At 71.0% G+C, this 56,169-nt stretch carries 55 protein-coding genes (2 of these 55 only partly in view); 28 read left to right on the forward strand and 27 right to left on the reverse strand.

Features of this window, described 5'->3' with window-relative positions:
- Positions 1-1,198: the start of a hypothetical protein gene (locus LG278_RS20465; RefSeq protein WP_404389529.1), read on the reverse strand. 31,937 nt of this gene lie to the left of the window's left edge; only the first 1,198 of its 33,135 coding nucleotides appear in the window; its start codon is at positions 1,196-1,198; its stop codon lies off the left edge, out of view.
- A 446-nt stretch (positions 1,199-1,644) separates the two neighbouring features.
- Positions 1,645-2,787, reverse strand: coding sequence for a hypothetical protein (locus LG278_RS20470; RefSeq protein WP_404389531.1), 1,143 nt, complete (start codon positions 2,785-2,787; stop codon positions 1,645-1,647).
- Between the two features lie 189 nt (positions 2,788-2,976).
- On the opposite strand from LG278_RS20470, the gene LG278_RS20475 reads away from it, so the two are divergent.
- The 3 genes from LG278_RS20475 to LG278_RS20485 all read left to right on the forward strand — a co-directional run bounded on the left by LG278_RS20475 (position 2,977) and on the right by LG278_RS20485 (position 5,762).
- Positions 2,977-3,534 (forward strand): SRPBCC domain-containing protein, encoded by a 558-nt coding sequence (locus LG278_RS20475; RefSeq protein ID WP_404389533.1) that lies wholly within the window; start codon positions 2,977-2,979, stop codon positions 3,532-3,534.
- Between the two features lie 7 nt (positions 3,535-3,541).
- A complete protein-coding gene (locus LG278_RS20480; RefSeq protein ID WP_404389535.1) occupies positions 3,542-4,585 on the forward strand; it encodes an NAD(P)H-binding protein in 1,044 nt (347 codons plus the stop codon).
- 232 nt (positions 4,586-4,817) lie between these two features.
- Entirely contained in the window at positions 4,818-5,762 is a 945-nt protein-coding gene (locus tag LG278_RS20485) for a cold-shock protein (protein WP_404389537.1), read from the forward strand.
- A gap of 168 nt (positions 5,763-5,930) precedes the next feature.
- On the opposite strand, the gene LG278_RS20490 is transcribed toward LG278_RS20485, so the two are convergent.
- A complete protein-coding gene (locus LG278_RS20490; RefSeq protein ID WP_404389539.1) occupies positions 5,931-6,503 on the reverse strand; it encodes a dihydrofolate reductase family protein in 573 nt (190 codons plus the stop codon).
- Between the two features lie 263 nt (positions 6,504-6,766).
- Here LG278_RS20490 and LG278_RS20495 point away from each other — a divergent pair, with 263 nt between their 5' ends.
- Positions 6,767-7,300, forward strand: a complete 534-nt coding sequence (locus LG278_RS20495) for an AAA family ATPase (protein WP_404389541.1) — start codon at positions 6,767-6,769, stop codon at positions 7,298-7,300.
- A 57-nt stretch (positions 7,301-7,357) separates the two neighbouring features.
- Here LG278_RS20495 and LG278_RS20500 read toward each other — a convergent pair whose 3' ends face one another.
- Positions 7,358-7,924 carry a dihydrofolate reductase family protein gene (locus LG278_RS20500; RefSeq protein WP_404389543.1) on the reverse strand — a complete coding sequence of 189 codons (567 nt, stop codon included), beginning with the start codon at positions 7,922-7,924 and terminating at the stop codon, positions 7,358-7,360.
- 207 nt (positions 7,925-8,131) lie between these two features.
- Here LG278_RS20500 and LG278_RS20505 point away from each other — a divergent pair, with 207 nt between their 5' ends.
- Positions 8,132-8,536: an NINE protein gene (locus tag LG278_RS20505; protein ID WP_404389545.1), complete on the forward strand. Its 405-nt coding sequence runs from the start codon at positions 8,132-8,134 to the stop codon at positions 8,534-8,536.
- Here LG278_RS20505 and LG278_RS20510 read toward each other — a convergent pair.
- Positions 8,526-9,257, reverse strand: coding sequence for an SRPBCC family protein (locus tag LG278_RS20510; protein WP_404389547.1), 732 nt, complete (start codon positions 9,255-9,257; stop codon positions 8,526-8,528). The genes LG278_RS20505 and LG278_RS20510 overlap by 11 nt on opposite strands.
- 82 nt (positions 9,258-9,339) lie before the next feature.
- Here LG278_RS20510 and LG278_RS20515 point away from each other — a divergent pair, with 82 nt between their 5' ends.
- Complete coding sequence (locus tag LG278_RS20515) at positions 9,340-11,532, forward strand: ATP-dependent DNA ligase (RefSeq protein ID WP_404389549.1); 2,193 nt, start codon at positions 9,340-9,342, stop codon at positions 11,530-11,532.
- A 35-nt stretch (positions 11,533-11,567) separates the two neighbouring features.
- On the opposite strand, the gene LG278_RS20520 is transcribed toward LG278_RS20515, so the two are convergent.
- The 4 genes from LG278_RS20520 to LG278_RS20535 all read right to left on the reverse strand — a co-directional run bounded on the left by LG278_RS20520 (position 11,568) and on the right by LG278_RS20535 (position 17,021).
- The gene (locus LG278_RS20520; RefSeq protein ID WP_404389551.1) at positions 11,568-11,903 is read right to left on the reverse strand and encodes a hypothetical protein; all 336 of its coding nucleotides are present in this window, start codon (positions 11,901-11,903) and stop codon (positions 11,568-11,570) included.
- 122 nt (positions 11,904-12,025) lie between these two features.
- A complete protein-coding gene (locus LG278_RS20525) occupies positions 12,026-14,857 on the reverse strand; it encodes a cation-translocating P-type ATPase (RefSeq protein WP_404389553.1) in 2,832 nt (943 codons plus the stop codon).
- Between the two features lie 70 nt (positions 14,858-14,927).
- Positions 14,928-15,269, reverse strand: a complete 342-nt coding sequence (locus LG278_RS20530; protein ID WP_404389554.1) for a nuclear transport factor 2 family protein — start codon at positions 15,267-15,269, stop codon at positions 14,928-14,930.
- A gap of 171 nt (positions 15,270-15,440) precedes the next feature.
- Complete coding sequence (locus LG278_RS20535) at positions 15,441-17,021, reverse strand: plasmid pRiA4b ORF-3 family protein (RefSeq protein ID WP_404389556.1); 1,581 nt, start codon at positions 17,019-17,021, stop codon at positions 15,441-15,443.
- A 141-nt stretch (positions 17,022-17,162) separates the two neighbouring features.
- On the opposite strand from LG278_RS20535, the gene LG278_RS20540 reads away from it, so the two are divergent.
- The 9 genes from LG278_RS20540 to LG278_RS20580 all read left to right on the forward strand — a co-directional run bounded on the left by LG278_RS20540 (position 17,163) and on the right by LG278_RS20580 (position 24,958).
- Positions 17,163-17,729 carry a hypothetical protein gene (locus tag LG278_RS20540; protein WP_404389557.1) on the forward strand — a complete coding sequence of 189 codons (567 nt, stop codon included), beginning with the start codon at positions 17,163-17,165 and terminating at the stop codon, positions 17,727-17,729.
- A gap of 1 nt (position 17,730) precedes the next feature.
- The gene (locus tag LG278_RS20545) at positions 17,731-18,261 is read left to right on the forward strand and encodes a DUF6036 family nucleotidyltransferase (protein WP_404389559.1); all 531 of its coding nucleotides are present in this window, start codon (positions 17,731-17,733) and stop codon (positions 18,259-18,261) included.
- A 92-nt stretch (positions 18,262-18,353) separates the two neighbouring features.
- The gene (locus LG278_RS20550) at positions 18,354-19,397 is read left to right on the forward strand and encodes an ERCC4 domain-containing protein (RefSeq protein WP_404389561.1); all 1,044 of its coding nucleotides are present in this window, start codon (positions 18,354-18,356) and stop codon (positions 19,395-19,397) included.
- A 69-nt stretch (positions 19,398-19,466) separates the two neighbouring features.
- Positions 19,467-20,957, forward strand: coding sequence for a heme peroxidase family protein (locus LG278_RS20555; protein WP_404389563.1), 1,491 nt, complete (start codon positions 19,467-19,469; stop codon positions 20,955-20,957).
- Positions 20,958-21,053: 96 nt separating this feature from the next.
- Positions 21,054-21,536 carry an SRPBCC family protein gene (locus tag LG278_RS20560; RefSeq protein ID WP_404389565.1) on the forward strand — a complete coding sequence of 161 codons (483 nt, stop codon included), beginning with the start codon at positions 21,054-21,056 and terminating at the stop codon, positions 21,534-21,536.
- 20 nt (positions 21,537-21,556) lie between these two features.
- The gene (locus tag LG278_RS20565; protein WP_404389567.1) at positions 21,557-22,549 is read left to right on the forward strand and encodes a methyltransferase; all 993 of its coding nucleotides are present in this window, start codon (positions 21,557-21,559) and stop codon (positions 22,547-22,549) included.
- A gap of 162 nt (positions 22,550-22,711) precedes the next feature.
- On the forward strand, positions 22,712-23,647 hold the full coding sequence (locus LG278_RS20570; RefSeq protein WP_404389569.1) for an acyl-ACP desaturase: 936 nt from the start codon (positions 22,712-22,714) through the stop codon (positions 23,645-23,647).
- Positions 23,648-23,941: 294 nt separating this feature from the next.
- Complete coding sequence (locus LG278_RS20575; RefSeq protein ID WP_404389571.1) at positions 23,942-24,466, forward strand: DoxX family membrane protein; 525 nt, start codon at positions 23,942-23,944, stop codon at positions 24,464-24,466.
- A gap of 27 nt (positions 24,467-24,493) precedes the next feature.
- Positions 24,494-24,958, forward strand: a complete 465-nt coding sequence (locus tag LG278_RS20580; protein ID WP_404389573.1) for a hypothetical protein — start codon at positions 24,494-24,496, stop codon at positions 24,956-24,958.
- Positions 24,959-25,021: 63 nt separating this feature from the next.
- Here the strand turns inward: LG278_RS20580 and LG278_RS20585 are convergent, their stop codons facing one another.
- The 9 genes from LG278_RS20585 to LG278_RS20625 all read right to left on the reverse strand — a co-directional run bounded on the left by LG278_RS20585 (position 25,022) and on the right by LG278_RS20625 (position 35,897).
- Entirely contained in the window at positions 25,022-26,329 is a 1,308-nt protein-coding gene (locus LG278_RS20585; RefSeq protein WP_404389575.1) for a nucleotide disphospho-sugar-binding domain-containing protein, read from the reverse strand.
- Positions 26,326-28,584, reverse strand: a complete 2,259-nt coding sequence (locus LG278_RS20590; protein WP_404389577.1) for a glycosyltransferase — start codon at positions 28,582-28,584, stop codon at positions 26,326-26,328. Before LG278_RS20590 ends, LG278_RS20585 begins: the two co-directional genes overlap by 4 nt.
- Positions 28,585-28,630: 46 nt before the next feature.
- Positions 28,631-29,032 (reverse strand): PPOX class F420-dependent oxidoreductase, encoded by a 402-nt coding sequence (locus LG278_RS20595; protein ID WP_404389579.1) that lies wholly within the window; start codon positions 29,030-29,032, stop codon positions 28,631-28,633.
- A gap of 148 nt (positions 29,033-29,180) precedes the next feature.
- Positions 29,181-29,690 carry a hypothetical protein gene (locus LG278_RS20600; protein ID WP_404389581.1) on the reverse strand — a complete coding sequence of 170 codons (510 nt, stop codon included), beginning with the start codon at positions 29,688-29,690 and terminating at the stop codon, positions 29,181-29,183.
- A 187-nt stretch (positions 29,691-29,877) separates the two neighbouring features.
- On the reverse strand, positions 29,878-31,581 hold the full coding sequence (ptsP, locus tag LG278_RS20605; RefSeq protein ID WP_404393732.1) for a phosphoenolpyruvate--protein phosphotransferase: 1,704 nt from the start codon (positions 31,579-31,581) through the stop codon (positions 29,878-29,880).
- Between the two features lie 49 nt (positions 31,582-31,630).
- Positions 31,631-31,900 (reverse strand): HPr family phosphocarrier protein, encoded by a 270-nt coding sequence (locus LG278_RS20610; RefSeq protein ID WP_404389583.1) that lies wholly within the window; start codon positions 31,898-31,900, stop codon positions 31,631-31,633.
- Between the two features lie 65 nt (positions 31,901-31,965).
- Positions 31,966-34,080 (reverse strand): fructose-specific PTS transporter subunit EIIC, encoded by a 2,115-nt coding sequence (locus tag LG278_RS20615; RefSeq protein WP_404389585.1) that lies wholly within the window; start codon positions 34,078-34,080, stop codon positions 31,966-31,968.
- 114 nt (positions 34,081-34,194) lie between these two features.
- Positions 34,195-35,139: a 1-phosphofructokinase gene (gene pfkB, locus LG278_RS20620; protein WP_404389587.1), complete on the reverse strand. Its 945-nt coding sequence runs from the start codon at positions 35,137-35,139 to the stop codon at positions 34,195-34,197.
- Positions 35,136-35,897 (reverse strand): DeoR/GlpR family DNA-binding transcription regulator, encoded by a 762-nt coding sequence (locus tag LG278_RS20625; RefSeq protein WP_404389589.1) that lies wholly within the window; start codon positions 35,895-35,897, stop codon positions 35,136-35,138. Before LG278_RS20625 ends, pfkB begins: the two co-directional genes overlap by 4 nt.
- A gap of 247 nt (positions 35,898-36,144) precedes the next feature.
- Here LG278_RS20625 and LG278_RS20630 point away from each other — a divergent pair, with 247 nt between their 5' ends.
- The 8 genes from LG278_RS20630 to LG278_RS20665 all read left to right on the forward strand — a co-directional run bounded on the left by LG278_RS20630 (position 36,145) and on the right by LG278_RS20665 (position 41,385).
- Positions 36,145-36,855, forward strand: coding sequence for a dienelactone hydrolase family protein (locus LG278_RS20630; protein WP_404389591.1), 711 nt, complete (start codon positions 36,145-36,147; stop codon positions 36,853-36,855).
- Between the two features lie 113 nt (positions 36,856-36,968).
- Complete coding sequence (locus tag LG278_RS20635; protein WP_404389593.1) at positions 36,969-37,373, forward strand: PRC-barrel domain containing protein; 405 nt, start codon at positions 36,969-36,971, stop codon at positions 37,371-37,373.
- 235 nt (positions 37,374-37,608) lie between these two features.
- Positions 37,609-37,956, forward strand: coding sequence for a YciI family protein (locus LG278_RS20640; protein ID WP_404389595.1), 348 nt, complete (start codon positions 37,609-37,611; stop codon positions 37,954-37,956).
- 97 nt (positions 37,957-38,053) lie between these two features.
- On the forward strand, positions 38,054-38,578 hold the full coding sequence (locus LG278_RS20645; RefSeq protein WP_404389597.1) for a flavodoxin family protein: 525 nt from the start codon (positions 38,054-38,056) through the stop codon (positions 38,576-38,578).
- 178 nt (positions 38,579-38,756) lie between these two features.
- Positions 38,757-39,176 (forward strand): PPOX class F420-dependent oxidoreductase, encoded by a 420-nt coding sequence (locus tag LG278_RS20650; protein WP_404389599.1) that lies wholly within the window; start codon positions 38,757-38,759, stop codon positions 39,174-39,176.
- Positions 39,177-39,260: 84 nt separating this feature from the next.
- Positions 39,261-40,163: an oxygenase MpaB family protein gene (locus tag LG278_RS20655; protein WP_404389601.1), complete on the forward strand. Its 903-nt coding sequence runs from the start codon at positions 39,261-39,263 to the stop codon at positions 40,161-40,163.
- 92 nt (positions 40,164-40,255) lie between these two features.
- Positions 40,256-41,191, forward strand: coding sequence for a lysophospholipase (locus LG278_RS20660; RefSeq protein WP_404389603.1), 936 nt, complete (start codon positions 40,256-40,258; stop codon positions 41,189-41,191).
- Positions 41,188-41,385 carry a hypothetical protein gene (locus LG278_RS20665; protein WP_404389605.1) on the forward strand — a complete coding sequence of 66 codons (198 nt, stop codon included), beginning with the start codon at positions 41,188-41,190 and terminating at the stop codon, positions 41,383-41,385. Before LG278_RS20660 ends, LG278_RS20665 begins: the two co-directional genes overlap by 4 nt.
- A gap of 269 nt (positions 41,386-41,654) precedes the next feature.
- Here LG278_RS20665 and LG278_RS20670 read toward each other — a convergent pair whose 3' ends face one another.
- The 3 genes from LG278_RS20670 to LG278_RS20680 form a co-directional block, all read right to left on the reverse strand.
- Complete coding sequence (locus tag LG278_RS20670) at positions 41,655-43,262, reverse strand: DUF4389 domain-containing protein (protein ID WP_404389607.1); 1,608 nt, start codon at positions 43,260-43,262, stop codon at positions 41,655-41,657.
- A gap of 150 nt (positions 43,263-43,412) precedes the next feature.
- Positions 43,413-43,874: a hypothetical protein gene (locus LG278_RS20675; protein WP_404389609.1), complete on the reverse strand. Its 462-nt coding sequence runs from the start codon at positions 43,872-43,874 to the stop codon at positions 43,413-43,415.
- Positions 43,871-45,262 carry a cyclic 2,3-diphosphoglycerate synthase gene (locus LG278_RS20680; RefSeq protein WP_404389611.1) on the reverse strand — a complete coding sequence of 464 codons (1,392 nt, stop codon included), beginning with the start codon at positions 45,260-45,262 and terminating at the stop codon, positions 43,871-43,873. The genes LG278_RS20675 and LG278_RS20680 overlap by 4 nt, the downstream gene beginning before the upstream one ends.
- Before the next feature lie 176 nt (positions 45,263-45,438).
- Here LG278_RS20680 and rocD point away from each other — a divergent pair, with 176 nt between their 5' ends.
- Together rocD and LG278_RS20690 are read left to right on the forward strand one after the other, a co-directional pair.
- Entirely contained in the window at positions 45,439-46,692 is a 1,254-nt protein-coding gene (gene rocD, locus LG278_RS20685; RefSeq protein ID WP_404389613.1) for an ornithine--oxo-acid transaminase, read from the forward strand.
- A 19-nt stretch (positions 46,693-46,711) separates the two neighbouring features.
- Complete coding sequence (locus tag LG278_RS20690; RefSeq protein ID WP_404389614.1) at positions 46,712-47,572, forward strand: formate/nitrite transporter family protein; 861 nt, start codon at positions 46,712-46,714, stop codon at positions 47,570-47,572.
- 161 nt (positions 47,573-47,733) lie between these two features.
- On the opposite strand, the gene LG278_RS20695 is transcribed toward LG278_RS20690, so the two are convergent.
- A complete protein-coding gene (locus LG278_RS20695; RefSeq protein ID WP_404389616.1) occupies positions 47,734-48,432 on the reverse strand; it encodes a hypothetical protein in 699 nt (232 codons plus the stop codon).
- A 164-nt stretch (positions 48,433-48,596) separates the two neighbouring features.
- On the opposite strand from LG278_RS20695, the gene LG278_RS20700 reads away from it, so the two are divergent.
- The 3 genes from LG278_RS20700 to LG278_RS20710 all read left to right on the forward strand — a co-directional run bounded on the left by LG278_RS20700 (position 48,597) and on the right by LG278_RS20710 (position 49,683).
- A complete protein-coding gene (locus LG278_RS20700) occupies positions 48,597-48,824 on the forward strand; it encodes a hypothetical protein (RefSeq protein WP_404389618.1) in 228 nt (75 codons plus the stop codon).
- 188 nt (positions 48,825-49,012) lie between these two features.
- Positions 49,013-49,387, forward strand: a complete 375-nt coding sequence (locus LG278_RS20705) for a DUF6916 family protein (RefSeq protein WP_404389620.1) — start codon at positions 49,013-49,015, stop codon at positions 49,385-49,387.
- A complete protein-coding gene (locus LG278_RS20710; RefSeq protein ID WP_404389622.1) occupies positions 49,384-49,683 on the forward strand; it encodes a DUF6916 family protein in 300 nt (99 codons plus the stop codon). Before LG278_RS20705 ends, LG278_RS20710 begins: the two co-directional genes overlap by 4 nt.
- Here the strand turns inward: LG278_RS20710 and LG278_RS20715 are convergent.
- The 5 genes from LG278_RS20715 to LG278_RS20735 form a co-directional block, all read right to left on the reverse strand.
- A complete protein-coding gene (locus tag LG278_RS20715) occupies positions 49,662-50,174 on the reverse strand; it encodes a GNAT family N-acetyltransferase (protein WP_404389624.1) in 513 nt (170 codons plus the stop codon). The genes LG278_RS20710 and LG278_RS20715 overlap by 22 nt on opposite strands.
- 7 nt (positions 50,175-50,181) lie before the next feature.
- Positions 50,182-50,700, reverse strand: a complete 519-nt coding sequence (locus LG278_RS20720; protein WP_404389626.1) for a phage tail protein — start codon at positions 50,698-50,700, stop codon at positions 50,182-50,184.
- A 9-nt stretch (positions 50,701-50,709) separates the two neighbouring features.
- Positions 50,710-51,222 (reverse strand): phage tail protein, encoded by a 513-nt coding sequence (locus LG278_RS20725; protein ID WP_404389628.1) that lies wholly within the window; start codon positions 51,220-51,222, stop codon positions 50,710-50,712.
- A 65-nt stretch (positions 51,223-51,287) separates the two neighbouring features.
- Positions 51,288-51,794, reverse strand: a complete 507-nt coding sequence (locus tag LG278_RS20730; RefSeq protein ID WP_404389630.1) for a phage tail protein — start codon at positions 51,792-51,794, stop codon at positions 51,288-51,290.
- A gap of 114 nt (positions 51,795-51,908) precedes the next feature.
- Positions 51,909-56,169, reverse strand: the 3' portion of a protein-coding gene (locus LG278_RS20735) for a beta strand repeat-containing protein (protein WP_404389632.1). 869 nt of this gene lie beyond the right edge of the window; only the last 4,261 of its 5,130 coding nucleotides appear in the window; the start codon falls outside the window, past its right edge; its stop codon occupies positions 51,909-51,911.

Raw genomic sequence — 56,169 nt, forward strand, 5'->3', positions numbered from 1 at the left:
TCGTCATGGGGTCGGCGCTCGCGGGCTCCGGGGCCGGCTCGGGGGCGGGCTCTGGCTCGGGCTTCGGCAGGTTCGACGCGTCGACGGCCCAGCTCTCACCGGGGCTCAGCGTGGATCCCATCAGGCCGCTCGAGTGACCGAGACCGAGGTAGTGACCCAGCTCGTGGCGCACGGCGGTCTTGAGGCTCATGCCTCCGCTCCCCCAGCCCCAGCCGGCGGCGTCGACGTCGATCGTGATGCCGCCGCCCCCTTCGGACCCGAGCTGAAGGTCGGGCAGGTCGGCCACCCGCGCCGAGAGGCCGCTGAAGTCGGCGGAGGGGTAGGCGTCGCGCCACTCGGCCTTGGCAGCCGACACCGCCGCGCTCAGCTCGGAGTCGCTCAGAGCGGCCTCGGGCCCCACCGGCTCGGCAGGAGCGCCCGACGCGGTGAGCAGGTCGGGCGCGGGCGACGGGGGCGCCGTCGTGCCTGTGGGCTCCGGCTCGGACGTCACGGCGGGTGCCGGGGTCGTCGTGCTCGTCGTCGGCGTTGAGGTCACGGTGGGAGTCGGTGTCGCGCTGCTCGTCACGGCAGGAGTCGGGGTGCCCGTCGGAGAGGTGCCGCTCGTGCAGGTCACCGAGTTGCCGTCGGCCGACCGCACGCACGTCATCTGTGAGCCGGTGCTGCCGGTCGAGGTCGGCGAGGGGGTCGGTTTGGCCGACCCGCTGCCCGGCTTGGGCGGCTTCGGCGTGGTCGTGATCGTCGTGATGGTCGTGCGCGGAGTCGGTGGTTGCACCACGCCGATCCCACCCGGGGTGCTGATCGTCGTCACCGTGCGTCCACCGCTCGTCACCACGGAGCCACCGGCGTTGGAGGGCGAGGTGACGCTCGCCGTGCGCTGCCCGGCTCCGGCTGCGACGGCCGCGTTGACCGCCTTCGCCATCGAGACCGCCCCCGCCTGGGCCAGCTTCGCTCCGGCATAGCCCGCTTGCTGGCCGCCCACGGCCTCGTCGATGTCGACGAACCACTGGGCGATGGCGGCGACCTGGTCGGCAACCTGCTGGGCGCGCACCTGCTCCGCCGTCTGGGGTGCCTCCGGTGCCTGGGCGGCGACGGGTGCGGCCACGGCCGCAGGCGTCGCGGCGGTGGCGACAGCGGCGGGGACCCCGGCGATCCCGAGGACCATCGCGGTGCCGGCGGCCACGAGTCGGGCAGGGCGCATCACTGCGCCGAGTCGGGGACTCGGCGTAGCGGTCAGACGATGGATCAAGCCCATGAGGCTTCCCGTCGAGTGGCGCAGCCGGTGTCGGTTCCGAGAGGCGCACCGTCAGTGCGCCGTTTCGGACGTTAGGCCCGTCCTGTGACCCACGTCTCGGTTTCGGAGATTTCGGGAAAGTCGCCCGAGCGGTCCGCCGTGGCGATCTCGTCGTCAGAGACAGCGCCACCCTCCCGTCCGCCAGACGATCCCTGTCATCGAATCCTTTTGTGGTGCAGGGGGATTCACCGAGCACTGGAGGAGTGAGACGCCACCGTGACCCTGCCCTTGAACCGCCGAGACCAGCACTGATCCCTCTTTGCTCTGTCACAAAGTGCTCCGGCGTGGCAGACCCGCCGGACGGCATACCGCGTGGTAGCTCGCCTGGCGGGCTGAGTGGGTCAGCGGCCCCGTCAGGTCAGCGGGGCACCCTTCGGCAGACCAGCCAACGAGCCGTCGGGGACGACGCGCACGCAGGCCCACTCAAGTCCGAGGGCGTCCATCACGGCCTGGCTCGTCACGTGTCGCAGGAGCCCTCCCCGCACGACCCACACCGGGTCCGACGACCGCTCGCGCAGCAGGGTCAGCTCGCGTGGCATCGACCGCAGCCCGGCGAGCGACCCCGCCGGCACGTCGACGACCCTCGCCCAGTCGAGTCCCAGCGCCTCGAACTCCTGCGGCGACGGGATCCAGAAGGCGCGCCCGCCGTAGACGACGTGGATCGGGCCGGTCCCGCGCTCGCGGACGAGCCGGCCGTTGCCCGGGTAGGTGGCGATGTGACGCATCGAGCCCGGCTTGGCCGCGACGACGTTGCTCCAGCTGAAGCCGCAGGCGTCGAACTCCGCCCCCGACGGGATCCAGAACGCACCGCCGCCGTGGATGACGAAGATGCGGGGGTCGGTCGAGTCGTGGATGAGCCGGCCCTCGGCGAGGTAGCTCGGCCGCTTGCGCGAGTAGGCCCCGACGAAGAGGCCGCGCCAGGTGTCGGCACCGGTGATCTGCCGCTCGTTCGGGTCGTCGCGCGTCGTCAGCTTGAGGGTGACCTCCCGTCCGGGAGACCTGTTGTCCCAGACGTGCACGTAGGTGTAGCGGGCGTCCTCGCGGTAGCCGTAGGCGACCACCTGGTGATCGCCGCCGAGCTCGGTGACCGACCGCGCCTGGGTCAGGCCGAGCAGCTGCGGTTGCCCGGCGTCGAGGCGGGCCTTGAGGCGGGGCAGCTCGTCCTCGCGGACCATGCGGCTGACGCCCTTGCCCCGCAGCCAGGTCGGGTGGTCGAGGCTCGTCGCGTAGTGCACGAACTTCGCCCCGTTGTCGATCATCGTGTCGATGAGGCGGCTGTAGACGTAGTCGCCGACGAGCGAGCCGTCCTGTGGCAGCAGGCTCGACTCGGGCATCGCGAGACCGGCGTGCCAGTGGTCGAGCGCGGCCGCAGCCATGCCGCCGCACCGCCCTTTCGTGGTGATGTCGATCCCGAGCGCCGGGATGCGGACGACGTGGTTGACGAAGCTGTTGGCGAAGGCGAAGCCGTGCTCTGCTGCAGTGAAGTTGACGCGCATGGTGGTGATGTCTCCCCGGTCGTGATGGTGCCTTGCGGGAGTAGGAGGGCCGCACCGGGTCGGCTGAGACTGAGTGCCGCTACCCAACCCTCGACAGGCGACGTCACATCCGGTGACCGCCCCTCGCGCGGCATGGATGGGTATGGCACCGTGACAGCCGAGACCGTATGCCGTGCAGGAGGTGCCGCCGTGAGGCTCAGTCACAGCCAGGTGCTCGACGCACCCATCGACGGGGTGTGGGCCAACTTCATGGACCTCGAGGTCGTCGGTCGGTGCTTCCCGGGGGCGACCGTGACGGAGGTCGAGGGTGACGACTTCGTCGGCAACATCCGCTCGCGTCTCGGCCCGCTCACGGTCTGGTTCGACGGTGAGGGCACGCTCACCGAGCGGCGCGAGGACGGCCACCGGGCCAGGATCGAGGCCACCGGCCACGAGCGACACGGCCTCGGCAAGGCGACGATCACCGTCGCCGTCGTGCTCTCGCACGCCGAGGGCCACACCGAGGAGCGCCCCGCGACGCGCGCCCGGATGACGACCGACCTGCACTTCTACGGCTCCGCGCTCGAGGTCGGCCGCGGCCTCGTGCAGCGGGCGTCGGACCCCCTCGTCGAGCGCTTCCTCATCCGGATGGGCAGCCCCGACGCCGCGACCGCCCCCGGGGAGGACGACGGTGACGCCGTCGACCTCTGGCGCTCGGCCACCGACCTGTTCGGATCCTTCACCGGCCGTCGACGTCGTCGCCCGTGACACCTCGATGAAGGTCGCCGTCGTCGGAGCGAGCGGCTACGTCGGGTCACGCCTCGTGCCCGAGCTGCTGCGCCGCGGCCACGACGTGGTGGCCACGCACCACCGAAGCCCGTCGACCGCATACCCCTGGTCGGGTGAGGTCGAGTGGCGGCGCGTCGACGTGCACGACGAGCAGGCCGTCGTGGCGGCGCTGAGCGGCGTCGACGCGATCTGCTACCTCGTGCACGGGCTCGACGACCCTGACTTCATGCGGCTCGACCGGCAGGCGGCCGACAACGTCGCGTATGCCGCGGGCGTCGTCGGTGCCACGCGGCTCGTCTACTTCTCCGGCATCGTGCCCGACCTTCCTCCGGAGGAGCTGTCGGACCACCTGCTGTCGCGGCTCGAGGTCGAGCAGATCCTCGCCACCGCCGCCACCTCGGTGCTCACCCTGCGCGCCTCGATGGTGGTCGGTGCGGGGTCGACGAGCTTCGAGGTGATGCGCCAGACGTCGCAACGGCTCGGTGTCGTGCAGACGGTGCCGTCGTGGATGGGCAGCTCGGTCATCCAGCCGGTCGCGGCCGCCGACGCCGTCTACTACCTCGCCGAGGCGCTCGAGCGGCCCGAGGTCACCGGTCACCTCGACGTCGTGGGACCCGACCAGCTCACCTACCTGACCCTGCTGCGCACGTATGCGCGTGCGGCCAAGCTGCTGCGCGTGCAGCTGCCCGTGTGGCTGGCTCCGGTCGAGGTGGTCGCCCGCGTCGCGGGCCGACTCGTCGACGTGCCCGCGCCGGTGGTGGAGTCACTCATCCCGAGTCTCGGGCACGACATGGTGGCCGGTCGCGACGCCGCCGACGTGCTGGGCGAGCCGAGCGGCGGACGGCTCACCGTCGCCGAGGCGATCCGCCGGTCGCTCGTGACGCGGCGCGTCGGCAGTGACGGCGTCGCCGGCGCGGCGGACGGCGCGGCTGTCGGCGGCGACCCACAGGCGCCCTCGGTCGGCGACCCGGCGTGGGCCCGCGACCGCTCCGTCCTCGACTGGCTCCGCGGCGCCCTCCCCGGCCGCTGACCCCCACCCCCACCTGGCGTTCGGGTGCCCTCGTGCCGGCACCGGGTGCCGGTCGGGGGTGGTCCGCCGGGACGGGATCCGAGACGAGTCATCACGTGTCGGGTGCCACTCCTCGCTCCGCCGTCGGGCACTTGCCACGGCAGTGCGAGCACCGTCTGGCGCCGGCCGCTTGTCGCAGTCCCGTCGGGGACACTAGGGGAACACCGACCGTAGCTTCGACAAGGAGTCAGCCGTGACCGAGGGAACCGTCCGCTGGTTCGATGCCGACCGGGGGTTTGGCTTCATCGCCCTCGGACAGGAGGCAGAGGACCTGTACGTGCATGCGTCCGAGATCGTCAGCAACGACGCGATGAAGCTGCTCCGGGAGGGGCAGGTGGTTGAGTTCGAGATCGGCGAGGGGGACCGCGGCCCGCAGGCACGCCGCGTCCGGGTCACGGCCGACCAGGCCGCCGATACACCGCTGGGCGTGCTCGGCACCGTCGCCTGGTACGAACCTGCCAAGGGATACGGCTTCATCACGCCCGATGGCGGTGGTACCGAGATCTTCGTGCACAGTTCGGCCATCGTGGCGGGCGGCGTGGTCTCGGAGGGGCAGCGGGTGGCGTTCCTCGTCGTCGACGGGGAGAAGGGACCGCAGGCTGACCATCTGCTGCCCTTGGGAGCCCAGGCCGCCCAGCAGGCCGTGGCATCCGACGGGGCGGACGGCACCGTGTCCTGGTACGACGGCGACAAAGGCTTCGGTTTCATCACCCCCGAGTCGGGCGGCCCCGATGTCTTCGTCCACGTCCGGGCGCTGGCCGACGGGCTCCCCGAGCTGGGCGAGGGCGACCGGGTGACGTACGACATCGTCGTGAGCGAGAGGGGCCCGCAGGCTCGCGACGTCCGCCTCGCCCGCAGCTCGACACCGCGAGCTGCACCCGCGGCGTCGACGACCCGCGCCCGGACGGGACACCGGGAGGCATCCGACGTTCCGGCGCGCGGCGGCGAGGGAGTGGTCGCGCGCTACGACGCGGAGCGGGGGTTCGGCTTCATCGCACCCGACGCGGGAGGCGCGGACCTGTTCGTGCACGTGTCGGTCATCAGAGGCGCCGAGGAGCTGCACCAGGGCGATCGGGTCCGGTACCAGGTGCGACAGAGCGATCGCGGACCACAGGCCGACCACGTCGAACGGGTGTGAGCAGGACGGCGGTCCGGGCGGAGCTGGTGCTCAGGCGCGTCCTGATCCCGTCGCACGCTGATGCCGCGGACGCGACGTCCCCGAATGATGTCGCCGGTTCGCCGGAAGCCCACTGAAGGTGGTGAGCGACAGACCTTCACCGTGTACGAGCGCGCGGCGCTAGAACGCTCAGCGGAGAACCTCGAGGACCTGCTTCTGAATGCCGTTGCTGTAGACCTCGTGCTCCAGGACACGGAGTCGTTGGGCGGCGGTGTCCGCGTCGCTGAACAGTGGCTTGCCTGCGCCGAGCAGCACCGGAAACACCAGCAGGTGGTAGCGGTCGATCAACCCAGCCTCGTGCAACGCCCGGTTGAGCGTAGCGCTCCCGTGCACGAGCAGCGGGTCACCGTCGGTGTCCTTTAGTTTGGCGACCTCGTCGACCGAGCGCAGGACAGTCGTCTCGCCCCAGTCATCGACAAGGTCGTCCTCCTCGAGGGTCGTGGAGACGACGTACTTGGGCAGGGTCTTATAACGGGCGAACTCCGCCATGCCGGGCCACACTGGCGCGAACAGCTGGTAGCTCCGGCGCCCCAGCAGCAGGGCGCCCGCCTCCTCTTGCTCGCGGCCCTTGAGCTCGTAGGCCTCCGGCGCGAAGTCGACGGTCTTGAAGGTCCACTGGGTGTCGTGCAGCCCCGGGTCGCCGCCGGTGGGGTCGAGCTTCCCGTCGAGCGAGACGAATGAGGTGGAGATCAGGGTGCGCATTGACGTTCTCCTTCACTGTTGGTGGTGGCGCTTCCGACACCACGTCGAATGGCGGCAGGCGGATTCGACGTCCCACCCGGATGTTCCTGCGTCACCCGGAGACGCCGACGGAACCATCCTCCGCAGGTTCGGCGCCGCCTGCAGCAGGCCGCGCCCGCCCGGACGTCGACGTTGCCTGCCGCGTACGGGCCGCCGGTCGCGGACGGGACGTCCGATCCTGGCGCCGAGTGTGACGGCTGGGCGGCACACGCTTGGATGGTCAGGTGAGTGCGACCTTGCCCGCCGACGGGACCCCGACATTGACCGTCCTCGCAGGACGACCGGGAACGGGCAAGACCACGCTGGCCACGGCTCTCGCCCGGCGTCTGCGGGCCTGCTACTTGCGGGTGGACGCGGCAGAGACAGCGCTTCGACGAACCGGCCTGCCCGTTGGCGTCGAAGGCTACGCCGTGATCCATGAGCTCGCCGTCTCCAACCTCCTCCTCGGCCTCGATGTGGTCGTCGATGCCGTCAATCCGGTCCCAGAGGCCCGAGCAGGATGGCGCGAAACGGCCCGCCGTGGCCAGGCTCGACTGGTGCAGGTCGAGACCTGGCTGTCCGACCGGCACGAGCACCGTCGCCGCGTGGAAGCCCGGACAGCCGACATCCCTGACCATCAGGTCCCGTCGTGGCACGAGGTCGAGAGCCAGGCATGGGTGCCGTGGGACACCGGGCGTGACGGGGCCCGCACCCTCATCGACACCAGCGACTCACGCGATGCCCTGACTGCACTCCTCGCGGTCCATCAGCCTTCCTAGCGACCCCCGCTGTTGCCGCCGTCCGGCGCAGTGTCAGTCGGGGTGTCAGTCGGGGTGTCAGTCGGGGTGTCGGACCGCGTGGCGGACGTAGACCACGCCGTTGTCGAATCGTCGGTGGTCAAGCAGCTCGAGGTCGAGTCGGACGCCTCGAGGCAGCGCCGGCTTGCCGCCGCCGACGAGGACCGGGCACAGCAGCAGCACGCACTCGTCGACCAAGCCGTGTCGGAAGGCCTCGACAGCGATCCCCGCGCCACCGATGCTCAGGTCCGATTCGGAGTTCTCCTTGAGAGCTCGCACCGCCTCGGGATCGAACTGCCGCTCGATCCTCGTGCGCGCGGTCGACACGTCGGCGAGTGAGGTGGAGTAGACGACCTTGTCGGCGTCACGCCAGATCTCGGCATACTCGCGGACCACCGGAGGGTAGTCCGTCAACCAGTCGTCGCTCTCCCACACGCGCATCGCCTCGTACATGCGTCGCCCGTAGAGCGACGTGCCGATGTGCCGCTCGTGCTCGTTCCAGAACTCGTGGATGGCCTCGTCCGGCACGGCCCAGTCGAACGAACCCGCCTCGTCCTCGAGGAAGCCGTCGAGGGAGATGTTCGCCGCGTAGATCAATTTGCCCATGGAGCCCTCCGCTCAAGACGACGGCAACAAGCGTGCGACGTGACGAAGGCACAGTCAACGGTCACAGCCGATCTCGACCTGCAGCGTTTCGACCTGTCGGTAGCATTCAGGTCGGCATTCAGGTCGGCATGCAGGTCTCCGGGCACCGTCCGCCGTCGCGTGCGGCATGCTGGGGATGGCACATCACCCGATCCTCCGGAGGACCGCATGACCCAGCAACCCCCTCGCGAGATCCCTGCGGGCTGGTATCCCGACCCCGAGGGCAAGCCGCAGTCGCGCTACTGGGACGGCGACGCGTGGACCTCCCAGGTCGGCCCGATCCTGCCGCAGGCCCAGCCCCCCGCGGCGCCGGCGATCTCCACGGCGTTCGTGGCGGTCTCGCACGACGCCGCCGGCAACCCGGTCAGCGACCGGTCACGACTCGCCGCCGCACTGCTCTGCTTCTTCGTCGGCGTGCTGGGCGTGCACCGCTTCTATGTCGGCAAGGTCGGCACCGGCATCCTGCAGCTGGTGACCTTCGGCGGTCTGGGCATCTGGGCCCTGATCGACCTCATCATCATTCTGGTCGGCACGTTCCGCGACAAGCAGGACCGCGTCCTGCTCAACTGGTGACCCACCCGCCCGGCTGGGGTCCGCCCGGCCGGGCCGCCTCCACCCGCTGACGTATGCCGTGCAGCATCTTTCGCGTCATCAGCGCGCTCCCAGCCGCGAGGGGTTCGACGACGAGTCGTGACGCGGGGGTCGTGTAGCCGTAGCGCTCGCGCACGACAAGCCGGGTGCGCAGCCCCGGGTGGCGGCGCACGACGAAGGCCCACGTGAAGTCGTAGGGCGGGGCGGGCTCCCCCGGTCGTGCCCGGCCGTCGACGACGAGGCTGTGCCCTGGATTGACCTCCGCGACGACGAGCGCGAGCTTCGGGTGCAGCCGGAACGGGTCGCCGACCTTGACGTCCTGCCACTCGGGGTGGATGCGGTCTGCGCTCTCGATCTCGCAGCCGACGAGGTTCTCGAGGCGGTCGTAGCTGTAGAAGCCACCCCGCCCCTGGCCGAGCTGGGCGACCCAGGGCCAGACCTGGTCGGGTGTGGCGCCGATCGTCGCTGCCCGGGTCGCGACGAGATCGGCAGACGGCAGCAGGTCGTCGCCGGGCAGGGTCTCGATGGGCTCGCCGCCGGTCGCGCCGTAGTGCAGGTAGGTCCAGCGGAACGTCCAGGCACTGAAGGCGGCCAGCGCCGCAGCGCTACCGATCAGCCCGGCGCGTGTCAGCTGCCTGGCCCGGTCGGGCGGCCCGGACTCCTGCACTGCGTCCGGCACTGCGTCCTGCGCTGCGTGGTGCACGACCCCATCGTGTCACTACCGGGCGCTGCGCTGGCCGGGTCTGACGCACGTCGTTGACGGTGCCCATGGCTACGATCGGCGGGTGAGCGCCAAGCCCGCCGTCGTCGAAGCGCCAGGTCCGTCCGGGGTGCGGGAGGTGCGCGTCTCGAGCCCCGATCGAGTCCTGTGGCCGGCCTCGGGCATGGCGGACGGTCAGCCGGTCACCAAGCTCGACCTCGCGGCATACCTCGTGGCAGTGGGTGACCCGCTGCTGCGTGCGCTCGGCGACCGGCCGGTAACGCTGCAGCGCTTCCCCGAGGGCATCGAGGGGGAGGAGTTCTTCTCCAAGAACCCTCCCAAGGGCGTGCCCGACTTCACGCGCACGGTCATGTGCACCTATCCGTCCGGGCGTCGGCACTCCCAGCTGGTCGTCGACGAGGTGGCGAGCGCGGTGTGGGCCGCGCAGATGAACACCATCACCTTCCACCCCTGGCCGGTGCGCACGGGCAACGTCGACAACCCCGACGAGCTGCGCATCGACCTCGACCCACAGCCCGGGCGAGGTTTCACGGATGCGGTCGAGGCGGCATACGCCCTGCGTGAGGTGATGGCCGAGATCGGGCTGACGGCGTGGGCCAAGACGTCGGGCAACCGCGGCGTCCACGTCTATGCGCGGGTCGCGCCGACGCACGAGTTCCTCGACGTGCGGCACGGCGTCATCGGCATCGCCCGCGAGCTCGAGCGGCGACTGCCCGACCTCGTCACCACCTCGTGGTGGAAGGAGGAGCGCGGCGAGCGCATCTTCGTCGACTTCAACCAGGCGTGCCGCGACCGCACGATCGCGTCGGCCTACTCCCCGCGGCCGCTCCCGGGGGCGCCGGTCTCGACGCCGGTGACGTGGGAGGAGCTCGGGTCGGTCGACCCGAAGGAGCTGACCGTGCGCACCGTGCCGGATCTCGTGGCCGAGCGCGGCGATGCGTGGGAGGGAATCGACGACGCCGTGGGCGACGTCGCGGCCGCGCTCGCGCTGTGGCACCGCGACGTGTCCGAGCGGGGGCTCGGCGAGCTCAACTTCCCGCCCGACTACCCCAAGATGCCGGGCGAGCCGCCGCGGGTGCAGCCGAGCAAGCGACGCACCGACAAGGCGGACGACGAATACATGGCGCCCAAGGCCGAGCGCGACGCCGAGTTGCGCACGACGTGGGGTATGCCGGTCGTCCCACCGGTGTCGCCCATGCTCGCGAAGCCGGTCAAGGAGTTCTCGGCGGTCAAGGTCGAGGTGCTCTACGAGCCGAAGTGGGACGGCTTCCGCTCGATCATCTTCCGGTCGGGCGACCTCGTCGAGATCGGGTCGCGCAACGAGAAGCCGATGACCCGCTACTTCCCCGACGTCGTCGAGGCGGTCCTGGCCAACTTCCCCGAGCGGGCGGTCATCGACGGGGAGATCATCCTCGTGTCACCGAGCTCCGGAGACCGGCTGGACTTCGACCTGCTGCAGCAGCGCATCCACCCGGCGGCCTCGCGGGTCAAGAAGCTCGCGGCCGAGACGCCTGCGTCCTTCGTGGCCTTCGACCTGCTGGCTCTCGGCGACGAGGACTTCACGGGGCGCCCCTTCGTCGAGCGCCGAGCCGCCCTGGAGAAGGCGCTCGCGGGTGCGTCCGCTCCGGTGCACCTGACCGCCGCGACGGCGGATCGCGAGGTCGCGCAGGGCTGGTTCACCCAGTTCGAGGGTGCGGGACTCGACGGGGTCATCGCCAAGCCGCTCGACGTGGCCTACGAGCCGGACAAGCGGCTGATGTTCAAGATCAAGCACGAGCGCACCGCCGACTGCGTCGTCGCCGGCTACCGCGTGCACAAGAGCGGGCCCGACGCGATCGGCTCACTGCTGCTCGGGCTCTACGGCTCCGATGGTCAGCTGGCCTCGGTCGGGGTCATCGGGGCGTTCCCGATGGCGCGCCGGAAGGAGCTCTTCGAGGAGCTGCAACCGCTCATCGCCGAGTGGGACGAGCACCCGTGGAACTGGGCGGCGCCGTCAGAGGGCGACGACGGCGTGCGCACCCCGCGGTCGTCGGAGTACTCCCGATGGAACAACGGCAAGGACCTCTCCTTCGTCCCGCTGCGGCCCGAGCGGGTCGTCGAGGTGCGCTACGACCACATGGAGGGGGCGCGCTTCCGGCACACGGCGCAGTTCGTCCGGTGGCGGGAGGACCGCACCCCCGAGTCGTGCACCTTCGAGCAGCTCGACGAGCCGGTCAGCTACGACCTCGCCGACGTCCTGTCCGCCGGGAGCGACTGACCGCCCTCCGTGCCCTCTGCGTGACCCCGGCAGGACTAGTGCCGACGCGGGTGGCGGTCGTGGTGGCGGTCGGCCGCCTCGCGCAGCTGGGTGACGACCTTGGCCTCCGCGTCGTGGAGCGCGGCCTTCGTGTCGGCGAGGTCGGAAATGCCGATGACGGTCGGGAGACCACTGATGCAGACCTCGATCGAGGTGCGCATCCCGGGCTGGCCGCGATCCTTGACCCTCAGTCCGATGTGCACCATCGAGGGGTCGAACCGCTGGAGCTGGTGGAAAAGCTGGGTCAGGGTGCGCTCGATGAAGGGGAGGTCGTCCTCGTGATAACCGTCCTCGAGGCGGACCCGCTCCATGAAGAGGGCCGGAGTGCTCATTGCGGGCTCCTTTGCCGCGGTGGCGCCGATGCCGACGTCCCCCCGATTCTATCGAGCGGCCTTGTGCCCCGGTCCATACCGCGACGGTGAGAGAGTGCTCACCGTCCGGCGCGAGGGGACCGTCACGACCCGTGGACTGCCGCCCGACGACGCCGGTCGCTGACCCGTCGAACGAGCTTCATGAGCTCCTCGAGCCAGAGCACGATCGAGGCCAGCGCGACGCACACCGCCCAATGGGCCGGGTCCAGGGAAGCCGTGCCGAAGGCGACCTGCAGGAACGGGAGGTGGACGACGGCGATCTGCAGAGCCACGGCGAGCAGGACCGCGGCCCAGAGCCATCGGTTGGTGAAGAGGTTGCGCAGGCCGCTCGTGCGATCGGACCTCGAGTTGAACGCGTTGAAGAGCTGCGCGAGCACGAGGGTCGTGAAGCCGGCGGTGCGCGCCACCTCGAGCGAGTCGGAGCCGGCGATGATGCCGCCTGGCAGGAACATGTCAATGCTGAGCAGCGTGACCGTCGCCATGACGATGCCGATGAAGCCGATCCGCGTCCACATGGCGCGATCGAGGATGCGGTCCGTCGGGCGGCGGGGTCGCCGGGCCATGACGTCGTCGATCTCCGGGTCGACCCCCATGGCCAGCGCCGGGGCGGAGTCGGTCACGAGGTTGATCCAGAGGATCTGCGTGGCGAGGAGCGGCAGCACGATCGTGCCGGGCTCGCTCGCGTCCTCCAGCCCGAGCACGCCTGCGAGGACGACGCCGAAGAAGACCGTGGCCACCTCACCGAGGTTCGAGGAGAGCAGATAGCGCAGGAACTTCGTGATGTTGTCGAAGATGACGCGGCCCCGGCGCACGGCGTCGACGATCGTCGCGTAGTTGTCGTCGCCGAGGATCATCGTCGCAGCCTCTTTGGTGACCTCCGTGCCGGTGATGCCCATGGCGATGCCGATGTCGGCCGACTTGAGCGCGGGGGCGTCGTTGACCCCGTCGCCCGTCATCGCCACGACGTTGCCGTGGTGCTGGAGCGCGTCGACGATGCGGAGCTTGTGCTCCGGCGCCACCCGCGCATAGACCGACACGTCGTCCACGACCGCAGCGAGCTGATCGTCGGTGAGCTCGTCGATCTCGAGTCCGGTCAGGGCGCGCGCGCCGGGGTCGACGATGCCCACGTCGGTGGCGATCCGCAGGGCCGTCGCCGGGTGGTCACCCGTGATGACGACGGTGCGGATGCCGGCCCGGTGCGCCTCGGCGACGGCGACCCGGACCTCTTCGCGCGGCGGGTCGAAGATGCCGACGACGCCGAGAAGGACGAGCTCCGACTCTGCCGTCTCGTCGAGGGCGTCGGCCACTGAACCGGGGGGCACAGCGCGATAGGCGACGCCCAAGGTGCGGAAGGCCTCGGCCGACAGCTTCTCGACCGAGTCGAGCATGCCCCGGCGGTGGTGCTCGTCCAGGGGCACGATCCCGTCCGCGACCAGCACCGAGGTGCATCGCGTCAGGAGGACGTCGGGAGCGCACTTGACGAAGAGACGGTCCTCGCCCTCCTCGACGTCGTGGCCGAGGACGGACATCAGCTTGCGCTGCGAGGTGAAGGGCACCTCGCCCACCCGCTCGTAGCGCGCGACCCGGGCCGCCGCGCCCTCGAGCTTGCCCAGACCGACGAGGAAGGCAGCCTCGGTCGGGTCGCCCTGAATGCTCCACTCGCCGCCCTCCTCGACCAGCTGGGCGTTGTTGGCGAGGGACCCTGCGACGAGGACGCCGCTCGCCTCGCGCAGCACGTCGGCTGGGGTCGCCGCACCGTCGGGCTCGACGCGCACCTCGCCCTCAGGGCGATAGCCGACGCCGGACAGCTCGACCATGCCTGACGGGGTCATCACCGTGCGCAGCGTCATCTCGTTGCGCGTCAAGGTCCCGGTCTTGTCCGAACCGATGACCGACGCCGAGCCCAGCGTCTCCACCGAGTGGAGGTTCTTCATGACCGCGTTGCGCCTGGCCATCGACCGGACCCCGAGGGCGAGGACGAGCGAGAGGATCGCCGGGAGCCCCTCGGGCACTGCCGCCACGGCGAGGGACACGCCCATGAGCAATATCGTCACCAGGTCCTGGGCGTCCTGCACCCCGCTGATGGCGGCGATCGCCGCCATCACGACGAGGGCGATGCCGATGACGGCGAGACCGAGGGCCTTGGAGACCTTGGCGATCTCGAGCTGGAGCGGTGAGGGCTCCGACTCGGTCCGGTCGAGCAACCCCGCGATGGCACCCATCTCCGTGTCCATGCCGGTGCTCGTGACCACGGCCCGCCCGACACCCTGCACGACGCCGGTGCCCCGGTGCACCATGTTGCGCCGGTCGCCGATGGCGACCGGGCCGGGGAGCACGTCGCAGGACTTGGGCGTCGTGTCGGACTCCCCCGTCAACGACGCCTCCTGCACACGCAGGCCCGTCGCGCTGACGATGCGGGCGTCGGCCCCGACCGAGTCGCCCTCGGTCAGGTTGAGCACGTCGCCGCGGACCAGCTCACGTGAGGCGACCACGGCGAGGCGACCGTCACGCAGCACGCTCGACACCGGGGCGGTCATCGACGCGAGTGCCGCGACCGCGTCAGCTGCCCGGGCCTCCTGCACGAGCCCGATCACCGCGTTCGCCAGGACGATGAGCGCGATGACGATGGCGTCGACCGGGACGCCGTTCATTCCCTCCCCCACCCAGGCTGCGAGCGAGATGACGATCGCCGCAAGCAGCAGATAGACGAGGGGATCCTTGAACTCGCCAAGAACCTTGCGCCACAACGGCACCGGCGGCTTCGAGCGCAACTCGTTGGGGCCGTCGGCAACGAGCCGAGCCATCGCCTCGGCAGCGCTCAACCCGACCGACGCGTCGACGCCCAACGCCGCCGCGACGTCGGCAGCGGGCCGGACCGTCGGGTCGGCGACGTCGGGCCGCTCGGCAATCACCATGGAGGATGACGCCCGCGCACGTTCGCCCCGTCTCAGGGCGATCGGGTCGGGGTGGCGCCGGCCAGCGACGTCACGCGGACTGCACGGTGTAGACGACCGTCTGCACGCGGATCATGCCGTCCTTGAAGATGAAGGTGTCGACCCCGTTGTCGACCCTGCGCCCGCCGCCGGTCGCCTTCCACTCGAGGTAGAGCACGTCGTCGGCAAACGTCTGGTCGAGCTCCCACTCGGCCTGCGGGACGTCGCTCAGCAGCTGGGTGAAGACCTCACGGGCCCCGTCCTTGCCGCGGTAGACCTTGCGCTGCACCACCAGGACGGCGTCGTCGGCATAGTCGGCGATGATCTCTTCCAGATCCTCGGCGCCCAGAGACTGGCCGTGGTGCGCGAAGACTTCTTCCGGGGTGCGTGCCATGGGGCTCGCCTACCTTCTCTGTGTGGGTCTCAATTCCCCTGACGCCTCGAGTCTCCTCGCGAGGTCAGCGGCTTGTCGATGACCCCCGTCACGTTGACTGCTGTGTCTGCCATTCACAGGGGCCTTCTGTGCCACAGAGGAACTCGCAGACCTGAGGTGAATCGGATCGCGTCACCGCCTGCGTTGCAGGATCCCCCGCGCGATCCGCCTCCCCAGGACCGCGCGCGCTTCATCCCCGTCAACACAGCGCACCATCTGCCTGACGACGCGGAGGGTGTCACGTGTCGCGGCCCGCACGTGGCGTGGTTGGAGAGGGAGGCCGTCGCCACCGCGCCAGCCCGCGTTGGCAAGCACGCGGCATACCGCAGCGGTGAGCTCGCCCTCGCCGTCGTCCAGCCTGAGACGACCGCCCAGCGCAGCACCACCGCTGACCCCGAGCAGCGCGAGCCCGGTGGCGACACGCTCGAAGTCCTCACCCTCGAGCGCCAGCCGGGTCAGCACGAGGTCGAGCAGGGCAGCGGGGTCGGCGCGCAGGCGCCGACCGTTGGCCGTCGGCATGAGTCGGCCCTTGGCCTTGCGGATCAGCCCGTAGCGACGGCAGCGTTCGCGCAGGTCGAGCACGGGGATCGTGAGGTCCTCACGGTTGCCCTTGCCGATCCACTCGCCGTCGAGCTGCGCTTCGCCATAGATGGCCTCGACCACGCGGGGCGGCAGGTAGCCCGCCGCCGTGAGCGTGAGCCCGTCGCCAACGGCCTCGAGCACGGCGCGGTAGGGCGTGGTCAACGCGGCCGCCTCCTCGGCGGTGAAGACCGCAGCCTCGTCCCAGCCGGGCGCAGCCAACCAGTCGTCGACCTCGAAACGAGCAGCCGTCGAGAGCCGGGTGATGGCCTCGACCAGCTCGCCCGGCAGCTGCGCCAGCGCGGTCGCGGTGTCACGGGGCGCGAGGCGCGCCAGTCCCGTGGTGACCTCGTCGAGGTCGAAGTGGTCGGGGTGCCACCCCTCCGGGAGCCACGCGCGCATCTCGGCGCCGGACAGTCCGTTTGCGAGGTGAGTCCCGGGGTCCTCCCCGCCGCGCACCCACGCGGCGACCTCCTCGTAGCCCGGGACGCCACCGACGTCCTCCGGAGGGCAGGCGCGCTCCCCCGCCAGGCACACGAGGGGGTATGCCGCCGAGCTCGGGGCGGACGGGTCGCCGGCACCCGCCGTGGCGGGGCTGGGCATCGGGTCGACGGACTCGAGCTGCAGGGTGTGGGTCCAGCCATCGCCGAAGTCGTACTCATAGGTGAGCGTGTCACCCGGCTCACGCAGCACCTGGTCGAGGCGGGCATCCGTCTCGAGCGTGCCCTCCTCGCCTTCGTCGAGGTCGTACTCGGTGATGAAGTGCGGGCTGCCGTGGGGGTCGCCGAGGGAGAAGCGATGCAGGTGCGAGTCGGTCCAGCCCATGGCCTGCTGGAGGGCGTCGTGGACCCTCGCGAGGTCAAGGTCACCCGGGACGGAGAGTCGGCGCCACACCTCGGGCTGGGTGTCGTCGAGGGAGACCCGCACGGTGAGCAGCACCGGCTCGGACGGCGGAGGCGGCAGCTCGATCGGCGGGTTGCGGACGTCGAACGGGTCTGGAGCGCCGGTCGCACGGGCGAGGCCGAAGCCGCCGATCATCGACCGGGCGAGGTCCTGCACCGCGTCCGGGCTCAGCGACTCGACCCAGGCCTTGATCTCGGCTGGCGTCCCGGGCGTCTCGGGCGGCTGGCTCATCTCACTCCTCCGGCTCTCGGGTCCGCTCGACGGTATCGGACCACCGACGCCGTGCTGAGCGAGCGCCTGACCCCCCACGCCGCCGCTCCTGACCCGGCGGGCGGCCAGCCCACTCGTGATAGCTCTTGCTATCGTTTGTGCATGACTCGCCTCAGCACTCAGGCGGCCCAGGCCGACGCGGCCATGCGGCGCGCCCGGATGCAGCTCGAGGACGCGGTGCTCGAGGCATCGGAGCGCGGCGAGAGCCAGCGAGCGATCAGTCGTCAAGTCGCACGATCGCAGCCCGAGGTGGCACGGCTCATCGGCCGCGCCCGGCGGCGCCGCGAGCGCAGGTGGCTCACCGCAGCCGAGAGCTCACGACTCATCGCGTCCGAGGTGCGCTCAGGCGACGAGGCCTTCGCGCTGCGACTCGTGCGAGCCATGCTCGACACCTTTCGCGGGCTCGACGACGATGCCCGCGCTCTCTTTCTCGCGGAGCGCCCGAGCATCGGCGAGCGGCGATGGGACACCCTCGTCCGGGCTGCAGTGGGCTGGGCGTGTCGTGAGGTCGCCTACCCAGCTCCTTCATGGACGAGGGTCGAGGCACTGGAGAGTCTGTGGTTCATCAGGCCCGAGCGAGCTCTGGCGGGCCGCCTCGTCCAGCGGACACCGACCGAGCTGGCTCTCGTCGGCATCTTCATCGACGCCGAGTCCTTGACAGGAGTCTGAGGTGGCAGGCCTGTCGAGACACGACATCACCCAGCTGTTGGAGGAGCTGGCCAGGCGGTTGGACGCCGCCGAGGTGGCGGCACGCATCTACGTCGTCGGGGGAGCCGCGATCGCGCTCGACTGGGACACCCGCAGGTCCACGCATGACATCGATGCCGTTCTTCACCCGCGCGAGACCGTGCGCTCCGTCGCGGCCGAGATGGCGATCGAGCACCACCTCCCTGACGACTGGTTGAGCGACGGTGTGGCTGCCTTCGTCCCCACGCGCGAGACGGGGCGGCGGCCTCGGGTCGTGGCTCGGTACGCAAACGTCGAGATCGTCACCGCTCCTGCACCACACCTGCTCGCCACGAAGATGGCTGCCTTCCGACAGGGCGACATGGAGGATCTGCGGGTGCTGGTGCGACATCTGCGCATCACCACGGCCGGGGAGATCGCAGACCTGTGCGAGCGCGTCTACGGTCCGGACTCGGCCATCCTCCGTGCACGTGAGGAGCTCTTGTGGCAGGCCGCTCTCATCCTCGAAGGCTGACCATCCACCCGGTGCAAGCGGGGTCTGGACGATGTCTGCCGTAGGGGCAGGCCCCGCGCTGGGGACCGGCTGCTGACCGGACGTGAGGCAGGATGGGTGCCGTGCCCGATGACTTCCTCATCGCCCGCAACCCGGACGAGGAGAGCACCCTCCCCTTCCTGGTGCGAATCCCTCTGGGCCCCAACGGGATCGTCATCAAGGCGAAGGACACGTGGCCGCGCACGGGCAAGGTCTACTGTCACCGCGCGGAGGCCTGGCCCGATGACGCCGAGATCATCGAACGCGTGCCGACGCGCGTCTGCACCAGCCGCGGCGCCTCGATCGAGCTCGTGCTCGACCGCGGCAAGGAGAACCGCTCGCAGTTCGTCCTGACCCGGGCCAAGGGCCGTCCGGTCATCTTCTGGCAGAGCGCTCGGACGGCGAAGCAGGCCCGGCCCAACATCCGCCTCCCGACGGCCCGCCCCGCCGTGGGCGAGCCCGCCGACCTCGAGGTGCTCGTCGACAGCCACGAGCGCTACGCCTGGCGCTTCAGCCACCAGCAGGTCGTCACCACACCGCGCCACCTCGCCGTGGGTGACTACGCCGTCGAGGTCGACGGGTCCGTCGTCGCCGCGGTCGAGCGCAAGTCGCTCGAGGACCTCGTCTCGTCGCTGCTCAGCGGCAAGCTGAGGTATGCGCTCGCCGAGCTGAGCGGCATACCGCGGGCAGCCGTCGTGGTGGAGGAGCGCTACTCGCGCATCTTCTCCCTCACCTATGCCCGGCCGGCAGTCGTCGCCGATGCCGTCGCCGAGTGCCAGGCACGGCACCCGTCGGTGCCCATCATCTTCGCCGAGACGCGAGCACTCGCCCAGGAGTGGACCTTCCGCTTCCTCGCTGCCGCGCGTCACGAGGTCACGCTCGAGAGCGCGGCCACCGGCGAGTTCGACGCCTTGACGCCTGCGGGGCCCGTGCCAGCAGCACCCGAGCCGAAGGCCTCCCGGAAGAAGCGCACCCGTGATCCCGACGGCGGGCCCGACACCGCCAGCGTGCGCGCCTGGGCGGTCGGCCAGGGCTTCGACGTGGCCGACCGTGGCCGTCTGCGCCCGGAGGTGTGGGCTGCCTGGGATGCCGCACACCACGACGCGCAGGCGACCTGACACACGCCGGGAGCCACGGGACGACCGGCCGGCGCGTATCAGGCGAGCCGCGCGCCGGCACTGAGACGTATGAGCCACGGAAGCGCTGACGCCGGTCTGACGACACCCCAGTCCACCTTCTACGACGAGGGTCGCTTCGGGCGGATGTTCCCGTCGCTGCCACCGTTCTCGGCGGACACCCCGTCGATCAGAGCCGCGCTCAGAGAGGTCGGCAAGCCCGGCGGCATCATGGACGCCGGTGACGATCTCACCGACCCGCTCGCCCTCATCGTGGATCCCGCTCTCAACACGGCGAATCCGAACAACCCGACGATGACCGCGGGCTTCACCTTCGTCGGCCAGTTCCTCGACCACGACATGACGTTCGATCCGACCTCGAGCCTCGCCCGGCGTCAGGACCCCGAGTCGATCCGCAACTTCCGCATCCCGGCGCTCGACCTCGACAGCGTCTACGGCGGAGGTCCGGGCGTGAGCCCGCACCTCTACGACCAGACCGTGGACGGTGGACGCACGACCTTCCTCGTCGAGGAGATCCCGGGGTCGGCCGCCGTCACGTGCGACGGGACGCCGCGCTACGACGTGCCGCGCAACAGCCAGAACGTCGCCCTGATCGCCGACCCCCGCAACGACGAGAACCTGATCGTCTCGCAGCTGCAGCTCGCCCTGTTGCGGTTCCACAACGCGGTGCTCGCCGACGTCAAGAGTGACCTCGGCTCGGGCTACACCCTCGAGGAGATCTTCGCCGAGACGCAGCGCGTCGTCCGCTGGCACTACCAGTGGATGATCGTGCACGAGTTCCTCCCGGCGACGATCGGCGCGAGCCTCACCGACGACATCCTCACCAACGGCCGCACGTTCTACGGGTGGCGCAACGCGCCCTACATCCCGATCGAGTTCTCCGTCGCCGCCTACCGCTTCGGCCACTCGCAGGTGCGCCCCAGCTATCGCGGCAACTTCGGCACCGACGCGGCCGACGCCGCACAGCAGTTCTTCGCCCTCTTCTTCAAGCCGGGCGACCCCAACCCCGCCGATCCCGACGACCTGCGCGGCGGGTGCCGCGCCTCGCGCCGCTTCGTCGACTGGCAGACCTTCTTCGACTTCGGCGACGGGCGCGCCCGTCCCAACAAGCTCATCGACACGACGCTGTCGAGCATCCTCTTCCATCTCATGGGACAGGCGACCGGCACCCCCGACTCGCTGGCGACGCGCAACCTCGTGCGGGCTCTGACGATGAAGGTGCCCTCGGGCCAGTCGGTGGCCAAGGCGATGACCCTGCCCCCGCTTGCTCCCGCCGACCTCGCGGACCTCGTGCCCCACCACCTGGAGAAGCGGACTCCCCTGTGGTTCTACATCCTTCGCGAGGCAGACGTGCAGGCAGGTGGCCAGCACCTCGGCGCCGTCGGCGGGCGCATCGTCGGAGAGGTGATCCTCGGCCTCCTCGAGGGTGACAGCCAGAGCTACCTCAACCAAGACCCCGAATGGTCGCCCACCTACGGCACGCCTGCCGGTTTCGGCATGACCGACCTCCTGCTCAAGGCGGGTGTCGTCGGCGCACTCTGATCGGCACGTGGCCGGCCTCAGACATCACCGACGCCGTATGCCGTCCGGCTCACCGGACGGCATACGGCGTCGGTCGCGCCGCAGTAGCGTTCGATCATGGAGTACACCCAGGAAGTCGTCGTCGACGTGCCGCGCTCTCGCTTCATCGAGCTCTTCGATGACCCCACCATGCTGTCGTCGTGGATGGAGGACCTGATCTCCTTCGAGCCCGTCCACGGCACCCCGGGCATGCCGGGGGCCCAGTCGAGACTGACCTTCCGCCGTGGGCGCGGCACGATGGAGATGGTCGAGACGGTGACCCGCCGCGACCTGCCGTATGCGTTCGAGGCCACCTATGACGCCAAGGGTGTCCACAACATCGCGCGCAACGAGTTCCACGAGGCCGGGCGCGGAGCGACGCGATGGGTGACACACAACGAGTTCCAGTTCAGTGGCGCCATGAAGGTCGTCGGGCTCGTGCTCGGTCGCAGCTTCCCCAAGCAGACGCGCACCACCATGGTCGCCTTCAAGACCTTCGCCGAGTCACAGCCGGAGTCGTCGCCCGGGTCGCCGCCCGGCGCCGGCAGCACAGGCAGCTGACACCGTTCGAGGAGGGCCACATGGAGCCACGCGACGAGCTCAGCGCCATGATCACCGGTCTGCGGCGCTCGGCCGCCCTGAGCGTCGCGGCCGAGCTCGGCATCTCCGACGAGATCGCCGCGACGGCCCTGACGGCCGACGCTTTGGCTGCACGGATCGGCGCCGACGCGGACACCCTGCGACGCCTCCTGCGCGTGCTCGTGGAGCTAGGGGTCTACACCGAGGACGCCGAGGGCCGCTACGCCAACACCGACCTCGGCGAGGTTCTCCGCTCGGACGTCCCCGGCTCGCTGCGTCCCTTGGCACGCACCTTCCAGGACCCCGCGACCTGGGGAGCCTGGGGTCACCTCGCGCACAGCGTGCGCACGGGCGAGAACGCCTTCGAGGCCCTGCACGGCGTCGACGTCTGGTCGTATCGGGGCGCCCATCCGGCGGCGAACGCCGTCTTCAACGCCACCATGGCGGCCCTGACGTCTCGGATGGCTGCTGCCGTGGCCGATGCCTACGACTTCGCCGGACTCTCGTCCGTCGTCGACGTGGGCGGTGGCGACGGCGTGCTCCTCGAGGCCGTCCTCGAGCGGCACGAGCACCTGACCGGCACCGTCTTCGACCTGCCCCAGGCCCTGCCGTCGACGCCCTCGACCGGCGCATCGGAGTCGGTCGCCGCCCGGTGGTCCGCAGTCCCCGGCGACTTCTTCGAGGCCGTCCCCTCGGCGGACGTGCACCTGCTCAAGAAGGTGCTGCACGACTGGTCGGACGATCAGTGCGTCGAGATCCTCACCATCTGCCGCGACAGCCTGCGTCCCAGTGGTGTCGTCCTCGTCGTCGAGACCGTGCTCGACCGCCCAGGGCGTGAGCTCGATGCGGCGCTGTCCGACCTCAACATGCTCGTCATGCCCGGTGGGCGCGAGCGCACGACCGAGGAGTTCGCGGCCCTGTTCGCGGCCTCGGGGCTTCGCCTCGCCCGGGTCATCGAGACCCCCACCGAGGTGGTCATCCTCGAGGGCGTCTGACGCCGCGGCCCCGAGCGACGCCCGTCGTCACGCCAGCCACGCAGCGTCACCCGGCCCCGCGGCATACGCGGAATCTGCGGTGGCGGGTCTGGATCGGAGCGCGCCGAGGGTGTAGGCAGGGACAAGAGCGCGGCGCCGCGCTCCCCCCACCGAGGAGGACCCATGGCCACACTCGACAGCGCCCAACTGCTCGCCGCCCTCGAGCCGACGGTGGAGGACAACCTCAACCGGCACCTCGCGGCGGCCCAGGAGTGGATGCCGCACGAGTACGTGCCGTGGTCGCAGGGCCGTGACTTCTTCGAGCTCGGCGGCGAGCCCTGGTCGGTGGAGCAGTCGCCGCTGTCGCCGATCGCGCGCACCGCCCTCGAGGTCAACCTGCTCACCGAGGACAACCTGCCGAGCTACCACCGCGAGGTCGAGCGGGCCTTCGGTCGCGACAGCGCCTGGGGCACGTGGGTCAACCGCTGGACGGCCGAGGAGGGCCGGCACGCCTTCTGCATCCGCGACTACCTCCTCGTCACGCGAGGCGTCGACCCCGACGAGCTCGAGCGCGCGCGCATGGAGACGATGGAGACCGGCTACGACTCCGGCGACAAGCCGCTGCTCAACGTCTGCGCCTACGTCTCCTTCCAGGAGCTCGCGACGCGCGTCTCACACCGCAACACCGGCCGCTACACGGAGGAGCCGATCGCCGAGAAGCTGCTGACGCGGGTCGCCAAGGACGAGAACCTGCACATGATCTTCTACCGCAACATCGTGCAGGCGGCGCTCGAGCTCACCCCGAGCCAGACCATGCGGGCGATCACCGACGAGGTGGTCGACTTCCAGATGCCCGGCGCGATCATCCCCGGCTTCGGCCGCAAGGCGGTGCAGATGGCGATGGCCGGCATCTACGACCTGCGCATCCACCACGACGACATCGTCGCTCCGCTGCTGCGCCAGTGGGGCGTCTGGGAGCTCGAGGGGCTCGACGCCGAGGGCGAGAAGGCCCGCGAGGAGCTCGCCGCAGCCGTGGCCGCGCTCGACGACGAGGCCTCGCGCTTCGTCGCGCGCCGCGAGGAGATGGCCGCGAAGAAGGCTGCGCGTCAGAGCAGCTGACGGAAGTATGCCGGGTGGACACGTGCGCACTCGACTGACCTTCTCGTCGAGTGCCCACTTCTCGACACGCCCGCCGGTAGGAGTCGCGTACCCGGCTGACCTTCTTGTCGAGCGGCCATGTCCCGAACCGGTCGCATCCGGGTCTGACTCGGCCACGTCTGATTCCGTGCGGATTCCGCACACATTCGGACACTTCGGCTGAGTAGGTCGACTCAATCCCGGACTCCGCGGTATCCGGATGCACTGCCGATCGCTCTTTGGGTCGATGCACCTCACACCCAAGGAGATTCACCCATGTCACAGCTCACCCTCGACCGCCCCGGCACCGACGTCACCACGTCGCGGCCCACCGGCGTGATCGCCACCTTCGACCGCGCACTCGGCCTCCTGCAGAGCCTGCTCAACCGTTACAGCGTCGGCTTCCTGCGGATCAGCCTCGGTCTCGTCTTCCTCGGCTTCGGCGTCCTCAAGTTCTTCCCGGGTCTCAGCCCCGCCGAGGACATCGCCGCCGCGACGATCGACCGGCTCACCTTCGGCCTCATCGGCGGCGAGTCAGCGGTCCTCATGACCGCCCTCCTCGAGACGTTCATTGGACTCACGCTGGTCACCGGCAAGTTCGTGCGTCTCGGGCTCGTCGTCCTGGCGGGCGCCTTCGCCGGCATCCTCTCGCCGCTCGTCCTCTTCACCGACGAGCTCTTCCCGGACGGCCCCTCGCTCCTGGGGCAGTACGTCCTCAAGGACATCGTCCTCGTCGCGGCCGCGCTCGTCGTCGCCGCCGGCGCCCTCGGGTCGCGGCTGCGGTCCGCCTCGGACTCCTGAATCCGTCTGACACCAAAGGGAAAGACCATGTTCACCAGCAACGCAGGACGCTACGACTCCCCGTGGGACTACACCCCGGGTGGCTTCTTCACGGCGAAGGGTGAGACCCACCGCTTCCCCGCACCCGTCCACCTGCGCATCGACCGCGTCCGCGAGGAGCGCGCCTACGTCCAGCAGGCACTCGCCGCCTCCAACCGTCGCACCGCTCGCCGGATCGGCGCCGGCGCGGTCGCGGTGGTCGTGCTCCTCGTCGGCCTGGGGGCCGTCTACCTGGCCGGGATCGGCTCTGCTTCAGACGGATTCATGCTCCTGTGGGCGCTCGAGGGCACCGTGTTGATGGCGGTCGCTGTGTTCGTCTGGCTGCTCCGCCGCAACGGCGCCGACCACGACCGGCTCGCAGCCCGTGCCCGCCTCTATGACGCACGCCTCACCGAGCTGCACCAGCAGATGCAGCAGGCTCGCGCGCTCCGGAGCACCCCTGCGCGTGTCTGAACGACACGTGACGACCCAGCCCGGCGGCATACGGCCCACACCGTATGCCGCCGGGTTGCGTTGTCAGACGGACGTGCCGGTGAGCAGGGAGCGGGCACGCTGCGCGCCCGGAGTGCGCACGAGGTCGGCACCGAGACGCTCGAGACGAGCGCGGCTCGCGCCGTCGAGTGCGAGGAGCCGGCCGGCTGCGGCAGCGATCTCCTCGGCGGTCGCGGCGTTGGGATCGAGCGCCTCCCCGATGCCGGCCTGCTCGATCGCTGCGGCGCCGGCGAACTGGTCGGTCGAGAGCGGCAGCACCAGGAGCGGCACAGCGGCCGTGAGGGCCTCGGTGACACTGTTGTTGCCACCGTGCGTGACCGCGAGCGCCGACCGTCCGAGCAGCCGCACCTGCGGCAGCGTCTCGCGCACCAACCACGATGAGGGCAGCTCTCCGAGGTCCTCACGTCGGGTGGAGCCGAGGGCGAAGGCGACGCGGATGTCCATGTCTCGCAACGCCGCTGCCACCGTGGCGAGCACATCGGAGCGCACGGAGAGGAAGCTGCCGAGGCTGACGTAGGCGATCGGCTCCGTGCTCTCACAGAGCCACGTCTCGACCTGCTCGTCGCGAGCCTCGGTGCGCACGGCCGAGCCGATGAACGCGTGCGGCGGGAGCAGGGCGGTGCGGGCGGGGTCATGCAGCTCACCGGGGTAGTTGAGCAGCACGACGTCACCGGTCTCGGCGAAGGCATCGGCACTCGGAGCAGACCCCGGCGCCAGCACCTCCAGCGCCCGGTTCCACTGCGCCGTGAAGGAGTCGCGCACTCCGGCACAGAGGCGGTGCAGGTCTGCGAGGGCGTCGCGGTCGGGGACGATCGCCGTCGGGAAGGCCGGCGGGTAGCCATAGACCTCGTCGCCCACGGTCAGCGCTGACGGGTGTCCGAGCACGACATCAGCGTGGTGCACCCCCGCGCTGATGAGGGCCAGGCGGGCGCTGAAGGCGAGGTGGTCGACGATGACCTGGTCGGGCTGCACCTCGGCGACGATGCGCTGCACGTCACGCGCCACCGTCACGGGGTCCCAGAGCAGGTCGTCGCCCCGCGCCTCTGCCTGGAAGGCAAGCGTCTCGACGGCGCCTCGGCGGGTGGCGTCGAAAAAGCCCCGGAGCGAGTCGTCCTCACCCTGGGGCTGGTCCTCGGCACGGATGACACCGGGGTTGGAGCCTCGGCCCAGCCGCAGGTCGACGCGCTCGAAGCCGAAGTCGCGCACGATCCCGGCCGTCGCCGGCCCCGTCGCGACGACGACCTGCTCACCCGCGTCGTGCCACGCCGTGCCCAGGGTCGCGAGCGGGTAGAGGTGGGAAGCGTAGTCGGGGCTGATGACGAGCAGCGTCACGACGCCTTGCCCCCAGCCTGAGCCGTATGCCGTGCGGTGGCCACCTGCTCATAGACCCCCGCCAGCGTGGTGGCCATCGTGTCGATGCCGAAGCGGTCACGGACGGTGGCCATCGTGCGCTCTGCGGTTGAGTCGGCCTCGGGCGATGCGGCGAGGTCGAGGGCGGCCACCACGGCGGCGGCCAGGGCCTCGACCGACGCCGTGTCGGCGAGCACGCCGGACTCGCCACTCGTCACGTAGGTCGCCGGTCCCCCGTTGCCGGGGGCCACGACGACGAGCCCGGCCGCCATCGCCTCGAGGATGGCGATGCCGAACTCCTCCTTGAGGCTGGCAGAGACGTAGATGCCGCGAGCCGCCGCTGCATCGCCGCGACCGTGCCGGGTCGCGGCGAGCCACGTCGTCACGGTCGCATTGGGGCGGTGGCCGGCGAGAAGGAGTCCGGTCGAGGCTGCGGAGCCGATCGGCACGACGGAGCCGATGAGGTCGAGCTGGCCCCGCTCGTCGTCATTGGGCTCGTCGAGGTCGCCGCCGACGACGAGCAGGTTGCAGCGGGAGGAGAGGTCGGGCCTCGAGGCCCAGGCCTGGACGAGGGTCGCCATGCCCTTGACGGGGTGCAGCCGGCCGACGGAGATGGCGAGCGGCAGCCCTCGCCGCTCGGCCGGAAGGGTGTCGAGCAGGGTGTCGAGCTCGCCCAGGGCCGAGGGCTCGGGGGCCGACGTGCCCTCGACGCCACGGGCGCTGTCGGTGTCGGTGTCTCGGCCGGCGTCGGGCGACGCGTGCCGGAGCCCGGCGTCGAGCGCGGGCAGGTTGATGCCCTCTGGCACGACAGAGAGACGCAACTGCTCGTCGTCGACGTCGATGCCGAGCAGGTCGCGCAGGTCGCGCTCGAGGTCGGCACGGGGGAAGACGACGACGTGGTCGGCCCGCCGGGCCAGCTGGCGCAGCAGGCTGTCACGGAAGACGAGGTGCTCGACCTCGTCGGCGTCGCCGATGGTGGCGCGGGTCAGCTCCCCCGAGCCTTCGCGCGATGCGACGAGAGCGTGGGGGTCGGGCGCCAGCGTGAGCACCAGCGGCACGCCGAGCTCATGCGCCGCCGAGGCCGCCGCGAGCGAGCCGACGTCGGCCATCCGGAGGTGCAGGGCGTCGACCTGCCCGGCGACCCGCAGGGCTCGGCGGATGCCACGACGCGCTGCCACCCAGAGCGGCCAGGCGCGTGCCGCCTGCGGGGACTGCCCCCACAGCGGCACCGAGAGATAGTGGTGACCCGGCTCCTCGACGTTTGCGAGGGCGGTCAGGGCGGCAGCCGAGCGGCCGCGCGAGAGCGTCAGCACCCGGCATACGGACGGCTCGGCCCGCAGGAGGGCGTCACCGAGGTGCACGAGCAGCGTGGCGATGCCGCCGGTGTCGCCGCGCCCGGCGTGCGTCAGCGCGCCGTCGATGTCGGCGTGCAGGAAGAGCTGGGCCACGGTGCGGTCGCCCTCGGGACGCGTCGTCGACCTCGGCTCGGCCACGGCACGCAGGTCGTCGAGCGCGAGCTGGGCCACCGGCGACAGGGCGCCGGGCTGGGCGGCGAGCATGGTGAGCACGCTGAGCGTCGACGCCGACGGCGTGAAGCCCTGCTCGCGCCGCTCGCGGGTCGGCGGCGGGTCGCCGAGCGCGGCGATCGCCGTGGCACGCGTCGTCTGGTCCTCGAGGTCGCCGAGCGCGACGGCCCGCAACAGCGACTGGGTGGCGTCGCCGGGCACGAGGCCGAGCGTCTCGACGAGACGTGAACGTGCGGCCGTGACGGTGGTGGTGGCCAGACCCCGGGCCACCATGACACGGACGTCGTCGGGGTGGCGCAGGGCCCAGGACTCGAGGGTGCGCTGGGCCAGCATGCCGCGGAAGTCGCCCTCGATGACGGCTGAGACGAGCAGGGGTAGAGCGTTGGGGAGCATCTCGCACCCGCCGAGCGCCCAGGTGGCGTGGTCTCGCAGGTAGGAGGGCCCTTCGCGGAGCACTGTGATGAGCGCCGATCCGGAGCGCTCGTGGCGCACGCCGCCGAGCGCCAGCACGGCGCCGATGGCCGCCAGCTGGTCGGTGGGGTCGAGGATCGCCGCGAGCAGCACCCGCACGGTCTCTGCGGTCTCGGGCTCGGCTGCAGCCGCGTCGGACAGGCCCTCGATGGCCCTCATCCCCGCGAGCAAGGACGGCGCGTTGCGCACATCGTCGAGTGCCACCCGGGTCGCCCCTGCACTCATCGTCGCTCGCTCCATGCTCGGCCCATACCCAACGGCCGAGCGTGCCGGTCGAGCATCACCGTCAGGTGGTCGGCGTGATGCGCAGGACGACGCGCTCGCTGTTGCCCCGCCGCAGCACCCACTCGACGGCGGTGAAGATGCGGAACTCGAGGCCGTACTTGCCCAGGAGCCTGCGGCTGACCGCCTCGGACGCGGCCGAGTCGTTGATGATGTGGGCGGACCCCTCGACGACGGGCGCCTCGGGGTCGACCTTGCCGCGGCGGTCACACGCCTGCAGGGTCACCTGCGGGTCGTTGCGGATGCGCTTCAGCTTGGCGGCGTCGGAAGGAGTGCTCACGACGAGGCCCTTGCCGTCCGAGAGAACCCAGACGGGGGTGGGGACGGGCTCGCCGGAGCGGCGGAAGGTCGTCAGAGAGACGAAACGCTCGTGACCGAGGTCAGCGAGGACAGGAGTGCGCACCATGTGCAGCTACATACCCGATCGGCCGGGCCCACCGAACGGCCCACCCTCTGCTGGTCCGGGTGCCGGCCTAAGTGCCGGTCCGGGTGGGTCTCGGTGGCTGGCGTGGGCCGTGCAGTGAGTGCCGTGCCGAGGGCACGGCCCGCCGAGGTCAGAGCGCGCTGCAGCTGTAGTTGTTGCTGTTGCCGGTGCGCGTGACGCGGATCTGCGCCTCGGTGTCGCCCGTCGTGGCACCGCCCGGCGCGCTGACGTTGGCCGTCACGACGCTGGTGCCGTTCTGTCCAGCGGTCAGCTGCACGGCGATCTGCCCGACGGAGGGCCCTCCCGTGCCGGTCACGACGTAGGTCGTGCCCGTGCCGGTGTGCGCGAAGTTGGGCACTGCCGAGAACGACCCCGAGCCGGAGTGCGTGAGGACGATCTGCAGCTCGGCGCCGAGAGCGATGAAGTCTGCCGTCACGGTGAAGCTGCCGTTGCGGCTGCCGCCGGAGATGCACGACGAGACGACGGCGACCGCGATGTCCGAGCTGGCGGCATACGCCGGGGCTGCTGCAGAGAGTGCGATTGCGGGCACCGACCAGGCGACTCCCTGGGCGACGAGTCGACGCGACGGGCCTGGCCGTCGGTCGCCCTCCGGTGGGTGGGCGTGAGCGCTCTCGGTCATGTCCGTCTCCCCGCGACGTCCGTGATCTCCCCACGTGAGGAGACTGTGGACGAATGGTAGCCAACGGGGCGCATCGGGGGAGGTCATGCCCCGCCGTGAAATGGTCTCCCCCCGATCGAGGTGATGCCGCCACCCCCGTGGGTGGCGGCATCACCTCGATCCGGAGGGTGGTCGGCGCGTCGGCGCCTCAGAGCAGGTCGGTGAGCTCGGTGCTCGCGGCCTCGCGCACGGCGGTCAGGGCGTCGACGGCGGTGCGGGACTCGCGCGCCACCTCCGCCAGACGCTGGCACTCGGCCACGCTGTGCAGCGAGAGGGCCAGCCTGACGACCGGCACCTTGCTCGGCGCCATCGACAAGCTCGTCACGCCGAGACCGACGAGCACGAGCGCCAGCAGTGGGTCACCTGCGGACTCACCGCAGACGCCGATCGGGCGCTCGACACTCCTCGCGCCCTCGCAGGCCAGGCCCACGACGTCGAGCACGGCCGGCTGCCACGGGTCGAGCAGGTCGGACAGCGCGCCCTGCATGCGGTCGGCCGCCATGGTGTACTGCGCCAGGTCGTTGGTGCCGAGCGAGCCGAAGTCGACCTCACCGAGCACGTGCCGGGCCCGGAGCGCAGCCCCGGGCACCTCGATCATGACGCCGGCCTTGGGCAGACCGTTCTCACGCACGCGGCGGGAGAACCAGGCCGCCTCCTCGGCCGTGGCGACCATGGGGGCCATGACGCGCACGTCGGCGCCGGTCTCCTTGGCCGCGATGGCGAGCGCCTCGAGCTGGGCATCGAGCAGGTCGGGCCGCTCGGCCGAGAGCCGCAGGCCACGCCGGCCGAGCGCGGGGTTCTCCTCCGGCCCGAGATCGGCGAACTTCAGCGGTTTGTCGGCGCCCGCGTCGAGCGTGCGCACCACGACGCGGCGCCCCTCGAAGGGAGCGAAGACGTCGCGATAGATCTGCGTCTGCTCCTCGACCGTCGGCGCCTTGGTGGCCGAGAGGTAGACGAACTCCGTGCGGAAGAGGCCCACGCCCTCGAGGTCGAGCGCGCCCGCGGCGACGGCGTCGTCGACGCCGCCGATGTTGGCGAGCAGGGCGACGGCGAGGCCGTCGCTCGTCATGCCGGCCCCGGAGAGCTGTCCGAGGGCTTCCTTGCGGCGGGCCGCGCGGGCCTGCTGCTGCTCGACGAGCTCGAGGTCGGGCTCGATCGTCACCTCACCGGTGTCACCGTCGAGCGCCACGTGCGTGCCTGCCTCGATGCCGGTGGCGCCGGCGACCTGCACGACCGCCGGGATGCCCATCTGCGCGGCGAGGATCGCGGTGTGGCTGGTGCGACCACCCGCCTCGGTGATGATGCCGACGACGAGGGCGCGGTCGAGCGTCGCGGTCTCGGCAGGAGCGAGGTCCTCCGCGACGACGACGCTCGGCTCGGTGAAGTGCGGCACGCCGGGCGCGGGCACGCCGAGCACCGCGGCGACGGCCCGGGAGCCGACGTCACGCAGGTCGGCCACCCGCTCGGCGAAGTAGCCGCCGAGCGCCTCGAACTGCGCGGCATACTCCTCGACGGCCCCCGAGATGGCGTTGGCGCGGCCCTTGCCGGCAGCGAGCTGCTTGGCCGAGGCCTTGATCAGGCCCTTGTCGCGGGCGATGAGGGCGGTCGCCTTGAGGATCTGCTGCGCGGTGTCCTCGACACGGGTGGCCCGCTCCTCGAGGGACACCGCGACAGCCTCGAACGCGGCCCTGACGTCGACGAGCGCCGCCTCCTGGTCCTCGACCGCAGCCTCGTCGGCGGGCGGACGGACCGGTGGCGCGACCTGCACCACCGGGCCGTATGCCGTGCCCGGGCTGACGCCGATGCCCTGGCGGGTCTCGGCGCCGGCTCCCGAGCCCGCAGCCGAGCCCACTCCCGACTCCGCTCCGGACGGGGTGCCCGGCTCCGTCGTGGCCACGTCCTTACTCCGCGTCGAGGTCGCGCGAGAGCAGCGCGACGAGCGAGTCGAGAGCCTCGTCGGCGCCCTCACCCTCGGCGGTCAGCACGACCTCCTCGCCGTGCTTGGCCCCGAGGGCCATGACACCGAGGATGCTCGTCGCGTCGACGGGGTCGTCACCCGGCTTGGCGATCTCGACGTCGAGGCCGGTGTTGCTCGCGGCCTCGACGAAGAGGGCAGCCGGTCGGGCGTGCAGGCCCACCGACGAGGCGATGGTGACGGTGCGGGTTGCCATGGGACGGCTCCTTCGTTGGATGCGGTTCGTGCGTCTGATGGGTGCTGCGTCAGGCGTTGCCCTGATCAGACCGTAGCGGTCGCGTCGATCTCGGCAAGGTGCGTGTCTCGCGACTTGAGGGCGACGACGATCGTCGTCATCACGACGACGCCGATGACCAGGGCGAGCAGGAAGAGCAGGAAGCTGCCGATGAGCGGCAGCACCCAGATGCCTCCGTGCGGTGCCCGCAGCGTCGAGCCGAAGAGCATCACCAGGCCGCCGGTGATGGCCGAGCCGATCACCGACGAGGTCATGATGCGCACCGGGTCGGCCGCGGCGAACGGGATAGCCCCCTCCGAGATGAACGAGGCGCCGAGGAGCCAGGCCGCCTTGCCGTTCTCGCGCTCGGGCTCGGAGAAGAGGCCGGGGCGGACCGTCGTGGCGAGGGCCATGGCCAACGGGGCGACCATGCCGGCAGCCATGACGGCGGCCATGATCTTCAGCTGGGGCGCGTCGGCTGCAGTGCCGGCCGTGGCCAACCCCGCCGTGGCGAAGAAGTACGCCGCCTTGTTGACCGGACCGCCGAGGTCGAAGCCCATCATCGCGCCGAGGACGACACCGAGGAGCAGGGCGCTCGAACCGCTCATGTTGTTGAGGCCGGTCGTCAGGGCGTCGCTGAGCGCCTTGATCGGACGACCCAGCACGGTGATGAAGAGGCCTGCGGTGATGAAGGTCGACAGCAGCGGGATGACCACCACCGGCATGACGCCGCGCACGCCCTTGGCCACCTTCCAGCCCGAGATCCACCGGGCGGCGAAACCGGCGATGAAGCCGGTGGCGAGACCGCCGAGGAAGCCGGCGCCCATCGTCGAGGCGATGAAACCGCCGACGATGCCCGGGACGAGCCCGGGGCGGTCGGCGATCGCGAAGGCGATGAAGCCCGAGAGGATCGGCACGAGGAAGCCGAACGCCGCCCCGCCGATGACGAAGAGCAGACCGGCCCAGGAGGTCAGGCTCAAGGCGCTGAAGTTCTGGGCGATGTTGTACTGGTCTGCCGAGGTCAGGTTGTACTTGACGATCTCGATCGCGCCCTGCTCGCCGAGGGCGACCTGGGCGAGCATGAAGGACAGGGCGATGAGGATGCCGCCGGCGGCGACGAACGGGATCATGTAGGAGACGCCGGTCATCAGCCACTGGCGGATCTTGGTGCCCGTGCTCGCTCCGGCCTCGACCTTGGAGACGAGGCCACCGGAGGCGCCGGATGTGGCGGCGGTGGCCGCCGCGGCCTTGCTCGGGTCGGCACGCCACTCGTCGGCCAGGGCGGCCGCCTGGGCGACGAGCGCGGGTCCGTCGGAGATGCCCTTCTTGACACCCACGTCGACGATCGGCTTGCCGGCGAAGCGACCGGCGTCCTTGACGGGCAGGTCGTGCGCGAAGATCACGGCGTCGGCCGCGGCGATCTCGGCTGCGGAGAGCGGCGACGAGCCGGCCGACCCCTGCGTCTCGACCTTGATCGTGTGGCCGGCGGCCTTGGCGGCGGCCTCGAGGCCCTCAGCGGCCATGTAGGTGTGCGCGATGCCCGTGGGGCACGAGGTGACCCCGACGAGGTTGAGCACCCGCGGAGCCTCCGCGACGGGAGCCGCGGTTGCGGCCGGGGCTGCGGCCGCCGCTGCGGCAGCGGGTGCGGCACCACCGGTTGCGTCGGCGCCGGCTGGCGCTGCGGCAGCCGCAGCGGCCGGCGCGGCGGCCGGCTGGTCGAGCTCGACCTCGGCGCTGACGATGCGCACGACCTCGGCCTCGGTCGTCGCGGCGGCCAGGGCGGCCTTGAAGTCCTTCTTCATGAGGGCGCGGGCGAGCTTGGGCAGCATCTGCATGTGCGCGTCGCCGCCGCCCTCGGGGGCCGCGATGAGGAAGATGAGGTTGGCCGGGCCGTCCTTGGCCCCCCAGTCGATGCCGTCGGCCGAGCGGCCGAAGACGAGAGACGGCTCGGTGATCGCGGTGCTGCGGGCGTGCGGGATGCCGATGCCTCCGGGGAGCCCGGTCGCCATCGTCTCCTCGCGCTTGCGCACGTCGGCGATGAAGGTGTCGAGGTCGGTGCAACGGCCCGAGGCGACGAGTCGCTCGCCGAGCAGTCGCGTCGCCTCGTGGCGGTCGGCACCGGTGAGGTCGAGGACGACCTGCTCTTCGGTGATGAGGGACATGTGGGTTCCTTTCGGGAGGATCACAGAGCCGGGTCGGTTCGGATCGTGTTGGGGTTCAATGCAGTTGGGGGCAGTTGGTGGGCAGTTGGTATGCCGGGTGGCGGGCGGAGCGGGTCAGCGGATCGCGCGCGACAGGTCGGGGTCGAGGGTCAGCTCGGCGCGGATGCCGTCGAGGTCAGCGGGTGAGGGGACGCGGCTGCCGGGCAGGGTGACCGCCGCGGAGCCCCACGTCACACCGGTGACGAGGGCGTCGGCCGGCTCGTGACCGGTCGACAGCCCGTGGAGCAGCCCGGCGAGCATGCAGTCGCCGGCGCCCACGGTCGAGAGGGGGGCCGAGATCGGCGCGATGGCGTGCGCGCAGACGTCGTCGGTGATGACGAGGGCTCCGTCGCCGCCGAGGCTGACCGCGACGACCTCGATGCCGGCCGAGACGAGCTCACGGGCGGCGTCGCGCACGTCGCGCAGCGTGGGCAGGTCGTGTCCGACGAGCTCGGCGAGCTCCTCGTGGTTGGGCTTGATGAGGTGCGGGGTCGCCGCGACGGCGGCCGCGAAGGACGCCCCGGAGGAGTCGATGGCCACACGCCCGCCGCGCTCGCGCACCCGACGGACGAGCACGGCATACAGCTCCGTGGGAGCTCCCGGCGGGAGGCTGCCGCAGCCGACGACCCAGCCGGCGGCGGTGGAGCGCTCGAGGGTCGTGTCGAGCAGCATCGCGACCTCGGCCTCGGAGAGGGTGGGGCCCGGCTCGTTGAGCTTGGTCGTCGTGCCGTCGGGCTCGAGGACGCTGATGTTCATGCGGACGGTGCCGGAGACGGGCACGCTCGCGTGCGCGACTCCGGCGCTGTCGAGCAGCTCGTCGAGCAGGTGGCCCTCGGGCCCGCCGCTCGGCAGGACCGCGACGGTGTCGGCGCCCTGGGCCGCGAGGGCGCGAGAGACGTTGACCCCCTTGCCTCCCGGGTCGATCCGGCTGCCGGTCGCCCGGTGCACCTCACCGCGGCGCAGGGCCTCGATGAGCACTGCCCGGTCGATGCTGGGGTTGGGCGTGAGCGTGACGATCATGCGGTCACCACTTCCGGTCCGGCCGAGCGGATCTCGGCGGCGACGTCATCGTCGATGTCGATGTCGGTGATGACGACGTCGATGTCGGCGAGCTGGGCGAATCGGTGCAGGTGGTCGTCACCGGTCTTGCTCGAGTCGGTGAGGACCACACACTTGCGGGCGGCACCGACCATGGCGCGCTTGACGAGCGCCTCCGACTGGTCGGGGGTGGTCAGGCCGCGCGAGACGGACAGCCCGTTGGTGCCGACGAGGGCGACGTCGACGACGATGTCGGCGAGCGCGCCGGTGGCCCAGTCGCCGACGGCGGCACCGGTCGTGCCGCGCACCCGCCCGCCGAGCAGATAGAGCCGGATGCCGGGGTGTGACGCGAGCACGGTCGCCGCGGCGAGGCTGTTGGTGAGCACGGTGAGGTCGATGTCGGGGGGCAGCAGCTCGGCGACCGCCTGGGTCGTGCTGCCGGCGTCGAGGATGATGCTGCCTCCGTTGGGCAGCTCGTCGAGGGCGCGGGCGGCGATGCGGCGCTTGACCTCGGTGAGGCGACCGGTGCGGGTGGCGAGCGTGGGCTCGATCTCGAGCCGCTCCACGGGGATCGCGCCACCGTGCACCCGGCGCAGCGATCCGCGGCGCTCGAGAGCCGTCAGGTCGCGGCGCACGGTCTCGGCGGCGACCCCGAGCACGTCAGCGAGCGCAGCGACTTCCACCCGGCCGGCACGACGTGCCTGGGCGATGATCCGCTGTTGCCGCTCCGCTGCGTACATGGGACTCCTTCGTCCTCAGGGTGTGTCTACTCGACTTCGCTGGGCGGCGCCCGCGACCGGCCCAGTGAGATCATGAAACCACTGATGTGGTCTGAAGTAAATGGATACGGGCACCCGTTTTTGTGAGTTTGTGGTTTCGCGGACGTCCGGTCGCGGTCCCACCGGTCACCTCGGGCGCCCCGTGCAGGCGCGCACCGTCCGAGGAGCACCTCTGACACGCAGGCCCCGGCTGCAGCAGGATGGGCCCATGAGCGCATCTGTCACGGTCCCGACCGACGCCGGCGACATGCCGGCCCACCTCTGGCTGCCCCCCTCCGGTCAGGGACCGGGCATCGTGCTGCTGCAGGAGATCTTCGGGGTCAGCTCCTACGTGCAACGACGGGGCGAGAAGCTCGCCGCGCTCGGCTACGTCGTGGTGGCGCCGGAGGTCTTCTGGCGGCTGGGGGTCGCCGCACCCATCGAGGGCGAGGACGCGCTGCAGCAGGGCATGGGCCTGGTCCAGCGCCTCGACTGGGACGCGGCCGTGCGCGACGGGGCTGCGAGCGTGCAGTGGCTGCGCGGCCACGACGCCGTCGACGCCGGGGTGGGGGTCGTCGGCTTCTGCTTCGGCGGCGGGCTCGGCTTCAACGTCGCCGCCCGGCTCGAGGCCGAGGCGCAGACGCCCGTCGAGGCCCTCGTCTCCTACTACGGCTCGGCGCTGCCCGGGCTGCACGCGGCGATGACGGTCTCAGCCCCCAGCCTGCACCACTTCGGCCTCGCCGACTCCTTCATCGACACCGCGACGGTGCGGGCCATCGAGGAGTCGTTGACCCGGCAGCCGGCGACGGTCTTCGAGACCTACGACGGCGCCGACCACGCCTTCGACAACGACGACATGCCGTGGCACGACGCCGGCGCCTCCGCGCTCGCGTGGAGCACGACCGAGCAGTTCCTCAGGGAGCACCTCCCCGTCACCTGACGACCGAACGCCCATCAGCCAGAAGGCAACTGGTGACGAACGGGAACGTTAGGACCACCGGGGCGGCGGGTAGGAGCAACGCTGCAAGGTCATCCCCAATGGAGAGGAACCCCATGTCGCACAACGACTTCGACGCCTGGAACTACCGTGAGGGCACCGACGTCTCGTCCCGTCAGGACGACCTGGCCGGCTTCAAGGTCCACGCCACCGACGGGCACATCGGCAAGATCGACGCCGCCACCCGTGAGGTCGACGACAGTTACGTCGTCGTCGACACCGGCCCGTGGATCTTCGGGCGCAAGGTGCTCCTGCCCGCCGGCACGATCGAGCGCGTCGACTGGGACGAGAAGGATGTCTACGTCGACCGCACGAAGGACGAGATCAAGGACTCGCCCGAGCTGCGCGACGAGGACCGCGTCGACGACACCGACAACACCTTCAACGATGAGTACCGCGGGCGCCTCAGCGACTACTACGGCGAGCGCCCCGGCGGCCCCGGCGACGGCGCCCGGGTCTGACGACGATCTGATCCGCGGCACCCTGCGAGGCCCCGGCGGCGACCACGGTCGTCACCGGGGCCTTGCCGTCACCGGGCGGGGCGCGTCAGGATCTCGGCGCCGACGTGTCGAGATGTCGCCGCGTCGATCGACGCGGTGGTGTCAGGCGGCCGACGGTCGCCGAGAGATCGCACCACCACCGACCGCTGCACCGACCCAGCACCCACCCAGCACCGACACACAGGAGCACCCCCCGATGACCCAGTTCATGCTCTCCGTCCACCACCGTGCCGATGACCCGATGCCGTCCGAGGACGAGATCCCGGCCATCTTCGCGGCCGTCGACCGCTTCAACGCCCAGCTGCAGGAGCGCGGCCAGTGGGTCTTTGCGGGTGGTCTCGTCGAACGGGCCGAGGCCAAGGTCGTCGACGCGACCGGCGACTCCCCCACCGTCACCGACGGGCCGTTCTCGGAGGCCCGCGAGTGGCTCGGCGGCTTCTGGGTCATCGAGGCCGACGACCTCCCCGCCGCTCTGGCGATCGCGACCGAGGGCTCGGCAGCCTGCGCCGGCCAGGTGGAGGTGCGCGCCTTCCAGGACGAGTGACACCTCACGCCCGACGCTCCGCCGAGCGGCGTCTCGTGCATCACGATCCGGCCCCAGGAGGCCCGGACGGCGCGACAATGGGTCTGGAGGGATCGACATGAGCGTTCTCGTCGTCTACGAGTCCATGTTCGGCAACACCGAGGCCATCGCGGAGGCGATCGCAGAGGGTGTGCGGCGCGAGGGTGCGCACCATCCGCCGGGCACGGAGGTGGCCGTCGTCCCCGTCGCGGAGGCGCCGTCGCGGCTGCCCGACGACGTGACCATGCTGCTGATCGGCGGCCCGACCCACGCGTTCTCCATGTCGCGCGAGTCGACCCGCGCCGATGCGGTGCGTCAGGGCGCGACGGGCACGCCCCGCATCGGCATCCGGGAGTGGATCGACGCGAGCGAGCCTCGCGCCGACCTCCCGGTGCACACCTTCGACACCCGTGTGCACGTGCGCATGATGCCCGGCTCGGCCGCCAAGCAGGCCGCGATCGCACTGCGCCGCAAGGGATTCGAGCTGGCCAAGCGAGGCGAGAGCTTCTGGGTCGGCGGCAAGGACGGACCGCTGTCCCACGACGAGATCGTCCGGGCCCGCGCCTGGGGCGCCTTCGTGGCCGAGGCCCTGACCCCGGCCTGAACCCCGTGGCCTGAACGCGATGGAGCCCGGCTCGCGATGCGAGTCCGGGCTCCTTGGCGGTTCACGTACCACAACGGGCCAGCCGCCGAAGTCTTCTGCTCTTCAGTGTTGCGAGGAGCCGCGCCCGATACACGCGCGACACGCCGTTGTATGCCGATTCGCGGCTTAGGGTGACGACGTGGACTCCCTGCCCCCCGACTCCCGACGCGACGACCTCGACGCCGTTGCCGCCCACCGCTACGTGTCGCTGACGACCTTCCGCCGCACCGGTGAGCCGGTGGCGACGCCGGTGTGGGTCGCCCGTGACGGTGACGAGCTCGTCGTCATCACCGTCGACGGCGTGGGCAAGACGAAGCGCCTCGCCCACACGAGCAGGGTCGAGCTGCGCCCCTGCGACATGCGGGGCACGGTGCCCGACGGCGCACCGATGCACCACGGCACGGCCCGGGTCGTGCGCGCCCCCGAGGAGGTCGCCGCGGTGAAGCGGGCGATCGGCGCGAAGTACCGCCTCGCCCGGTTGGGCGACGCGGCCGCGGCCTTCGTCTCCATCGTCGTCAAGCGCAAGCCCAGGGCAGGCATCCGCATCGCCCTGGCGTGACGTCCGGTGATGTGACGGCGCCGACGGCCCCAACCCTCGACAGATTCTTCTCCACCGTCACCGGTCGCGCTTACGTTGCTGTCCATGAGTCTCACTGCGGGTCCACGGCTGGTGCAGCGCCAGCTGGGCAGGATGCTGCGCTCCAAGGTGGCCGGTGACGACGCCCCGGCTCGGGCCCAGCGCATCTGGGGCGCCGAGGGCGAGCGCTGGTTCACGCCGGCCGACCCGATCTGGCGGGTCCACGCCGACGCCTCGATGTTCCCCGCCGGGGTCGCCTCGCTGCTGCTCCAGTCGCTGCACCCGCTCGCCATGGCCGGTGTCGCCGGCCACAGTGGCTACAAGAGCGACCCGTGGGGCCGGCTCCAGCGCACGAGCCACTACCTCGCCACGACGACCTTCGGCACCATCGAGCACGCCGAGGAGGCCATCGCCCTGGTGCGGTCCATCCACGAGCGAGTGCGCGGGCGCGACCCGCTCGGCCGTGAATACCGCGCCAGCGACCCGCACCTGCTGAGGTGGGTGCACCTCGCCGAGATCGACTCGTTCCTGCGCGCCCACCAGACCTTCGGCGCCGAGCCGCTCACCGACGACGAGGCCGACCGCTACGTCGAGCAGACCGGCATCCCCGCCGTGCGGCTCGGGGTCATCGACCCGCCGACCACCGCGGCCGGGCTCGCCGAGGCTCTCGCGGCCTACCGTCCCGAGCTCGAGGCGACCGATGCGGCCCGCGAGGCCGCCCGCTTCCTGCTGCTCGAGCCACCGCTGCCGTTCTACGCCCGCGCCGGCTACGGCACGCTGGCCTCGGGTGGCGTCTCGCTCCTGCCCGGCTGGGCCCGCTCGATGCTCGGCATCCCGCTGCCCGAGGCCGCGTCGTCCCTCGTCGCACGGCCGCTCGGCCACCTCGGCACCGCCGCCGTCCGCTGGGGCATGGCGGGCCTCGCCGAGCGCCGTCCCTCCGAGCCACCCCCCGAGCTCGCGGCCAGCTGAGCCCCGACCACCCGGCATACGGCAGCGCCTGCACGAGAGCCAGCCGCACGGCATACAGTGCGGCAAACGGCACTCCGAGATCGAGGACGATCATGCAGAGCAGCACCTTCACGCTGAGCACCCCCGACGGCACCTCGGTGCACGTCAACCGTTGGCTGCCCGACGGGGAAGTGAAGGCCATCGTGCAGATCGCGCACGGGCTCGCCGAGCACTCCTTGCGCTACGCCCGATTCGCGCAGCGACTCACCGACCACGGGTATGCCGTCTACGCGTCGGACCATCGCGGGCACGGCAAGACGTCGAGCCCGCGCGGCTCCTTCGCCAACCACGACGGCTGGCAGACCGTCATCGACGACCTCCACTCCGTGACCGCCCACGCCCGCCACGAGCAGCAGGGCGTGCCCGTCTTCCTCCTCGGCCACAGCATGGGCTCCTTCATCTCGAGGGGGTATGCCGCGCAGTACGGCTCCGAGCTCGCCGGCCTCGTGCTCTCGGGCACGGCCGGTGGTGCGGGGGCGCTCGGCAAGATGGGCGTCTTCGTCGCCTCGACGCAGGCCAGGCTCCGTGGTCACACCCACACGAGCGGGCTGATGAACAAGCTGAGCTTCGGGCAGTACAACGCTGCCTTCAAGCCCAACCGCACCGACTTCGACTGGCTCTCAAGGGATCCCGCCGAGGTGGACAAATACATCAACGACCCCGACTGCGGATTCGTCTTCAGCGCAGGCGGATTCGCCGACCTGCTCCGGGGGCTGGCACAGGTCAACGACGACCACACCGTCAACCTCGTGCCCCGTGACCTGCCGATCCACCTCACCTCCGGCGACAAGGACCCGGTCGGCGGCAACGGCAAGGGCGTGCAGCAGGTGGCCGACCAGTTCAAGCGGCTCGGGGTGTGCGACGTGACCGTGACCCTCTGGCCGGACGCGCGGCACGAGATCCTCAACGAGACCAACCGCGACGAGGTCGAGGTCGAGATCCTCGAGTGGCTCGACGCCCACCTCGAGACGGCGCAGGCCTCGGCGTGAGCGGGCCGCTGCGCACCGGCCTCGGCATCCTTCTCGTGCTCGTCGGGGCCCTCTGGACGCTGCAGGGTCTCGGCGTTGTCGGCGGCAGCGTCATGTCGGGAGTGACCCTGTGGGCGATCATCGGCCCGCTCGTCGTGCTCGCAGGCCTCGCCCTCGTCGTCACCGGCCGTCGAGGCGGCACGCCCCACCCCTGATCCGGCCCCACCCCCACGTCGAGTGGGCAGCTTCCACCGCGGGAACCGGGTGGAAAACGCCCACTCGAGGTCACCACCACGTCGAGTGGGCACTTCCCACCGCGGGAACCGGGTGGAAAACGCCCACTCGAGGTCACCACCACGTCGAGTGGGCACTTCCCACCGCGGGAACCGGGTGGAAAGTGCCCACTCGAGGTCACCACCACGTCGAGTGGGCACTTCCCACCGCGGGAACCGGGTGGAAAGTGCCCACTCGACGGTGGGGCGGATCAGGTGAGGGAGTCTGTCCTCGTGTCGGTGACCTGTGGTGGCTCCGCCAAGTCCGGCGACACCGGTGGCACCGGCGGCCCGGGCGGCGGCAGCGGCACCTCTGCGCCTCCCTCGTCGAGCTGGAACGGCGGGTAGACGTCGGTCATCAGGGTGGCATACGCGACGACGCGATAGACCCACCGGTTGAGCCCGATGACGAGGTCGAAGAGCGCCCGGGGGTAGCGCCCGGAGAAGAGCAGCGAGAGCCCCGCCACGAGCACGAGCAGGCCCAGCACGCTCCAGCCGTAGGACTGCACCTGGGAGCCCTCGCCCTGCGAGAAGTCCCAGGCCCACCCGCCACCGCCGACGAGCAGTCCGACGATGAGGTAGTGCGGGATGGCCAGCAGCCACCACTTGATGAGCACGAGCCCGCGCGACAGGTGCTCCGGGTAGGCGATGTCGAGACGCGCCGGGTAGTCGGGCTCGACCTCGAGGCTGAACGGCGGGTAGCGGTCGGTGCCGATGCCGCCGTTGGAGCAGTAGTAGGACACGCGCCACGACCAGCGCAGCACGCCGAGGTTGAAGTCGAAGAGGCCGCGCGGATAGGTCCCCGTGAAGAGGATCGCGAAGAAGGCGACCACCGACACAACGAAGAAGGCGATCCAGAGGAAGCCCAGCACGATGAAGTGCGGGATCGCGAGGAACCACTTGACCAGCCAGAGCCAGCGCGAGAGCGGCTCGTCGATGCGGGCGTTGAGCGCCACGGGACTGACGGCGCGCGCGTGGGGCTGCCAGGCCTCACTCGGAGCGGTGCCCGCACCCACGGCGCCGACGGCGCTCCCGTCCGGAGGCACGGTGGGCATGGTCGACACGGCCGCCGAAGGTGGCTGCGGCCCCCGGGTTTGCTCACCGCTCGCGCCTCGGATGATGAGCGCGACGGCGATGCCCGTGAGGATGAGCCCGAGTCCCATGAGGAGCAGGGCGAGCGGCAGGAGGAATCCCGCGCGCACGCCGATCGTGGACGACACGTCGACGCCGGGGCTGCCGTCGGCGTTCATGAGCACGGCGGCCCACGAGCCACCCGTGACGGCCCAGGTCAGCTGCTGCTCGCCGGTGCCGGTGGCCGAGGTGGCCCAGAAGGTCTCGGTCGTCGGGGCTGCGACCGTCGCCTCACCGGGCGTGCGGCGCAGCACCGCGGCACGCGACACCCCGGATCGGGGCTCGCTGATACCGATGACCTGGTCGTGCGCGACCCCGTCGAGGTAGGCCGTGAGGGCGTCTGCCGGGGCCACGCCGATGAAGAGCTCGGCGCCGGGGGTCATCGACCGCGCGGTCACACGCAGGTCGAGGTCGAGCCGGTCGAGCACCCACGCGGGCACGTCGGGTGCGGCCTCGACGACGATGTCCTCGACGGTGATGGCGGCCGTCGGGGTGCGCAGCGTCGGCACCGTCATCGACAGGAAGCCGGAGTCGTCACGGCCGAAGGCGTAGGTGCCGGCGACGCCTGCTCCTCCGAGGAGCAGGCCGAGTCCCGGCAGGATCAGGAGGCATCCGATGATGAGCGCGGCGAGGTGGCGGCGAGCCGGATGTGCCTCAGCGGGCGGTGGTGGGGTGCTGGCATACGTCATGCTCCAGCGACCTGTCTCGGCCTGGACGGCCGTGTCGTGGTGCGCCGGGGCGACGCCAACGGCTTGGTGGGCGTCCTGGACTTCCCCGGTGCTTCCACGCTACGCCTGATCGCCAGCCCTTTTGACCGACAAGGCGTTTCGTGGCAGGTCTCACACGCCGGCCCGGCGTCCTCGCACGAGCCCAACGAGCGCCACGATGATGCCGACGCCGCTGCCGAAGGCTGCGAGCGCGAGCAGCACTCTCAGCACGGCCTCCCACGGCGTGCCGGTCACGTCGAAGGGGAAGACCTGCCAGATCCGCACGATCGCCGCGAGTCCGACGCTCGTCGTCACGAGGTCTCCGAGCGACCGGAGGCGCGGTGGGTCCGCGACGAGGTAGACGAGGTTGGCGATGACACCGACGACGAGGGAGGCGTTGACGAGACCGATGACGAGCACGGTCGCCTCGGTCAGGAAGGGCACGGCCTCCCAGCCGGGCCAGCGGTTGGCCAGATAGAGCATGGCGGCGTTGACGACGACGGCCGCGACGTAGCCCGCGCGCCGGGTCGCGCGGGTGGGCCTCGACGACCGCGGCGCGAGCGCCGGGCTCTGCTGACCCAGCGGGGCGCTCATGACAGGCTCGCCACCCGCGACCCGTCCTGGGCGACGGCCAGCGCCACGGTGAGGGTCGCGCGCACGGCCGCAGCCAGACCGCCGGGGACGACCTCGCGCAGCTCGTAGCGTGCTCGCACGAGTGGCACGGGCACCGACAGCACCCGGGTCAGGTCGATCGGCGTGCCGGCTACCACGGCGTCACAGACTCCCGCATCGACCGCACGGCGGATCGTCGCCTCGAGGTCGGCCACCTGCTCGGCGCCGTAGCCCATCGCGGGCAGGATGCCCCGCGCGTTGGGGTACTTCGCGTAGGTCGCGGCGATCGACCCCACGGCATACGGCACCGGGTCGACGATGTGGGCCGCACCGGCCGAGCGGGCCCCGACGACGCCGGCTCCGTAGGTCATCGACCCGTGCGTGAGGGTCGGGCCGTCCTCGACGACGATCACCTGGCGACCGTGCACGGCGGCCGGGTCGTCAACCGTGACAGGGCTCTCGGCGCGGAGCACGGTTGCGAGGGGGTTGAGCGCTCGCACCGACGCCTCGACCGCCTCGACGTCGACCGTGCGCGCCGAGTCGCACTTGGCGACGACGACGACATCGGCCATGCGGACGTTGGCCTCGCCGGGGTGGTAGGCCGCCTCGTCGCCCGGGCGCAGCGGGTCGGCGAGCACGATGTGCAGGTCGGGCGCGTAGAAGGGCAGGTCGTTGTTGCCGCCGTCCCACAGCACGACGTCGGCCTCCTGCTCGGCCTCGCGCAGGATGCGCTCGTAGTCGACCCCGGCATAGACGACGACCCCGTTGTCGATGTGCGGCTCGTATTCCTCGCGCTCCTCGATGGTGCAGTCGTGGCGGTCGAGGTCGGCATGGGTCGCGAAGCGCTGGCACGCCTGGGCGGCGAGGTCGCCGTAGGGCATCGGGTGGCGGACCGCGACGACGCGCAGGCCCTGGGCGCGCAGCAGCTGGGAGAGGTAGCGGACGGTTTGGCTCTTGCCCACGCCCGTGCGCACCGCGGTCACGGCGATGACTGGTCGCGTGCTGCGCAGCATCGTGCGGCGAGCGCTGTGCAGGCGGAAGTCGGCTCCGGCGGCGATGCACGCCGACGCGAGGTGCATGACCTGCTCGTGCCGCACGTCGGAGTAGGCGAAGACCACCACGTCGATCTGCTCACGGGTGATGAGGTCGGTCAGCTCCGACTCGTCCACGATTGGGATGCCTTGCGGATAAAGGCGGCCCGCGAGCTCGTGCGGGTAGCGCCGACCGTCGATGTCAGGGATCTGGGTTGCGGTGAAGGCGACGACCTCGTGCGTCGGGTCGTCACGGAACACGACGTTGAAGTCGTGGAAGTCACGGCCGGCCGCCCCGAGGATGACGACGCGCGTGGCTGGGGAGGGTTGGGTGCTCATGTGGATCTCCACGGCTCAGGTCACCGACGTGACCGACACACCCATCGCGGGGTAGTCCTGGCTGCGAGACCCGCCACTGCCAGTCTGCCACCGGCGACCACCACCGGAGCCGGCCCGAGAGGCGGATCACCTCACATTCGCCCGCCGCCCCACCACCGCGGTGCGACGATCGAGGAGTGAGCGACACGGCCGCACGACCCGGGGCGCGCGCGCGGCGCAGCCCAGCCCCCGGCACCCCCACCCACGAGCACATCTCCCTCGCGGAGACCTGGCTGGCGAGCAACTACCACCCCCTGCCCGTCGTCATCTCGCACGCCGAGGGCGCCTGGGTCACCGACGTCGAGGGTCGGCGCTACCTCGACGCGCTCGCCGGCTACTCCGCCCTGAACTTCGGCCACCTGCACCCGGCGCTCGTCGCCGCCGCCCGCGCCCAGCTCGATCGCCTGACCCTGACGAGTCGTGCCTTCCACAGCGACCGGCTCGGCCCCTTCTGCCGCGACCTCGCGACACTCGCCGGCAAGGAGCTCGTGCTGCCGATGAACACCGGCGCCGAGGCCGTCGAGACGGCGATCAAGACCGCCCGTCGCTGGGGCTACGAGGTCAAGGGCGTGCCCGACGGCCGGGCGCGCATCATCGTCATGGCCGGCAACTTCCACGGCCGCACGACGACGATCATCAGCCTCTCCGACGACCCGATCGCGCGCGATCACTACGGCCCCTACACACCGGGCTTCGACACCGTGCCCTTCGGCGACCTCGGCGCGCTCGAGGCCGCGATCACCGACGACACGGTGGCCGTGCTGCTCGAGCCGATCCAGGGCGAGGGCGGCGTCATCCTGCCGCCCGACGGCTGGCTCCGCGGGGTGCGAGACCTGACCCGCCGCGCCAACGTGCTGCTGCTCGCCGACGAGATCCAGTCGGGGCTCGGCCGCACCGGCTCGACGTTCGCCTGCGACCTCGAGGGGGTCGTGCCCGACGTCTACATCCTCGGCAAGGCGCTCGGCGGCGGCATCGTGCCGGTGTCGGCGGTCGTCGCCGACCGCGACGTGCTCGGCGTCTTCACCCCCGGCAGCCACGGGTCGACCTTCGGGGGCAACCCGCTCGCCGCGGCCGTCGGGCACGCCGTCGTCGACCTGCTCGCCACCGGCGACTACCAGCAGCGAGCCCGGCAGATGGGTGCCCACCTCGCGGCCGGCCTCGAGGAGCTCGTCGGCCACGGCATCGACGCGGTGCGCTGCCGGGGCCTCTGGGCGGGCATCGACATCGACCCTGCCCTCATGACGGGCCGCGAGGCGTCGCACCGGCTGCTCGAGCGCGGCGTGCTCGTCAAGGACACCCACGGCTCCACGGTGCGGCTCGCCCCCCCGCTCGTCGTCGGCGAGGCTGAGGTCGACCTCCTGCTCGACGCGCTGCGCGACATCCTCCGCTGACCGGTGCCAGAGTGAGCGCATGACCTCGCCGGCCAATCCGCTCTTCCCGGGCAAGCACTTCATCGGCACGGTGCTCGGGGCGCTCGACGCCAAGGTCGAGATGTCGGGCGCGATGACCCGCCGCTACCTCCAGCGGGCCGCGATGGCCGGCATCCTCATCGGCCTCTTCTACGCCACGAGCTATGCCGTCGTCGCCGCCTTCGAGGCCGTCGAGGTGGGCGGCTCGACGCTCGCGCCGCTCGGCCGCATCGCCGGCGCCCTGACCTTCGGCTGGGCCCTCGTCTTCATCCACTACTCGAAGTCCGAGCTGCTCACGTCCAACATGATGATCGTCTCGATCGGCGGCTACCACCGGCGCACGTCGTGGCAGCGGGCGCTGCGGCTGCTCGGCCTCTGCTACCTCGGCAACGCCATCGGCGGCCTCTTCGTCGCGCTCCCCTTCTGGGTGAGCACGGTCACCGACTCGGCGATGCCCCTCATGCAGCACGCCGTCGACACCAAGCTCGCCTACGTCTCCGCCGGCCCGGCCGCGTGGGGCGACCTCTTCGTGCGAGCCGTGCTCTGCAACTTCATGATCAACATCGCCGTGCTGCTCGTCTACAACGGCCTCATCCGCGACGACCTGACCAAGAGCCTCGTCATGATCGTCGCCGTCGCGATCTTCGCCTTCATGGGCTTCGAGCACTCGGTGGCCAACACGGTGCTCTTCACGATCGTCGGCCTCCAGGAGGGCATCGACGTCGGGCTCGCGGCCGGCAACGTCGCGATCGCCCTCGTCGGCAACTTCATCGGCGGCGGGGTGCTCATCGGCCTCTACTACGCCTACGTCAACGACGACGCGTCCTACCTCCGCCGACACCCCGAGGCGTCGTCGGACTGACCGCACCACGCCGAGCCCGTATGCCGTCCGCCCCGGTCGAGTGGCCACACCTGGCCGCCCAGCCCGGTCGAGTGGCCAAACCTGGCCGCCCAGTCCGGTCGAGTGGCCAAACCTGGTCGCCCAGCCGACGTCGAGTGGCCACACCTCGCCGGGCGCTCGACTCAGCCGGGGAAGCCGAAGCAGGGATAGAACTCCTCCACCCCCGGTCGGGGCACCTCGATGCAGCGCGACTTCGTCTGCTCGAGCACCGCCTCGGTGTCCTCACCGGCGATGCTCCGACCCTCGACGCGCACCGACACCGCCGCCGTGGCGACCCGCCTCAGGTTGTTGTCGGTCGCGTTGACGTTGCCGTCGTCGAAGCGGGTGTGCGTGCTCTCTGTCGTGTGCTCGAGGGGGCCGGTGCCGGTCCACGTCGCGACGAGGTGCACGGTGACGGGGTCGCCGTTGCCGTCGGTGCCCGGCAGGTCGGTCGTCACCGAGGCCCGGGTGAGGCGCGGGTCGACGACGAGCGGTGCCCGGTTCTGCGCGTCCGCCTCGAAGAGCACGGTGCCACCGCCCCCCGCTGCCGCTGTCACGGCCAGCGCGGGCGACTCCTCGCAGACATCGGTGACGCGAACGAAGACACCCGTGAGCCCCTGCTTTCCGACGGGACCCGGCTGGGCGGCATACATCGCGGTGCTCGACGAGACGAAGACCTCGGAGCGCTCGCAGCCCTGCGTCACGTCGATGGTGGCGGAGCCGAGGGTGCTGCTGATCGTGTGATAGATCCGGGGCTGTGCGGCCCCGGCCGGTGCCGCGACGAGCGGCCCCAGGGCGAGCGGCACGGTCACTGCTGCAAGGATGGCGAAGGCGCGTTTCATGATGACTCCCTGACGATGCCCCTGACCCTTCCAGCGTGACACCGCGCGGCGGGGTCGGCGGCGCCTCGGGGCGTCTCGTCGCTCACACCCGGTCGCCGGGACGGGCGCCCGCGTGCTAGTCCAGAAGGCGAGGGCCGACTCGGCCCGTGAGAGAGGTGGAGACGATGGCGAAGAAGAAGTGGGCCGACCTGACGAGCGGCCAGCGCAAGGCCATGATCGCGCTCGGCACGGTCGAGGTGGCCCTGGCGGGCGCCGCCTACATCGACCTAATCAGGCGACCGGCCGACCAGGTCAACGGCAGCAAGGGCAAGTGGGCCGCCATCATCGCGATCAACATCGTCGGGCCGATCACCTACTTCACCCGCGGCCGCAAGGCACCCCTCGGAGCCTGACCGCTCCCTGTCCCGTCTGTGCCCACTTGCCGGCGCCCGATAGGTGTCGAGTGCCCTGTTGACGACATCTGTCCCCCGTCGAGTGCCCAGCTCCCGACGGCGTTCGCCTGACGCCGCGAGGTGTCCACGGGATGATGCGAGGGTGCCGGAGGGTGCCGGCGACGGGGGGAAGTGAGAGGCGGGTGGACATGGTCCTCATCAGTCGTCGACGGGTGCTGCAGAGCGTGCCCGCGGCCGCGGTCGCAGTGGCCCTGCCGACGGGCACGGCAGTCGCGGCGAAGGCCCCGGTCGACCCGCTCGCCCGGTCGCGCTGGGCCGGTCTCGTCGGCAGCTCCTTCACCGCGAGGTCGGCCACGTCGACGTGGTCGGCTCGCCTCGCTGCGGTCGAGGACTTGTCCGGCTCACCCGGTTCCGACCGGCGATACGCGTTGCGCTTCACCTCAACCACCGCGTCGCCCGAGGGCACCTACGGCCTCAGCCGGCCCGGCTTCGCGGCGACGCCGCTGCACCTCGTCCCCGGGCATGGCGGCACCACCTGGACGGCCGTGGTGAACCGGCTGTGACGCTCGACCTCGGGACCGTCACGGCCGACGACTTCGCCCCGCACGTCGATTCGGCCTTCGCCGTGCAGTCGCCTGCGGGTGACGATGTCACCCTCACCCTCATCGACGTATGCCGTGGGGCGGGCGGACCGACGCGTGAGCAGTTCACGCTCACCTTCGTCGGGGGGCCGAATCCGCCTCTGCGACAGAGCATCCTGCGTCTGCAGCACGACGCGCTCGGCGACCTCGAGCTCTTCCTCGTGCCGGTCGCGCCGGGTGGGGACGGCCGGCAGCGCTACGAGGCCGTCTTCGCCTGACTGCTCGGTCGACGCAGGAAGAGATAGACCCCGAGGTCGTCGACCACCTCGAAGCCGAGGCGGCCGTAGAGGTGCAGGGCCGGGTTGTGCCGCTCCACGTGGATCGTCACGGGCAGGCCGTCCTGGTCGGCCACGTCGAGGATCGTCGTCAGCAGCGACTCCCCCACGCCGGCACCGCGGTGCTCGGGGAGCAACGTGATGTCGACGACCCGGATCTCGTCGGCAGTGCGGTCGACGTAGAGCCGCCCTGCCGGCACCCCGTCGACGAGCACGACGTCACGCACCGCGTCGGGCCGCTGCTCGGCCCAGAAGCGGCCCTGCGCGTCGAACTGCTGCGCGACGAAGGCAGCCTTGGCCGACTCGTCCCACGACACCATCGCGAGCTCCGCCTCGCGCGTGGATCGATAGACGGCACAGAGGAACTCGCGGTCGTCGTCGGTGACGCTGCGCAGCGTGACCGACGACGACAACGCTTCGGGGACGGACGGCATACGGCCCTCAGGGACGCGGGGGGTAGACACCTTGCAGGGCGATGCAGAAGCTCAGGGTGAGCGAGGGCTGCATGTTGTTGTGCGGCTGGTCGCCACCAGAGGGTGCGACCATCTGCGCAGCCAGCGTCGCGGACGCGCCCGGTGGGGCATACTCCGCGACCCCCGCTCCGACAGCGAAGAGCTCGCCGCCGGGAGAGGTCGAGCCCGCCTCCGAGGCCGACGCGTTGAAGGCGTGGGTGTGCGGGGGCACCTCGCTCTGAAGGAGGGTCACCGTCTCGGAGCCGCCGACCTCGCCGAGGTCGCGCAGCGACAGGCCGGGGCCCTGGCCGGGGTGCACCGGCACGCTGGCCTGGAGGTTGGGCAGCGCGAAGGTGGACTTGCCGTCACCTCCGTAGGTCGTGCCGAGCAGCGAGAAGAGCGCGGTGTTCTGCGAGATCGGGAGGATCTGGCCGTCGCAGAACGCCCAGCCCTTCGGGGCGAAGTTGAAGCCGAAGATGCGGATCTCGGCGACGAAGGGGTCAGCCATGGTCACTCCTCAGGTGGGTGAAGGGAAGATGCCGAAGAGCGAGATGATGAAGTTGACGCAGAGGTAGGGCTGCATGTTGTCGTGGGGCTGGCTGCCCCCCGAGCTCGGCCCGATGATGCTGGGGGCGAAGGTCGTCGTCGGCTGGTCGCTGCCGTAGGCGAAGGTCGTGACGCCGGCCATCGTGCCGGGCACGTTGCCCGCGAGCGCCGTGCCCGCGGCGCCGGCCGCACTGCCGTTGACCCGGTGCGTGTGCACGGGCATCTGGGTGGTCGTGACGGTGACCGTCTCGGTGCCACCCATCTCGGCGAGGATGAAGCCCCCGCCCTGGTGCAGCGGCGCTCGGCCCCGCAGGTCGGGCAGCGCGAAGGTCGACTCGCCGTCGCCGCCGTAGGTCGTGCCGATGAGCTGGAAGAGCGTCTCGTTCTCGGAGATCGGCAGGAGCTGCCCGGAGCAGAACTCCCAGCCAGCGGGCGCGAAGTTGCCTGCAAACATTCGGATCTCGCCGACATACGGCTGTGCCATGTCGCCTCCTTCTTAGGGTCGTGCGTGGTCTGTGGTGGTCTGTGGTGGTTGGGGCGGTGGGTCGGTCAGTTCTGCGAGGGGAAGATGCCCTGCAGCGCGATGCAGAAGCCCACCGTCGTGTAGGGCTGCATGTTGTTGTGCGCCTGGCTGCCGCCGACCGGGGAGAGGGAGGCGTCGCTCATCGCGACCAGGCCCTCGGGCACCTGGTAGGCCGCCGCGCCGGCGCTCGTGGCCAACGTCACGCCCGTGCCGGGCGACGGGGTCGTCGCCTGCGTCGTCGTGCCGTTGACGGTATGCGTGTGGCTGGGCGTCTCGGCCACCGTGAGGGTGTGCGCCTGCTCCCCTCCGACCTGGCCGAGCTGTTGCGAGCCGCCCCGGTGGAGGGGCACGCGGCCCCGGAGGTCGGGCAGGGCGAAGGTGACCCGCCCGTCGCCGCCGTAGGTCGTGCCGAGCAGCGCGAAGAGCGCCTGGTTCTGGTTGATCGGCAGCAGCTGCCCGTTGCACGCAGCCCACCCCTTGGGGGCGAACTGGAAGCTCATCAGCCGGATCTCTGCGAGGAACGGTTCAGCCATGACGTGCTCCTTGGTGCTCCGAGGGAGGTGAGGGTCGTGCGGGGGTTGCGAGCTGAGGGTGGGGTGGTGCGAGCCGGTCGGTAGGACGAGCCGGGGTGCGGGGACGGGTGGTCGTCACGGAAGGCTGCAGGACGTGAAGCCGATCGGGGCGGAGACGAGCAGCACGCCGCCGGCGCTGGCCGGGTTCTGGCTCGCCACGTAGTCCGTCGTCTGGGCAGGGAGCGTCGTCGGCGAGGGGCTGATGCCGTGGATCCCGAACGTGTTGACGTTGGGGGTGTTGTCCTCCTTGCGCAGCGAGATGCCCGGGTTGGGCGCGAGGCCTGCCGTCGTGTTGCCGCTGATGTTGGCGCAGACGGTCGTGTTGACGCCCGTCGAGTTGCTCGTGCCGGAGTCGATGCGGATGCCCGCGCCGATCGACGTCGGCGCCGCGACGGTGTTGCCCTGCACCTTCGCTCGCAGCGTGCTGCTCTGGTTGGCGATGAAGTAGATGCCGTTGCCCTTGGTCTGGCTCACCGTGTTGTTGCTGATCGTGGCGTTGAGCACGGCCGAGTCGCCGGTGCCGCCCGGGATGCTCGTCGCCGCTGCGCCACCGGTGATGCCCCGGTTGTTGACGACTCCGGTGGTGCCCGGTGCGATGACGTTGCCGGTGATGGCCGACGTGAGGTTGTGCTGCCAGGTCGCGTTGACCGAGATGCCGTCACCGATGGTGAAACCGACCGGGTTGGCGGGCGTGCCGTTGTTGGTGACGTCGATGTAGCTCGTGCCGCGGCCGGAGGCGAGCACGAGGATCGCTTCGATCGACATCGGCACGGCCGCGCTGAAGCCGCGCACGAGGTTGCCGTTGATGACGAAGTGGTTGGCCGACGTGCCGATCTGCGAGATCGGGGCCGCGAGCGAGGTGATGTTGCCACCCGTGACGCGGATGCCGCTGCCGTTGGGAAAGCCGGTGATGGTGTTGCTCGAGATCGACCCCGTCGTGATCGTCGGTGCCACCGACGCCGAGCCGAAGGACTGGACGAGCACCGCGTTGCCGATGGAGCCGGCCGCGGTGGCCGCGCTCGTGATCGTGTTGCCGGTGAGCGTGAGGTTGGAGATGGTGCCGGCGTTGTTGTAGATCGTCAGACCGTGGAGGTAGCCGCTCGTCAGGGCCGAGTTGCTCACGGTCACAGCGCCGCTCACGTTGGAGACGCCGTCGCCGATGCCGTCGAAGGCGATGTTGGAGGCGGTCGTGCCGCTCGCCCCACCAGCGGCCGAGCCGCTGCCGGTGACGGTGCCGTAGGTGAAGGAGAAGCCGTTGACGGCGGTGCCCTTGATGCCCGACGCAGTCGGGGTGTTGCTGACCGTGAGGTTGTTGAGGCTGACACCGCTGGTGCTCGTCAGCGAGACGCCGGGGCCGGTGGTGCCCTGGATCGTGCCGCCGCTGGCGTTGCCGCCGACGCTCGTGTTGCCGCCACCGAGCACCGTCAGCCCGCCGGCGCTGCCGGTGGCGTTGAGGCGGATGCCGTTGGGCGCGCCGTTCGCGCTGACCGACCGGAACTTCAGGCCGGTCGCGCCGATCGACGTGCTGTCGACGACGAGCGTCGAGCCGGTCGTGCTGGTCAGCGTCGAGGTCGTGTCGGAGGCGGTGACCGTGCCCCCGCCGGTGGCGCTGAAGGCGCTGGCCGTGCCGGACGAGATGGTCAGGGCCGCGCTGAAGGTGACCGTTGCTCCGGTGTTGGAGGCGAGGATGATGCCGGCTCCGGTGATCGGACCGGTGAAGGACGTCGTGCCGCCGGAGCGGTTGCTGACGTTGACCGACCGTGCCGTGTTGCCGGAGATCGTCGCGGCGACCCCGATGGAGCCGGTGGCGGCTCCCGTGAGGTCGATGCCATCCTGGGCGTTGCCGCTCACCGTGACGGTGCTGCCGATCGTCGCGGTCGTGATGTTGTCGCCGTGGATGCCGTCCGCCGAGGCGCCCGACACCGTGACGCCCTGCACGTCGACCCCGCCGGCCAGGGTGACGCCGTTGCCCGAGGCGTTGGTGATGGTCGGGGCCGTCGCGCCCGCGGGCACGAGCACCGTGCCACCGATCGTCAGGCCGAAGCGTTGGCCGTAGAGCCGCTGATTGGCCTCGAGAGCCAGCCCACCGGCATACGACCCGGGAGCGGCGTAGACGAAGAGGTAGTCGCTCGGACCGTCGACGTCGCCCGCGCCACCGGCGCCGTTGAGCGTCAGCAGGGTGGCCAGCGGAGTGGTCGAGCGGCCGTCGCCGCCAGGCGCGGCGGCGGCGTTGACCCACCAGACGCGGTCGGCACCGATGGCGAGGCTGAGGGTGCCGGTGGAGCTCAACTGGCCGTCGGTGACGGTGTAGGTGACGGTGTCGGTCTGGCTGACGTCGCCGACGCCGGGGAGGTAGCTGAAGGTGCCGTCGGCGTTGATCGTCACGCTGCCGCCACCGGTCGTCGCGAGCGTGCCGGCGACGACGGAGAGGGTGTCGCCCTCGGGGTCGGTGTCGTTGGCGAGCGGCAGGGCGCCGGTGAGGGCCGTGCTCGGGCCGGTCGCGGTCACGCCGCGAAGCGCCAGGGTGTTGCCGATGGCGCCGGAGTAGCTGTCGCCGCCGACGACCGGGGCCTCGTTGACGTTGGTCACGGTGATCGTGAAGAGCTCGTCGAAGGTGAGGCCGGGGGTGCCGCTGTCGGTGACCCGCACGCACACGGTGTAGGAGGACTTCGCCTCGTAGTCGAGCGACGCCGCGGTGACGAGCGACCCGGCGTTGACCGAGAAGCTGCTCCCGTCGGGATACGTGTTGCCGCAGCCGGCCGTGACGACGGTGAAGGCGTGGGTCTGGCCTGAGTCGGGGTCGGAGGCGCCGAGGGTGCCGACGACCGTGCCCGTGGGCTCGTTCTCAGCGACGGAGGAGTTGCTGAGCGTGATGTCGGTCGGCGCCTCGTTGACGTCGGTCACCGTGATGGTGAAGGACTTCTCGAAGACGTTGCCGGCCGAGTCGGTCGTGCGCACGTTGATCGAGTAGGACGCCTTCGCCTCGAAGTCGAAGGTCGCGGCGGTGCGCAGCTCGTCGCCGACGATGGCAAACGACCCGTTGTCGGTGTCACCCGGGCCGGCGGCCAGGCTGTAGGTGAAGGTGTCGCCGACGTCGGGGTCGGTGCTCGAGAAGGTGCCGACGGCCGTGCCGGACGGCTGGTTCTCGGGGACTGTGTTGGCCGAGAGCGCGAGGTCGGTCGGGGCACTGTTGGCGGCCACGGTGAACTGCGCCGTGTAGTCCGCGACCATCTCGTCGGGCGGGTCGACGGTGTCGACGTCGTGGATCTTGCTACCGGTCACCGTGAGGGTGCACAGCACGGCGGCGGGCAGCTTGGCGTCGGGAGTGAGCGTCCAGACCGTGCCGGACCCGCTGAGCGCGAAGGCCGTCGTCGTGCCGGCCGGGCACTCGAGGGTGAAGGCGCCGGCGTCCGCGGTCACCGGCTCGCTGAAGGTGACGGTGATCGTGGCGCCGCTGGCCACGTCGGTCGCGCCGTTGACCGGCGTCGTCGAGACGACGGTCGGGGCGGTGTCGACGGTGGTGAAGTCGACCGTGACGTCGGCCGTCATCGTGTCGGGCGGGTCGCCCGCGTCGACGTCGGACACCTGCGCGGCAACGACCGCGAGGATGCACGCGGCCGTGCCGGGCAGGTCGCTCGTCGGGGTCAGGGTGACGGCAGTGGCCGTGCCGCCGATGGTGAACGCCACCGGGTTGCCGTCGCAGGTCAGGGTGAAGGAGCTCTGGCTGACGGTGACGGGCTCGCTGAAGGTGACGGTGAGCACCTGGTCGGCAGGCACGCCGGTCGCGTTGTCAGCCGGGCTGGTCGAGGCGACTGCCGGAGGGCTGTCGACGGTGAAGCTCACGTCGATGTTGGCCGTGAGAGTGTCCGGAGGGTCGACCGTGTCGTTGTCGGTGATGGTCGAGGCGTCGCCGGTGAAGCGGCAGGTCTCCCCCTCGGGCAGCGGGCTCGCTGGGTCGATCGTCAGTGTCGTCCCGCTGAGGCCGAGGACGGTGAAGCCTTGGGGCAGCCCGGCGGCCGGGCACTCGAGGGAGAAGGTCGCGGCGCTCGGCACGCTGACCGGCTCGGAGAACGTCATGACGATGTTCGCGTCGGTCGCGACATTCGTCGCCCCGTCCGCCGGCGAGATCGAGACGAGTGTCGGGGCGGCATCGACGGTCGTGAAGGTGATGTCGATGGCGGCGGTCAGTGCGTCCGGCGGGTCGCCCGCGTCGACGTCGGTGATGTCGGCGGCCGCGGCGGTCAGCGAGCAGGTCGCGGTCTGCGGGAGGTCGGCGTCGGGGTTGACCGTCAGGGTCGACGTGCCCGAGCCGGTGACGGCATACGGCAGGTTGGGG

It is taken from the genome of Humibacillus xanthopallidus, from assembly GCF_044793955.1.
In the GTDB taxonomy this organism is placed as follows: domain Bacteria; phylum Actinomycetota; class Actinomycetes; order Actinomycetales; family Dermatophilaceae; genus Humibacillus; species Humibacillus xanthopallidus_C.

Bases quoted from the DNA above. Each gene is read 5' to 3' on its own strand.
- LG278_RS20490 (WP_404389539.1), bottom strand. From the start codon at position 6,503: ATGCGCACCCTGATCTCCACCTCATTCGTCTCGCTCGACGGGAAGCTC.
- LG278_RS20550 (WP_404389561.1), top strand. From the start codon at position 18,354: ATGGGTGCCGTGCCCGATGACTTCCTCATCGCCCGCAACCCGGACGAG.
- LG278_RS20530 (WP_404389554.1), bottom strand. From the start codon at position 15,269: ATGGCACGCACCCCGGAAGAAGTCTTCGCGCACCACGGCCAGTCTCTG.
- LG278_RS20525 (WP_404389553.1), bottom strand. From the start codon at position 14,857: ATGGTGATTGCCGAGCGGCCCGACGTCGCCGACCCGACGGTCCGGCCC.
- LG278_RS20630 (WP_404389591.1), top strand. From the start codon at position 36,145: ATGAGCGCATCTGTCACGGTCCCGACCGACGCCGGCGACATGCCGGCC.
- LG278_RS20705 (WP_404389620.1), top strand. From the start codon at position 49,013: ATGGTCCTCATCAGTCGTCGACGGGTGCTGCAGAGCGTGCCCGCGGCC.
- LG278_RS20615 (WP_404389585.1), bottom strand. From the start codon at position 34,080: ATGTCCCTCATCACCGAAGAGCAGGTCGTCCTCGACCTCACCGGTGCC.
- LG278_RS20535 (WP_404389556.1), bottom strand. From the start codon at position 17,021: ATGAGCCAGCCGCCCGAGACGCCCGGGACGCCAGCCGAGATCAAGGCC.
- pfkB (WP_404389587.1), bottom strand. From the start codon at position 35,139: ATGATCGTCACGCTCACGCCCAACCCCAGCATCGACCGGGCAGTGCTC.
- LG278_RS20470 (WP_404389531.1), bottom strand. From the start codon at position 2,787: ATGCGCGTCAACTTCACTGCAGCAGAGCACGGCTTCGCCTTCGCCAAC.
- LG278_RS20660 (WP_404389603.1), top strand. From the start codon at position 40,256: ATGCAGAGCAGCACCTTCACGCTGAGCACCCCCGACGGCACCTCGGTG.
- LG278_RS20560 (WP_404389565.1), top strand. From the start codon at position 21,054: ATGGAGTACACCCAGGAAGTCGTCGTCGACGTGCCGCGCTCTCGCTTC.
- LG278_RS20565 (WP_404389567.1), top strand. From the start codon at position 21,557: ATGGAGCCACGCGACGAGCTCAGCGCCATGATCACCGGTCTGCGGCGC.
- LG278_RS20680 (WP_404389611.1), bottom strand. From the start codon at position 45,262: ATGAGCACCCAACCCTCCCCAGCCACGCGCGTCGTCATCCTCGGGGCG.
- LG278_RS20500 (WP_404389543.1), bottom strand. From the start codon at position 7,924: ATGGGCAAATTGATCTACGCGGCGAACATCTCCCTCGACGGCTTCCTC.
- LG278_RS20720 (WP_404389626.1), bottom strand. From the start codon at position 50,700: ATGGCTGACCCCTTCGTCGCCGAGATCCGCATCTTCGGCTTCAACTTC.
- LG278_RS20580 (WP_404389573.1), top strand. From the start codon at position 24,494: ATGTTCACCAGCAACGCAGGACGCTACGACTCCCCGTGGGACTACACC.
- LG278_RS20520 (WP_404389551.1), bottom strand. From the start codon at position 11,903: ATGAGCACTCCGGCCCTCTTCATGGAGCGGGTCCGCCTCGAGGACGGT.
- LG278_RS20640 (WP_404389595.1), top strand. From the start codon at position 37,609: ATGACCCAGTTCATGCTCTCCGTCCACCACCGTGCCGATGACCCGATG.
- LG278_RS20625 (WP_404389589.1), bottom strand. From the start codon at position 35,897: ATGTACGCAGCGGAGCGGCAACAGCGGATCATCGCCCAGGCACGTCGT.
- LG278_RS20695 (WP_404389616.1), bottom strand. From the start codon at position 48,432: ATGAAACGCGCCTTCGCCATCCTTGCAGCAGTGACCGTGCCGCTCGCC.
- LG278_RS20555 (WP_404389563.1), top strand. From the start codon at position 19,467: ATGAGCCACGGAAGCGCTGACGCCGGTCTGACGACACCCCAGTCCACC.
- LG278_RS20675 (WP_404389609.1), bottom strand. From the start codon at position 43,874: ATGAGCGCCCCGCTGGGTCAGCAGAGCCCGGCGCTCGCGCCGCGGTCG.
- LG278_RS20635 (WP_404389593.1), top strand. From the start codon at position 36,969: ATGTCGCACAACGACTTCGACGCCTGGAACTACCGTGAGGGCACCGAC.
- LG278_RS20700 (WP_404389618.1), top strand. From the start codon at position 48,597: ATGGCGAAGAAGAAGTGGGCCGACCTGACGAGCGGCCAGCGCAAGGCC.
- LG278_RS20540 (WP_404389557.1), top strand. From the start codon at position 17,163: ATGACTCGCCTCAGCACTCAGGCGGCCCAGGCCGACGCGGCCATGCGG.
- LG278_RS20715 (WP_404389624.1), bottom strand. From the start codon at position 50,174: ATGCCGTCCGTCCCCGAAGCGTTGTCGTCGTCGGTCACGCTGCGCAGC.
- LG278_RS20690 (WP_404389614.1), top strand. From the start codon at position 46,712: ATGACCTCGCCGGCCAATCCGCTCTTCCCGGGCAAGCACTTCATCGGC.
- LG278_RS20505 (WP_404389545.1), top strand. From the start codon at position 8,132: ATGACCCAGCAACCCCCTCGCGAGATCCCTGCGGGCTGGTATCCCGAC.
- LG278_RS20670 (WP_404389607.1), bottom strand. From the start codon at position 43,262: ATGACGTATGCCAGCACCCCACCACCGCCCGCTGAGGCACATCCGGCT.
- LG278_RS20730 (WP_404389630.1), bottom strand. From the start codon at position 51,794: ATGGCTGAACCGTTCCTCGCAGAGATCCGGCTGATGAGCTTCCAGTTC.
- LG278_RS20645 (WP_404389597.1), top strand. From the start codon at position 38,054: ATGAGCGTTCTCGTCGTCTACGAGTCCATGTTCGGCAACACCGAGGCC.
- LG278_RS20480 (WP_404389535.1), top strand. From the start codon at position 3,542: ATGAAGGTCGCCGTCGTCGGAGCGAGCGGCTACGTCGGGTCACGCCTC.
- LG278_RS20595 (WP_404389579.1), bottom strand. From the start codon at position 29,032: ATGGTGCGCACTCCTGTCCTCGCTGACCTCGGTCACGAGCGTTTCGTC.
- LG278_RS20575 (WP_404389571.1), top strand. From the start codon at position 23,942: ATGTCACAGCTCACCCTCGACCGCCCCGGCACCGACGTCACCACGTCG.
- LG278_RS20725 (WP_404389628.1), bottom strand. From the start codon at position 51,222: ATGGCACAGCCGTATGTCGGCGAGATCCGAATGTTTGCAGGCAACTTC.
- LG278_RS20610 (WP_404389583.1), bottom strand. From the start codon at position 31,900: ATGGCAACCCGCACCGTCACCATCGCCTCGTCGGTGGGCCTGCACGCC.
- LG278_RS20570 (WP_404389569.1), top strand. From the start codon at position 22,712: ATGGCCACACTCGACAGCGCCCAACTGCTCGCCGCCCTCGAGCCGACG.
- LG278_RS20590 (WP_404389577.1), bottom strand. From the start codon at position 28,584: ATGGAGCGAGCGACGATGAGTGCAGGGGCGACCCGGGTGGCACTCGAC.
- LG278_RS20655 (WP_404389601.1), top strand. From the start codon at position 39,261: ATGAGTCTCACTGCGGGTCCACGGCTGGTGCAGCGCCAGCTGGGCAGG.
- LG278_RS20600 (WP_404389581.1), bottom strand. From the start codon at position 29,690: ATGACCGAGAGCGCTCACGCCCACCCACCGGAGGGCGACCGACGGCCA.